This is a genomic window from Paraburkholderia steynii, assembly GCF_900100565.1.
Lineage (GTDB): Bacteria > Pseudomonadota > Gammaproteobacteria > Burkholderiales > Burkholderiaceae > Paraburkholderia > Paraburkholderia terrae.
Window position 1 is genome coordinate 171,595 of record NZ_FNDI01000013.1, and the last position, 55,692, is coordinate 227,286.

55 protein-coding genes (2 of these 55 cut by a window edge) are annotated in these 55,692 nt (G+C 62.0%); 28 read left to right on the forward strand and 27 right to left on the reverse strand.

Annotated elements, in window-relative coordinates:
* Together BLT65_RS23505 and BLT65_RS23510 are read left to right on the forward strand one after the other, a co-directional pair.
* Positions 1-1,191, forward strand: the 3' portion of a protein-coding gene (locus BLT65_RS23505; protein WP_091781531.1) for a sensor histidine kinase. Its footprint begins 705 nt before the window's first position; only the last 1,191 of its 1,896 coding nucleotides appear in the window; its start codon lies off the left edge, out of view; it ends in the stop codon at positions 1,189-1,191.
* Positions 1,181-2,545 (forward strand): sigma-54-dependent transcriptional regulator, encoded by a 1,365-nt coding sequence (locus tag BLT65_RS23510; RefSeq protein ID WP_091781534.1) that lies wholly within the window; start codon positions 1,181-1,183, stop codon positions 2,543-2,545. The genes BLT65_RS23505 and BLT65_RS23510 overlap by 11 nt, the downstream gene beginning before the upstream one ends.
* Before the next feature lie 17 nt (positions 2,546-2,562).
* Here BLT65_RS23510 and cynR read toward each other — a convergent pair whose 3' ends face one another.
* On the reverse strand, positions 2,563-3,444 hold the full coding sequence (gene cynR / locus BLT65_RS23515) for a transcriptional regulator CynR (RefSeq protein WP_091781538.1): 882 nt from the start codon (positions 3,442-3,444) through the stop codon (positions 2,563-2,565).
* 143 nt (positions 3,445-3,587) lie between these two features.
* Here cynR and BLT65_RS23520 point away from each other — a divergent pair, with 143 nt between their 5' ends.
* Genes BLT65_RS23520 through BLT65_RS23530 form a run of 3 tightly spaced genes read left to right on the forward strand, consistent with a single transcriptional unit; the run spans position 3,588 to position 5,309 of the window.
* Positions 3,588-4,247: a carbonic anhydrase gene (locus BLT65_RS23520; protein ID WP_091781541.1), complete on the forward strand. Its 660-nt coding sequence runs from the start codon at positions 3,588-3,590 to the stop codon at positions 4,245-4,247.
* Between the two features lie 49 nt (positions 4,248-4,296).
* A complete protein-coding gene (gene cynS / locus BLT65_RS23525; RefSeq protein WP_091781544.1) occupies positions 4,297-4,767 on the forward strand; it encodes a cyanase in 471 nt (156 codons plus the stop codon).
* 59 nt (positions 4,768-4,826) lie between these two features.
* Positions 4,827-5,309 (forward strand): nuclear transport factor 2 family protein, encoded by a 483-nt coding sequence (locus BLT65_RS23530; RefSeq protein ID WP_042305552.1) that lies wholly within the window; start codon positions 4,827-4,829, stop codon positions 5,307-5,309.
* Between the two features lie 31 nt (positions 5,310-5,340).
* Here the strand turns inward: BLT65_RS23530 and BLT65_RS23535 are convergent, their stop codons facing one another.
* Positions 5,341-6,936, reverse strand: coding sequence for an EAL domain-containing protein (locus tag BLT65_RS23535; protein ID WP_244186568.1), 1,596 nt, complete (start codon positions 6,934-6,936; stop codon positions 5,341-5,343).
* 658 nt (positions 6,937-7,594) lie between these two features.
* Between BLT65_RS23535 and BLT65_RS23540 the strand changes: the two genes are divergently transcribed.
* Positions 7,595-9,766, forward strand: coding sequence for a M1 family metallopeptidase (locus BLT65_RS23540; protein WP_091781547.1), 2,172 nt, complete (start codon positions 7,595-7,597; stop codon positions 9,764-9,766).
* A gap of 91 nt (positions 9,767-9,857) precedes the next feature.
* Here the strand turns inward: BLT65_RS23540 and BLT65_RS23545 are convergent, their stop codons facing one another.
* Entirely contained in the window at positions 9,858-10,787 is a 930-nt protein-coding gene (locus BLT65_RS23545) for a LysR family transcriptional regulator (RefSeq protein WP_091781550.1), read from the reverse strand.
* A 119-nt stretch (positions 10,788-10,906) separates the two neighbouring features.
* On the opposite strand from BLT65_RS23545, the gene BLT65_RS23550 reads away from it, so the two are divergent.
* Positions 10,907-11,764: an oxidoreductase gene (locus tag BLT65_RS23550; protein WP_042305555.1), complete on the forward strand. Its 858-nt coding sequence runs from the start codon at positions 10,907-10,909 to the stop codon at positions 11,762-11,764.
* Between the two features lie 84 nt (positions 11,765-11,848).
* Here BLT65_RS23550 and BLT65_RS23555 read toward each other — a convergent pair whose 3' ends face one another.
* The 3 genes from BLT65_RS23555 to BLT65_RS23565 form a co-directional block, all read right to left on the reverse strand.
* A complete protein-coding gene (locus BLT65_RS23555) occupies positions 11,849-12,682 on the reverse strand; it encodes a hypothetical protein (RefSeq protein WP_244186569.1) in 834 nt (277 codons plus the stop codon).
* Positions 12,683-12,946: 264 nt separating this feature from the next.
* Complete coding sequence (locus BLT65_RS23560; RefSeq protein WP_042305564.1) at positions 12,947-13,252, reverse strand: hypothetical protein; 306 nt, start codon at positions 13,250-13,252, stop codon at positions 12,947-12,949.
* A gap of 196 nt (positions 13,253-13,448) precedes the next feature.
* The gene (locus tag BLT65_RS23565; RefSeq protein ID WP_091781556.1) at positions 13,449-14,282 is read right to left on the reverse strand and encodes an NAD-dependent epimerase/dehydratase family protein; all 834 of its coding nucleotides are present in this window, start codon (positions 14,280-14,282) and stop codon (positions 13,449-13,451) included.
* A 63-nt stretch (positions 14,283-14,345) separates the two neighbouring features.
* On the opposite strand from BLT65_RS23565, the gene BLT65_RS23570 reads away from it, so the two are divergent.
* A complete protein-coding gene (locus BLT65_RS23570) occupies positions 14,346-15,449 on the forward strand; it encodes a LacI family DNA-binding transcriptional regulator (RefSeq protein ID WP_425273142.1) in 1,104 nt (367 codons plus the stop codon).
* Positions 15,450-15,510: 61 nt separating this feature from the next.
* On the opposite strand, the gene BLT65_RS23575 is transcribed toward BLT65_RS23570, so the two are convergent.
* A complete protein-coding gene (locus BLT65_RS23575) occupies positions 15,511-16,800 on the reverse strand; it encodes an MFS transporter (protein ID WP_042305559.1) in 1,290 nt (429 codons plus the stop codon).
* A 471-nt stretch (positions 16,801-17,271) separates the two neighbouring features.
* On the opposite strand from BLT65_RS23575, the gene BLT65_RS23580 reads away from it, so the two are divergent.
* Positions 17,272-17,598 carry a hypothetical protein gene (locus tag BLT65_RS23580; RefSeq protein ID WP_091781755.1) on the forward strand — a complete coding sequence of 109 codons (327 nt, stop codon included), beginning with the start codon at positions 17,272-17,274 and terminating at the stop codon, positions 17,596-17,598.
* A 129-nt stretch (positions 17,599-17,727) separates the two neighbouring features.
* Here the strand turns inward: BLT65_RS23580 and BLT65_RS23585 are convergent, their stop codons facing one another.
* Positions 17,728-17,976: a hypothetical protein gene (locus tag BLT65_RS23585; protein ID WP_007588826.1), complete on the reverse strand. Its 249-nt coding sequence runs from the start codon at positions 17,974-17,976 to the stop codon at positions 17,728-17,730.
* Between the two features lie 99 nt (positions 17,977-18,075).
* Positions 18,076-20,607, reverse strand: a complete 2,532-nt coding sequence (locus BLT65_RS23590) for a PAS domain S-box protein (RefSeq protein ID WP_091781559.1) — start codon at positions 20,605-20,607, stop codon at positions 18,076-18,078.
* 1,135 nt (positions 20,608-21,742) lie between these two features.
* Between BLT65_RS23590 and BLT65_RS23595 the strand changes: the two genes are divergently transcribed.
* A complete protein-coding gene (locus BLT65_RS23595; RefSeq protein WP_091781562.1) occupies positions 21,743-23,644 on the forward strand; it encodes a methyl-accepting chemotaxis protein in 1,902 nt (633 codons plus the stop codon).
* Positions 23,645-23,706: 62 nt separating this feature from the next.
* On the opposite strand, the gene BLT65_RS23600 is transcribed toward BLT65_RS23595, so the two are convergent.
* On the reverse strand, positions 23,707-25,140 hold the full coding sequence (locus tag BLT65_RS23600; RefSeq protein WP_091781565.1) for a spinster family MFS transporter: 1,434 nt from the start codon (positions 25,138-25,140) through the stop codon (positions 23,707-23,709).
* A 332-nt stretch (positions 25,141-25,472) separates the two neighbouring features.
* On the opposite strand from BLT65_RS23600, the gene BLT65_RS23605 reads away from it, so the two are divergent.
* Complete coding sequence (locus BLT65_RS23605; protein ID WP_091781568.1) at positions 25,473-26,567, forward strand: porin; 1,095 nt, start codon at positions 25,473-25,475, stop codon at positions 26,565-26,567.
* Between the two features lie 4 nt (positions 26,568-26,571).
* Here BLT65_RS23605 and BLT65_RS23610 read toward each other — a convergent pair whose 3' ends face one another.
* Together BLT65_RS23610 and BLT65_RS23615 are read right to left on the reverse strand one after the other, a co-directional pair.
* A complete protein-coding gene (locus BLT65_RS23610; RefSeq protein ID WP_091781571.1) occupies positions 26,572-27,606 on the reverse strand; it encodes a LysR family transcriptional regulator in 1,035 nt (344 codons plus the stop codon).
* Positions 27,603-28,580 (reverse strand): AraC family transcriptional regulator, encoded by a 978-nt coding sequence (locus BLT65_RS23615; protein WP_091781574.1) that lies wholly within the window; start codon positions 28,578-28,580, stop codon positions 27,603-27,605. Before BLT65_RS23615 ends, BLT65_RS23610 begins: the two co-directional genes overlap by 4 nt.
* A 209-nt stretch (positions 28,581-28,789) precedes the next feature.
* Between BLT65_RS23615 and BLT65_RS23620 the strand changes: the two genes are divergently transcribed.
* Positions 28,790-29,896, forward strand: coding sequence for an NAD/NADP-dependent octopine/nopaline dehydrogenase family protein (locus tag BLT65_RS23620; protein ID WP_091781577.1), 1,107 nt, complete (start codon positions 28,790-28,792; stop codon positions 29,894-29,896).
* Positions 29,893-30,918 carry a 3-hydroxybutyryl-CoA dehydrogenase gene (locus tag BLT65_RS23625; protein ID WP_244186570.1) on the forward strand — a complete coding sequence of 342 codons (1,026 nt, stop codon included), beginning with the start codon at positions 29,893-29,895 and terminating at the stop codon, positions 30,916-30,918. Before BLT65_RS23620 ends, BLT65_RS23625 begins: the two co-directional genes overlap by 4 nt.
* Here BLT65_RS23625 and BLT65_RS23630 read toward each other — a convergent pair.
* Entirely contained in the window at positions 30,878-31,903 is a 1,026-nt protein-coding gene (locus BLT65_RS23630) for a substrate-binding domain-containing protein (protein WP_091781579.1), read from the reverse strand. The two genes, BLT65_RS23625 and BLT65_RS23630, sit on opposite strands and share 41 nt — an antisense overlap.
* Before the next feature lie 225 nt (positions 31,904-32,128).
* Here BLT65_RS23630 and BLT65_RS23635 point away from each other — a divergent pair, with 225 nt between their 5' ends.
* The 3 genes from BLT65_RS23635 (at position 32,129) to BLT65_RS23645 (ending at position 34,629) form a co-directional block, all read left to right on the forward strand.
* Positions 32,129-33,187, forward strand: coding sequence for a fatty acid desaturase (locus BLT65_RS23635; RefSeq protein WP_091781581.1), 1,059 nt, complete (start codon positions 32,129-32,131; stop codon positions 33,185-33,187).
* Between the two features lie 18 nt (positions 33,188-33,205).
* A complete protein-coding gene (locus BLT65_RS23640; protein WP_042315386.1) occupies positions 33,206-33,529 on the forward strand; it encodes a non-heme iron oxygenase ferredoxin subunit in 324 nt (107 codons plus the stop codon).
* A gap of 65 nt (positions 33,530-33,594) precedes the next feature.
* Positions 33,595-34,629, forward strand: coding sequence for a sugar ABC transporter substrate-binding protein (locus BLT65_RS23645; protein ID WP_091781584.1), 1,035 nt, complete (start codon positions 33,595-33,597; stop codon positions 34,627-34,629).
* Between the two features lie 113 nt (positions 34,630-34,742).
* Here the strand turns inward: BLT65_RS23645 and BLT65_RS23650 are convergent, their stop codons facing one another.
* Positions 34,743-35,684, reverse strand: a complete 942-nt coding sequence (locus tag BLT65_RS23650; protein WP_042315388.1) for a LysR family transcriptional regulator — start codon at positions 35,682-35,684, stop codon at positions 34,743-34,745.
* A 107-nt stretch (positions 35,685-35,791) separates the two neighbouring features.
* Here BLT65_RS23650 and BLT65_RS23655 point away from each other — a divergent pair, with 107 nt between their 5' ends.
* Both BLT65_RS23655 and BLT65_RS23660 read left to right on the forward strand, forming a co-directional pair.
* A complete protein-coding gene (locus BLT65_RS23655) occupies positions 35,792-37,303 on the forward strand; it encodes a CoA-acylating methylmalonate-semialdehyde dehydrogenase (protein ID WP_091781587.1) in 1,512 nt (503 codons plus the stop codon).
* A gap of 232 nt (positions 37,304-37,535) precedes the next feature.
* On the forward strand, positions 37,536-37,733 hold the full coding sequence (locus tag BLT65_RS23660) for a hypothetical protein (RefSeq protein ID WP_091781590.1): 198 nt from the start codon (positions 37,536-37,538) through the stop codon (positions 37,731-37,733).
* A 94-nt stretch (positions 37,734-37,827) separates the two neighbouring features.
* Here the strand turns inward: BLT65_RS23660 and BLT65_RS23665 are convergent, their stop codons facing one another.
* From BLT65_RS23665 to BLT65_RS23700, 8 genes are all read right to left on the reverse strand, one after another.
* Complete coding sequence (locus tag BLT65_RS23665) at positions 37,828-38,253, reverse strand: organic hydroperoxide resistance protein (RefSeq protein ID WP_042315392.1); 426 nt, start codon at positions 38,251-38,253, stop codon at positions 37,828-37,830.
* 47 nt (positions 38,254-38,300) lie between these two features.
* The gene (locus tag BLT65_RS23670; protein WP_007579054.1) at positions 38,301-38,537 is read right to left on the reverse strand and encodes a tautomerase family protein; all 237 of its coding nucleotides are present in this window, start codon (positions 38,535-38,537) and stop codon (positions 38,301-38,303) included.
* A gap of 49 nt (positions 38,538-38,586) precedes the next feature.
* Positions 38,587-39,339 (reverse strand): HvfC/BufC N-terminal domain-containing protein, encoded by a 753-nt coding sequence (locus BLT65_RS23675; RefSeq protein WP_091781592.1) that lies wholly within the window; start codon positions 39,337-39,339, stop codon positions 38,587-38,589.
* Positions 39,336-40,208, reverse strand: coding sequence for an MNIO family bufferin maturase (gene bufB / locus BLT65_RS23680; protein ID WP_091781595.1), 873 nt, complete (start codon positions 40,206-40,208; stop codon positions 39,336-39,338). Before bufB ends, BLT65_RS23675 begins: the two co-directional genes overlap by 4 nt.
* A gap of 75 nt (positions 40,209-40,283) precedes the next feature.
* A complete protein-coding gene (gene bufA2, locus BLT65_RS23685) occupies positions 40,284-40,553 on the reverse strand; it encodes a BufA2 family periplasmic bufferin-type metallophore (protein ID WP_035993808.1) in 270 nt (89 codons plus the stop codon).
* Positions 40,554-40,604: 51 nt separating this feature from the next.
* Entirely contained in the window at positions 40,605-41,369 is a 765-nt protein-coding gene (locus BLT65_RS23690) for an alpha/beta hydrolase (protein ID WP_091781598.1), read from the reverse strand.
* Positions 41,370-41,429: 60 nt separating this feature from the next.
* Positions 41,430-41,939 carry a DoxX family protein gene (locus BLT65_RS23695; protein WP_208545792.1) on the reverse strand — a complete coding sequence of 170 codons (510 nt, stop codon included), beginning with the start codon at positions 41,937-41,939 and terminating at the stop codon, positions 41,430-41,432.
* A complete protein-coding gene (locus BLT65_RS23700) occupies positions 41,936-42,214 on the reverse strand; it encodes a BufA1 family periplasmic bufferin-type metallophore (RefSeq protein ID WP_091781601.1) in 279 nt (92 codons plus the stop codon). Before BLT65_RS23700 ends, BLT65_RS23695 begins: the two co-directional genes overlap by 4 nt.
* Before the next feature lie 366 nt (positions 42,215-42,580).
* Here BLT65_RS23700 and BLT65_RS23705 point away from each other — a divergent pair, with 366 nt between their 5' ends.
* Positions 42,581-43,594 carry a D-cysteine desulfhydrase family protein gene (locus BLT65_RS23705; RefSeq protein ID WP_091781604.1) on the forward strand — a complete coding sequence of 338 codons (1,014 nt, stop codon included), beginning with the start codon at positions 42,581-42,583 and terminating at the stop codon, positions 43,592-43,594.
* A 47-nt stretch (positions 43,595-43,641) separates the two neighbouring features.
* On the opposite strand, the gene BLT65_RS23710 is transcribed toward BLT65_RS23705, so the two are convergent.
* Positions 43,642-44,193 carry a thioredoxin family protein gene (locus BLT65_RS23710; RefSeq protein ID WP_091781607.1) on the reverse strand — a complete coding sequence of 184 codons (552 nt, stop codon included), beginning with the start codon at positions 44,191-44,193 and terminating at the stop codon, positions 43,642-43,644.
* 179 nt (positions 44,194-44,372) lie between these two features.
* Between BLT65_RS23710 and BLT65_RS47285 the strand changes: the two genes are divergently transcribed.
* Positions 44,373-44,513 carry a hypothetical protein gene (locus tag BLT65_RS47285; RefSeq protein ID WP_167306528.1) on the forward strand — a complete coding sequence of 47 codons (141 nt, stop codon included), beginning with the start codon at positions 44,373-44,375 and terminating at the stop codon, positions 44,511-44,513.
* Between the two features lie 3 nt (positions 44,514-44,516).
* Here the strand turns inward: BLT65_RS47285 and BLT65_RS23715 are convergent, their stop codons facing one another.
* Positions 44,517-45,518 (reverse strand): alpha/beta fold hydrolase, encoded by a 1,002-nt coding sequence (locus BLT65_RS23715; RefSeq protein WP_091781764.1) that lies wholly within the window; start codon positions 45,516-45,518, stop codon positions 44,517-44,519.
* A 262-nt stretch (positions 45,519-45,780) separates the two neighbouring features.
* On the opposite strand from BLT65_RS23715, the gene BLT65_RS23720 reads away from it, so the two are divergent.
* From BLT65_RS23720 to BLT65_RS23735, 4 genes are all read left to right on the forward strand, one after another.
* Positions 45,781-47,190, forward strand: coding sequence for an MmgE/PrpD family protein (locus tag BLT65_RS23720; RefSeq protein WP_091781610.1), 1,410 nt, complete (start codon positions 45,781-45,783; stop codon positions 47,188-47,190).
* A 26-nt stretch (positions 47,191-47,216) separates the two neighbouring features.
* Positions 47,217-47,447, forward strand: coding sequence for a tautomerase family protein (locus BLT65_RS23725; protein ID WP_007579042.1), 231 nt, complete (start codon positions 47,217-47,219; stop codon positions 47,445-47,447).
* A gap of 19 nt (positions 47,448-47,466) precedes the next feature.
* On the forward strand, positions 47,467-47,673 hold the full coding sequence (locus tag BLT65_RS23730; RefSeq protein WP_007579041.1) for a tautomerase family protein: 207 nt from the start codon (positions 47,467-47,469) through the stop codon (positions 47,671-47,673).
* A gap of 145 nt (positions 47,674-47,818) precedes the next feature.
* The gene (locus BLT65_RS23735; protein WP_091781613.1) at positions 47,819-48,706 is read left to right on the forward strand and encodes a LysR family transcriptional regulator; all 888 of its coding nucleotides are present in this window, start codon (positions 47,819-47,821) and stop codon (positions 48,704-48,706) included.
* A gap of 16 nt (positions 48,707-48,722) precedes the next feature.
* Here the strand turns inward: BLT65_RS23735 and BLT65_RS23740 are convergent, their stop codons facing one another.
* Complete coding sequence (locus tag BLT65_RS23740; protein WP_042315406.1) at positions 48,723-49,670, reverse strand: LysR family transcriptional regulator; 948 nt, start codon at positions 49,668-49,670, stop codon at positions 48,723-48,725.
* A 169-nt stretch (positions 49,671-49,839) separates the two neighbouring features.
* On the reverse strand, positions 49,840-50,265 hold the full coding sequence (locus BLT65_RS23745; protein ID WP_091781616.1) for a VOC family protein: 426 nt from the start codon (positions 50,263-50,265) through the stop codon (positions 49,840-49,842).
* 319 nt (positions 50,266-50,584) lie between these two features.
* Here BLT65_RS23745 and BLT65_RS23750 point away from each other — a divergent pair, with 319 nt between their 5' ends.
* Entirely contained in the window at positions 50,585-51,496 is a 912-nt protein-coding gene (locus BLT65_RS23750; protein WP_091781620.1) for a PilZ domain-containing protein, read from the forward strand.
* Positions 51,497-51,686: 190 nt separating this feature from the next.
* Here BLT65_RS23750 and BLT65_RS48755 read toward each other — a convergent pair whose 3' ends face one another.
* Positions 51,687-51,941, reverse strand: a complete 255-nt coding sequence (locus tag BLT65_RS48755) for an H-NS family nucleoid-associated regulatory protein (RefSeq protein ID WP_244186571.1) — start codon at positions 51,939-51,941, stop codon at positions 51,687-51,689.
* 329 nt (positions 51,942-52,270) lie between these two features.
* On the opposite strand from BLT65_RS48755, the gene BLT65_RS23760 reads away from it, so the two are divergent.
* The 3 genes from BLT65_RS23760 to BLT65_RS23770 form a co-directional block, all read left to right on the forward strand.
* Positions 52,271-52,651, forward strand: coding sequence for a response regulator transcription factor (locus tag BLT65_RS23760; protein ID WP_042315420.1), 381 nt, complete (start codon positions 52,271-52,273; stop codon positions 52,649-52,651).
* A gap of 274 nt (positions 52,652-52,925) precedes the next feature.
* Positions 52,926-55,127 (forward strand): PAS domain-containing sensor histidine kinase, encoded by a 2,202-nt coding sequence (locus BLT65_RS23765; protein WP_091781626.1) that lies wholly within the window; start codon positions 52,926-52,928, stop codon positions 55,125-55,127.
* Positions 55,117-55,692 carry the 5' portion of a response regulator transcription factor gene (locus BLT65_RS23770; RefSeq protein WP_091781629.1) on the forward strand. Its footprint extends 99 nt past the window's final position, so the window shows 576 of its 675 coding nt (coding positions 1-576); the start codon lies at positions 55,117-55,119; its stop codon lies off the right edge, out of view. Before BLT65_RS23765 ends, BLT65_RS23770 begins: the two co-directional genes overlap by 11 nt.

The window sequence follows — 55,692 nt, forward strand, 5'->3', positions numbered from 1 at the left end:
ATTCAGGCTTCGCGGCAATACGCGGGCCGCAACGTCGACGCGTTGCTGTATCGCCGGGTCGCCGACTGGGACGGCACGGCGTGGCTCGGGCGCTTTCCCGACTGGCGGCGCGCGGGTCACACCACGCAGTTTCTCGTGATGTCGCGGAGCGCGCCGCAAGCGGGCGACTCGATCATGGTGCTGCTCGACGTTGCCGCCGCGCGGCGTCAGCAGCAGATTGCGCTCGCGTTCGTGACGGGCGCGTTTCTGATCGCCGGGCTGTATGCGTTGTACGCGACCCAGCGGCGCCGCACGATTGCCGAAAAGCTAAAGGCGCAGGACGCGTTGCGTCTCGCGAACGACAGGCTGGAGATGACTGTCGCGCAACGCACGGCGGCGCTCGTCGAAACCAATGAGCGGATGAAGCAGGAGATCGTCGAGCGCAAGCGGACCGAGCAGCGTCTGCGCGACTCGCAGCAGGAAGTCGTGCATGCGGGCAAGCTCGCCGTGCTCGGGCAGATGGCCGCGGGCCTCACGCATGAGCTGAACCAGCCGCTCGTCGCGATCCGCACGCTGTGCGACAACGCGCGCACGTTCTTCGAGCGCAATCAGCCCGCGCAGGCGGTGGCGAATCTGGAGCGCGTGGCGAAACTCGTCGACAGCATGGCCGTGTTGACGGGCGAGTTGAAGACCTTCGCGCGCAAGCCGGATGTCGAGCGGGTTGCGGTATCGCTGAGCGAAGCCGTCGCCCACGCGCGGCTCATCTATGAAGCGCGCATCCGCGACGAAGGCGTGCGGCTCGACGTGAAGATCCCGACGGGCACGATGGTCTGGGCGGAATCGAGCCAGTTGCAGCAGGTGATCGTCAATCTGCTGGGCAACGCGCTCGACGCCGTGCGCAACGAATCGAAGCGCGTGATCACGATTGCCGCCGCCGATCCCGACGCGCGCGAGCGCGTGCTGTTCACGATCGCCGACAGCGGCCCCGGCATCGCGCCCGACGTGCTCGCGCATCTGTTCGAGCCGTTCGTGACGACCAAGCCGCGCGGGCAAGGCTTAGGCCTGGGGCTCGCCATCTCGTCGCGCATTGTCGAAGGCTTCGGTGCGAAGATTTCCGCCGCGAATCTTGCAGACAGCGGCGCGGACGGCGGCGCACAATTCACTATCGAGTTCGCGGCGGCAACGTCGCAGAGGGTGGTTCATGGGAGATGATATTCGCGTGCTCGTCGTCGAGGACGATGAGAACGTTCGCTTCGGCGTCGAGCAGGCCGTGGCGTTGGCGGGCTTTCCCGTCAGCGCGTTCGAATCGGCGGCGCAGGCGCTGGCTGAAGTCGCGCCGGGTGCGCCGCTTGTGATCGTGTCGGATGTGCGGATGCCGGGCATCGACGGATTGCAACTGCTCGACAAGGTGATGGCGATCGATTCGCAGATCCCCGTCGTGCTGATCAGCGGGCATGCCGACATCTCGACGGCCGTGGGCGCGATGCAGGTGGGCGCGTACGACTTCATAGAGAAGCCTTTTTCGTCCGACCATATCGCGGGACGTGTCGCGCGCGCGGTCGAGAAGCGGCGCCTGACGCTCGAAGTGCAGGGCTTGCGGGCTGCGCTCGACAACTGGCAAGGCATCGAGGCGCTGGTGCTCGGCAAGTCGCCGGCGATCGCCGAAGTGCGCAAGAAGATTTTGCGGCTCGCCGACACGTCGGTGTCGGTGCTGATCACGGGCGAGACGGGCACGGGCAAGGAACTGATCGCGCGCAGCCTGCACGACTTTGGCGGACGGCGTGACAAGCACTTCGTCGCGCTCAATTGCGGCGGCCTGCCGGAACAGATTTTCGAAAGCGAGTTGTTCGGACACGAAGTGGGCGCGTTCACGGGTGCGATCAAGAAGCGTGTCGGCAAGATCGAATGGGCGCACGGAGGCACGCTCTTTCTCGACGAAATCGAAACCATGCCCGTCGCGCTGCAGATCAAGATGCTGCGCGTGCTGCAGGAACGCACGCTGGAGCGGCTCGGGGCGAACGAGTCGATCTCCGTCGATTGTCGGGTGATCGCCGCGTCCAAGGCCGATCTGACGGCGCTTTCCGCCGATGGGCGCTTTCGCTCGGACCTGCTGTACCGGCTCAACGTCGCGCAGATCGAACTGCCGCCGTTGCGCGAGCGTCGCGAAGACGTGCCGTTGCTGTTCGAGCATTTCGTGCTGGCGGCCGCGCGCCGCTTTGGACAACCGGCGCCCGTTGTTTCGGCGTCGCAGGTTTCGGAACTGATGACGCACGCGTGGCCCGGCAACGTGCGCGAATTGCAGAACGTCGCTGACCGCTTCGTGCTCGGTCTCACGGGCGATAGCCTGCTGGCCGAGGGCGGTAGCACGACAGTCAAGGGTGGCACGCTCGCCGATCAGCTTGCGTACTTCGAGCGCAGGCTGATCGAGGACATGCTGCGGCGTCATCACGGCAACGTGGCGGAAGCGAGCGAGGCACTCGGCATGCCGAAGAAGACGCTGTATCACAAGCTTCGCCAGTTGAAGATCGCTGCGCGCGATGCGCAGGGCGACGAGATCGACACGTAGCGTTTTATCAGGCGCTCTCAGCGCTTCAGACTCTCCATCAACACCTGCACGAACGCCTTGCTCGCCGCCGTGCGATACGCGTCCTTACGCTGCAGCAGCGCGGCCGTGCGCGCGGGCAGCGGCGGATCGAGCGGCACGGGCCGCAGTTCGGCATGCTCGCGCGCGATGCCGTCGGGCAGCACGGTCGCAAGCTGGCCGTGTCGCACGATCTCGACGATCGCGCTAATCGAATTCACCTCGATGGCAACCTGCGGGCGAACGCGATGCCGCGCGCAATACTCGTCGATATAGCGGCGCGTCGCGAATGCCTTGTTCAGCAGCACTAGCGGCTCTTTCGCGAAGTCCTGCGCGGAAAGCGCCTTGCGGCGCGACGCGCGCGCATGGCCGCCGCCGACCACGAGGCTCAACGTCTCCTGAAACAGCGGCTGGCTTTCGATTTCCGCTGCGTACACCGGCTCGAACGCGATGCCGGCATCGAGCTTGTCATCGGCTAGTTGTGCTTCGATCTGATCCTGCGTCATTTCCTGAATCTCGATCGCGATGCCGGGATGCGACGCATAGAAGCGATCGATGACGGGCCCCACCAGATATGCCGTGAACGTCGGCGTGACAGCAAGACGGAGATTGCCGCGGCTCAGTTCGCCGACATCGTGAATGGCTCTCACGCCCGCATCGAGATCCTGTAGCGCGAGCTTTGCATAGCGCATCCATGCCATGCCCGCATCCGTCAGCTGCACGGTTCGGCCCGAGCGGTCGAGCAACTGTGTGCGCAGCGTGTCTTCCAGTTGCCTGATCTGTTGCGACAGCGTGGGCTGCGAAACGTGCAGCGCTTCAGCGGCGCGCGTGAAATTGTGGTGCTCCGCGACGGCCAGAAAGTAGCGGATATGACGTAGCAGCATGTCTGCCTCTGTCGGGTAACTATTGGTTATGCCTATAGCCACAATCATAAACCGGTCTTGGACACTATGACTGATCGCGTCCATTCTTTGTTCAACGCAGCGCAACGCAACCCAATGCACTTAGCGACTGAATGGAGCGAATCATGCAAGAGATCATCGACGGTTTTCTGAAGTTTCAGCGCGACGTCTTTCCGGCGCGCAAAGAGTTGTTCCGCAAGCTGGCCACCAGCCAGACGCCGCGAACCCTGTTTATTTCGTGTTCGGACAGCCGGATGGTGCCCGAACTGGTTACGCAGCGCGAACCGGGCGACCTGTTCGTGATCCGCAATGCGGGCAACATCGTGCCTTCGTTCGGGCCGGAGCCGGGCGGCGTGTCGGCCACGGTCGAATATGCGGTGGCCGCGCTAGGCGTCACCGACGTCGTGATTTGCGGCCATTCGGATTGCGGCGCGATGACGGCCGTTGCAACGTGCAAGTGCCTCGATCACATGCCCGCCGTCGCGAACTGGCTGCGCTACGCCGATTCGGCGAAGCTCGTCAACGAATCACGCGATCATGCAAGCGAGCGCGAACGCATCGACTCGATGGTGCGTGAGAACGTGATCGCGCAACTCAACAATCTCAAGACTCATCCGTCCGTGGCGCTGGCGCTCGCGCAGGGCCGCCTGAAGCTGCATGGCTGGGTCTACGACATCGAATCCGGTTCCATCGATGCACTCGACAGCACGACACGTCAGTTCGTTTCGCTGGCCGAGCATCCGGATGTCAACGCGACGCATGAGGAATGTGTCGCAGCGTTTTGATTTTCGCCTCGTCGTTATTCCCAGCCTCACTCATCCAAGGAGCAACACCATGACCCAATCGCAAACCACCCCGCACGCACGCGAAGCCCTGACCGAAATCATCATCGACGCGAAGACGCGCAAGAACCTGACGTTCGAAGCGATCAACGAAGGCACGGGCCTGAGCGTCGCGTACACGACGGCCGCGTTGCTCGGCCAGCACGCACTGCCTGAGAAGGCGGCGAAGCTGGTTGCCGAGCGTCTCGGTCTCGACGACGACGCGGTCCGTCTGCTGCAGACCATTCCCGTGCGTGGCAGCATTCCCGGAGGCGTGCCGACCGATCCGACCATCTACCGCTTCTACGAAATGGTGCAGGTGTACGGCACGACGTTGAAGGCGCTGGTTCACGAGCAGTTCGGCGACGGCATCATCAGCGCGATCAACTTCAAGCTCGATATTCAGAAGGTGCCGGACCCCGAAGGCGGCGAGCGCGCAATCATCACGCTCAACGGCAAGTATTTGCCGACCAAGCCGTTCTGATTTCCTCAGTCCCGCACGAACCAAAGCACGGCAACTGACCTCGTAAAAGGAGAGTCGACATGTCTACGCAACAACAGGAAATTCGTCCGCCGCTTCCTCCGTTCACGCTGGAAACGGCCAAAGAGAAAGTGCGTCTCGCGGAAGACGGCTGGAATTCGCGCGATGCGGCGAAAGTCGCGCTTGCCTATTCGCTCGATACGAAGTGGCGCAATCGCGCGGAGTTCGCAAACAATCGCGCCGAGGCGCAAGCGTTTCTGGAGCGCAAATGGCGCAAGGAGTTCGAGTATCGGCTGATCAAGGAGTTGTGGGCGTTCGGCGGCAATCGCATCGCGGTGCGCTATGCGTATGAATGGCGCGATGACGCGGGCAACTGGTTCCGTTCGTATGGCAACGAGAACTGGGAATTCGGCGAAGACGGTCTGATGCAACGCCGCTTTGCGTGCATCAACGACATGCCGATCAAGGAGTCGGAGCGCAAGTTCCATTGGCCCCTGGGCCGTCGTCCCGACGATCACCCCAGCTTGAGCGACCTCGGCCTTTGAACGCGAAGCGCACGCGTTACGCCTGACATGCTCACGGCGTGACGCGTGTTTTCGTCGTGAGCGGGTTGCGGCTGGTATCGACGAAGAGTTGAGAAATGGGCACGGGGCGCTGGTAGAAATAGCCTTGACCGAACGGGATGCCCAGGCTGCGCAGCGCTTCGTGCTGCGATTCCGTTTCGACGCCTTCGGCAACGACTTCCATCCCATAATGCTTCGACACGGCGGCGATCGCGCGTATCAGTTCGCGGCCTTGCCGGTCGACTTGCCGCACGAACTGGCCATCGATTTTCACGTAGTCGAACGGGAAGCGGCCGAGCAGATCGAGGTTGCTGTGCTGCGTGCCGAAATCGTCGATCGCGAATTGAACGCCGTGCGCTTTCAGGCTGTTGAAGATCGCCTCGATGCGTGGATGCTTCTGCAGCAGAAAGCGTTCGGTGACTTCGAGCACGAGCGTGATGTCGTCGGGAAGCTTGTCGTTTGCGGCTAGTACGTCTGCGACGAATTCCTTGCGCTCCAGATCCATTGGCGCAATGTTGACGGCGACGCGCAATGGGCGGATGTCTGTCTTTTGCGCGATGTCCTGTGTCGCGCGTTGCAGCGCAAAGCGGGTGACGCTCGCCAGCAGGCTGCTGCTTTCCACTTCCGTCATGAATGCACCGGGGCTCACGGGTCCCCATTTCGGATGTGTCCAGCGTATCAGCGCCTCGACGCCCGTCATGCGGCGCGTGGCGATCTCGACCACGGGTTGATACGCGATATGCAGTTGCCCATGCCTGAGCGCGCGGCGCACGGCTGACAGCAGCAGGCGGCGCGGCGCAAAGACGATCAGATATCCGGCGCCGATCAGCAGATTCACGAGAATAGCCCCGGCGCCTGCGAGCAAGCCGTATTTCCAGTGTGTTTGCGTGACGAATGTCGGCGCGGCTGCCACGACGATCGAGAACGACCAGCGTGCCGACGACGCGCGTGTGCCGTGCAATGCGGCGGCGCTGTCGGCGGAAATCATCTCGCCACGGTCGTTCAATGCTTGCGCGTTCGATACGACGAGCACCACCTGGCCCGCTTCGTAGCGCACGCCGTGCGCGAGCGTATCGGCCAGATACGTGGCCTCGACGACGTAGAGCAGGCCGGTGTTCTTGCCCGTCGGAACATATAGCGGCATCACGGGTGATTGCGGTTGATACGGCGTCCCTGCAATCAGTTCGAGCGTGCTGCCGGCAGGCGCGGGCGTCAGATAGGCGGAAAGCGGAACATCGACACGTCCGATCACCGAAGAGCAATAAAGCCGCTGGTTTTCGACGAGGTTCACGCTGCGCACGTATTGAACGTAGGTCTCCAGTTCGGAGAGGCGAAGCTCGACGTTGGAGCAGGGCTGTCCTGGCAGTGCCGACAGTTCTTGCTGCCGGCGTGACGTGACGTTGTCGAGAATGCGGTCGATGGATTCGACCATGTCGCTGGCGATCAGGCTTTCGCGTTCGCGAATGGCGGCCTGATCTTCGTGACGCGCCCATAAGGCAGCGGTGGCGAGCACACACGCTCCACACAGCACCGCGACGACGAGCGCGAGCATCGGGGTGAAGCCGCGCCCCACGACAGCAGATTGGTGGATGGATGAAAACCTGTTCACATCGTGGTCCGATGTAATCGTCGGATAAATATAGCATGCGAGCCATTCGCGAACGGCGCTCCGAAACGTCAGCGGGCATTGCCGTTCGAATGGCATTACTGATCAATTGATTTGCATGCTCTTCGTTGGAATGCATTTGTTTAATGGCTATTTCGCCGAATTAGTGGATCACGAAATAAGGCGAGAATATATTCATGTCTTTTATGGAAAACCCGTATGTCCACATATGCGAAATAAATTCAAAGATGAGAGTTCGTTCCGAATCGATTTTATTCATCATGCATAGTAGAAATATTCGAGAAATATTTTGTAATGGAAGTTGACACGCTGACGTTTGCCCAACTAATCTACCGTCCATCGTAAGCTGACAGTCATTCAAGCGGGCGCATCAAATTACTATCGCGCGCGTGGTCAGCCCTGCGAGTCTGTGCGCGTGGCGTCCGCCACGCGGCGTTGTCATGCCGTAATTTTTTCTCTAGTTCACGTTCTAATAATGTAAATATCAGCGAATTGGGCTGAGGCCTGTTTTCGACTGTTTATTGCAATTCTTTCATTCGCCTTAAAGCGCGTGGGGGAGACCTTTTTCCGCGATTTTTAATAATAAAAAGAGACGCATAACCACACATTTCCAGAGCTGCTTTATCCGATAGGACGAACCATGCGACCATATTTTCGGTTAAAGGCGCAGTGCCTGTTGCTGGCTGCGACACTGGCGTTGAGTGCATGTGGTGGTGGAGACGATGGAGGTCTGGCTTCGAGCAAGTCCGCCCAGGTGGGCGCGACGGCGCCGGCGTCGCAACCTGCGCTCGCGGCGCCGGAGTCACCTATCGTCGCCGATACGTCGATCAACAAATCGGTGCCGCCCGTCGAGTTGCCCGACACCGTGAAGCCGATCAACTACAAGTTGTGGTTCCGGCCTAATCCGGCTCTGAACGCGTTCGACGGCCGCGCCGATGTCGAGATCCAGGTCACGAAGAACATCAATCAGATCGTCATTGCCGGGCATCGCATCAAGTTCGTCAACGGCAAGACGACGCTGCAGCCTGGCAACATCCAGCTGATCGCGACGCCACAGGACGACGGTGACTTCTACCAGCTGCGTCCCGTCAGCGGCCAGATTCATCCCGGCAATTACTCGCTGCATATGGAGTGGTCGGGCATCATCAACTTCAAGACCTACGACGATCCCGCCACGAAAACAGGCGGCAGTTGCGGCGACGATCCGTATCCGGGCTGCTCCGCAGCGGAAGGCGTGTTCCGCGTCGATCTGAAGTCGACGGACGGCACGACGAGCGGCGCGATTCTCACGCAAGGCGAAACCAACCTCGCGCGCCAATGGTTCCCGGGCTGGGACGAGCCGGCTTTCCGGATGACGTATGAGGTGTCGGCGGAAGTGCCGCAGAACTGGCGCGTCGTGTCGAATGCCGCGGAGAAACCGTCCGTCAATGTGGACAGCGGCTACAAGCGCGTCACGTTCGACAAGACGCCGCCGATGCCGCAATACCTGCTGTTCTTCGGCGGCGGTATGTTCGACACGCTCGAAGACGACTTCACGAGCCCGCTGAAGGACGGCAAGAATCTGCATCTGCGGATCTTCACGCCGCCCGGCATGCGCGACTGGGCCGTGCCCGCGATGCAGCAGACCAAGCAGGCGCTCGACTATTACTACCGCTATACGGGCATCCCGCTGCCGCTGACGAAGTTCGACACGATCGCCGCGAACGATGCGTTCAAGGAGCAGAAGGACCTGAACTTCGGCGGGATGGAGAACTGGGGCGCCATTCTCGAATTCGCCGACGACATTCTTCCGCCGCCCGGCACGCCGATGTCCGACTATGGCGTGGTGGTGCTGACGCACGAGGCCGCGCACCAGTGGTTCGGCGATCTCGTGACGCTCGACTGGTGGGACGACGTGTGGATGAACGAATCGTTCGCGACGTACTTCGAGAACAAGACGAAGATTCTGTTCTTCCCCGATCGCTTCAGCTGGGTCGACGAGGTGAAGACCAAGTACGCGGTGATGTCGCGCGACCTGCGCAACACGTCGTTCCCGGTGCAGCCGAACTTCAACGACTGGGCATCGAATGATTTCGTGTTGAGCGCCAGCCCGTTCACGTACGACAAGGGCGGCATCGTGCTGAAGATGCTCGAGAACTATCTCGGCGATGGCGTGATGCGCCGCGGCCTGCAGTCGTATCTGGCCGACTACTCGCTTGGCAACTCGACGCCGAAGCGTCTGTGGGACGAGCTTGCGAAGGTGAGCGGTGAGCCGATGGTCGCGATCGGCGACAGCTTCGTACGGCAAACGGGGGTGCCGCTGGTATCGCTCGATACGCAATGCGATCTGACGAGCAATCAGACGGTCGTCACGCTCAAGCAGTCGCCGTATCCGAACCAGAATCTGTATCCGGGCATTCAATGGACGGTGCCGTTGACGCTCGCTTATGGTGAGGGTCTCGCGCGGCGCAAGACGGTTGCGCTGAAGGACACGCAGATGCAGGTGCGGGTCAACGGTTGCTCGGCTGTCGTCGCCGACCCGAGCGGGCTCGATTACTACGTGACGAACTACGGCGACAACGCGTGGAGCCAGTTGCTCGCGCAGAGCAGTGCGTTGACTGATCCCGTGTTGCTGACCAACCTGCAGATGGAAGCGAAGATGCTCGTGAATTCGGGCCTCGCCGACCCTTCACGCGCCACGACGATCGGCTCGATCACGCCACCTGTCAGCGCGATGGCGCGCCGTCAGGTGCTGGTGACGCCGCAGGCAGAAACGGTTCGTCCGACGCTGCGTTATCAGGGCAAGCTGAAGCCGCGTAACAAGACGGAGTAACGTCATTCCCGTTTGACGGCGCGCGCCCGTCCGCATCATGCGGACGGGCGCGTAATTTTTTTGCGCTCGATTGTCACGCGCAGTCCACGCGTCACCCACGCAATTCCGCAGGCTCGAGAAAGAAGGCCTTGTTATCCGCGAGCCGCTCGATCATGAAGTCGATGAAAGTCCTCACGCGCAACGGCTGTTCGGTGCGATGGCGATAGTAGATGTAGATCGATTCGCGCTGCGTCATGTGTTGCGTCAGCAACGGCACGAGCCGTTCGCCACGAATATGCGAGACGGCCGAGAAGCTGCCCAACTGGCCAATTGCGAGACCTGCCAGCACCGCGTCCGTCTCTGCGTCGATATCGTTCGCGCACAGTGTCGCGGCGACGTCGCGATAGATGATTTCATCGCCGATCAGAAATTCCCACGGCGCCTGCTTGCCGGTGTTCGCGCGCCGGTATCCCGTGCAGCGATGCGCGTCGAGTTCATCGACCGTCGACGGTTTGCCGTGACGTTCGATATACGCCGGCGACGCGCACACGATCAACTGAATAGGCAGCAGCCGCCGCGCAATCGTGCCGCCCGATGGCGGCGATCCGCCTCGAAAGCCGACGTCGGCGCGATCGCTGACGAGATCGGTGAAGTGATCGTCGAAGCGCACGTCCAGTTGCACCTCAGGATAGAGCGCGGCGAATTCGAGCACGGACGGCCACAGCACCGCGCGGCCCAGCGCCATCGGCGCGCTCACACGCAGCGGGCCCGCCACTTCGTCTTTCGCGCGGCGCGCATCGTCGATTGCCGACGACAGCGTGGCGAGCGCCGGCTCGACGCTTTGCAGCAGCCGCTGTCCTTCCTCCGTCAGGCTCAGCTTGCGCGTGGTCCGATGAAACAGCCGCACGCCGAGCGACTTTTCCAGCTGCATCACGGCGTGGCTGGCCGCCTGAGGCGAGATGCCCTGATCGACAGCGGCCTTGCGCAGGCTGCCGACGGCGGCGGCGCGGACAAAGATCGAGATGGCGCGAACCTCGTTCATCGGCTGTTCCCGATTAGCAAATAAAAGTTGATTATCAGTCTAGCAATTGACGGCTAGTTTGTGCGAATCGGACGTCCTATTCTTCGTTTCACTCTCACCACGAACGTAGGAACACGATCATGAGCAACGTCACGAAACAACAGTTCAAGCGCGTCTGGTTCATCACGGGCGCTTCGCGCGGTCTGGGCGCGCTGATGGCCGAAGCGGCGCTGGCGGACGGCAACGCCGTCGTCGCTGCGGGCCGCAATGCCGCCGCGATCGTCGAGCGGCTCGGCGAGTCGCCGGCCTTGCTGCCCGTCGCGCTCGACGTAACCAGCGAAGCGCAGGCGCAAGCGGCCGTCGAGGCCGCCGTCGAGAAGTTCGGCCGGATCGACGTGCTGATCAACAATGCCGGTTTCGGCCTGCTGGCGGCTGTCGAGGAATCGAGCGACGCCGACGTGCGCCGCATGTACGACACCAACGTCTTTGGTCTGCTGAATGTGACGCGCGCCGTGCTGCCCGTGATGCGCAAGCAGCGCTCGGGGCACGTGATCAACATGTCGTCGATCGGTGGTTATCGCTCGGGGGCGGGTTTTGGCGTGTATTGCTCGACGAAGTTCGCTGTCGAAGGCATCACGGAAGCGCTGCATGCGGAGTTGAAGCCGCTCGGCATTCACGCAACTGTGGTCGAGCCGGGCTATTTCCGCACGGACTTTCTGGATGGGTCGTCGCTGCTGGTCGGCAAGGACATCATCGACGACTACGATGAGACGTCGGGCAACGTGCGCCGCTTCGCGGTCGGCATGAATCACAACCAGCCCGGCGACCCGCAGAAACTGGCGACCGCGCTCGTCACGCTCGTCGATGCGCAAACGCCGCCGCTGCGTCTTCCGCTCGGCACCGATACGCTGAAGGCGATCGCGGACAAGAACGAATACGTGACGACGGAAACGGAAGCCTGGAAGACGCTGTCGGCATCCACGGACTTCCCCGTCTAAGCAGGTATTGATCGGACAAAAGCAAAAGCAACGGCGCCGCTGCGAGTGCAGCGGCGCCGTTGTGCTTTGCGTGAATAACCCGCGTTATTTCGGCGGCGGCAGCGAGGGATCAAGTTTGGCGGAATCGCGGACCAGTTGATCCGTCGCCGCTGCGGCGATAGGGTTCGAACCGGCGCCGGGTTTCATCGCCCGTTGCTGCTGTTCCGTCGCAGCGCGAACGGCCGACATGTTCGGCGGCGGCAGTGAAGGATCGAGCTTCGCCGAATCGCGCACTAACTGGTCTGTTTGCGCAGCCCCCGTTTGATACGCACCGCGAGACGCGCTGCGCGAGTCCGTACTCGGCGTGGAAGGCGTTTGAGTCGGCATCGACGTGGGAGGCGGCAACGAAGGATCGAGTTTCGCCGATTGCCGGACGAGTTCATCCGTTTCCGGCGTCGCGCCCTGATTCGCTGCTGCGCGTCGGTCCAGACTTTCGCGTCCGCGTTGGGCGCGGGGTGCCGGTGCTGGCACCACTTTCGGTGCGCCCGCGTCCTGCACGTTCACCGATGCGACGGCCGTCGACGGCGCCGGTTTCACCTGCTCGGTGCTCTGCGTGACGGCAGCGCTGGGCGCGGGCTTCGTCGGCGCGGGTGCTGCCGGAACTGGAGCGGGAACGGGAGCCGGAACAATCGACTGCTGCGCGACGGCGGCGCTCTTCGTGATCGCGCGCGGCGGCGTCGACTGGCCGATACTGCCTTCTGTCATATGACTTTCGCTGACGCGCGAATCGACGGCGGCAGGGCGCACGGTTTCATCCATGCCGGCCTTGGCTTCGGCCGTTGCACGGCGGTCCGCCTGAAGCAGCATCAGGTACGTGGTCAAGGCAGCGCCGAGCACGAGCCCGGCGATAATCATCAAAATCTTTCGGGTGGTCATCATACTGACGGTCGTTCGATCGACGCGAGCGTCGATCACGACGGCTCGCGGGTTTACATCAGACAAATGCCAGCAATTGGCACGCCTGACGAGTGGAGACAGGCGAGCAATAAGCAGAGAATCGTGCTCCCCAAAAGGGGACGATGACCGCCAGGCGCATGAAACGCGGCGAGTCGAAGCTTCTCCGATTATCGAACGCTTCGGTTTAGTTTGCGTGTCGAGAACGCGCGCTACTGACGGCGCGTTGAATGCACAACTAACGTCTGATCATTCCCAGGGATTGGGTGCGAACAGTCCCTGTGGGCGGCGCATGCCATGACGCAGAAACCAGTGCCTGACAGCGCTGAGCTTGCGTGGCAGACCCGGCATCCGATTGCCTTCGATGCGGGCTTTTGCGCACGACGTCGCGTACTCGATCGCCTCTTCCTCGGAAGAAAAGTAGCCGAGGATGCCAAAGGCTTTACGCCGTCCGTTCGGGCCGGTGACGAACACGCTGGCCGCGTATCCGCGAGTGCCCACGGACGCAAGTGGGATGATGACGTGGCGCCGGTAATGTACTGCATGCCTGTCCATGATCATCTCCAAGGGTTTTGCCCTAGGTCACATGGTACACGTTGCGAAACTGTGCCGGCAATTCATTGCGGCTGCGAAAAAAAATTCGCCAGCGGATGCGCTGGCGTCACGCGCGATGCAGGCAATGGGGCTGCATCGCGCGTGATGTGGAGCGTTTTTGCTGCTCCTGCCGCGCTATGCGGCGTGAAGCGCCTGCTTAAGCGCTGCGCTCCATCGGTTCGCCGAGTACGAACATGCCGCCCTGGAAGCGTTGCGCCGGGTCGTCGTATTCGGCTGTCGGCGACGTGACGGGGAAGCGGTCCGAGAACTGCGTGGAGCTGTCGCGCGGACGGAAGCCGAGAAAATTCGCCTTCGTGTTGTCCCACCACTTGATGGGGTTGTCCGACGCGCCATACACGACGGCATGGCCGACACGGTTCGTAAACAGCGAGCAGCGCACCAGTTCGATGAAGTCGCGATAGCTCAGGTACGTGACGAGCATGCGCGGATTCTTCGGTTCTTCGAACGACGAGCCGATGCGCAGGCACACGGTCTCGATGCCGAAGCGGTCGAAGTAGTAGCGCGACAGCGATTCGCCGAAGCACTTCGTCACGCCGTACAGGCTGTCGGGACGTTGCGGCGCGTCGGCGTCGAGCACTTCGGTGACGGGATGAAAGCCGATGGCATGATTCGAGCTGGCGAACACGACGCGCTTCACGCCATGTTTGCGCGCGGCTTCGTACAGGTTGTACGTGCCGCGGATGTTCGCTTCGATCAGATCGTCGAACGGTGCGTCGATCGAAATGCCGCCCAGATGCACGATCGCATCGACGCCTTCGACCATGTGCATCACGGCCTCGCGGTCCGCCAGATCGACGACGCTCGCTTCCTCGTGCGCAGCAGCGGCGCTCATGGGGGCGATGTCGCTCACGCGCACGATGTCGGCCCAGGCGGCCAGCGCATCGCGCAGCTGGCGGCCCAGATTGCCGCTCGCGCCCGTCAGCAGCAGGCGGCGGAATGGCTTGCGCGACCCAGCAGATGTCTCGTTCATTGCTAATCCTTCGAAATAACCTGAAATAAGGAAAACGTTTTCCAACTATAAAGGCGACGCCGGCTGTGCGTCAATCGCCAGATTTATCAAGCCGCGAGAGGTCGGCGAACTGGTTTCACTACAGGCGTTTTCTGCGACAATTCGGTTACGGCAAACGAAAACGTTACCTTCCGGATGAAAAAAGTTTCCCCAACCATTCGCGATGTCGCTGGCGACGCGGGCGTGTCGGTCGCGACCGTTTCCAAGTACATGAACGGCGCGCAGCGTTTCTCTCCCGCCGTCGAAGCACGGCTCAAGGAAGCGATCGAGCGGCTCGGCTATCGCTCGAACCCGCTTGCGCGCTCGATGATCACGGGCCGCACGCGCACCATCGGGCTCGCGATCCTCGACATCAGCAATCCGCACTTCACGAACGTCGTGAAGGGCGCGAACCGCGTCGCGCTGCAGCACGATTACACGCTGCTGCTGGTCGATACCGAAGAGAACCAGGCGCGCGAGCGTTCGCTGATCGAGGCGCTGGCGCAACGTGTCGACGGTTTGATCGTCAACTCGCGGATGCCCGACGAAGAATCGCAGTGGATGCTCGAACTCAACAAGCCGCTCGTGCTGTTGCGGCGCAGTCCGGGTCTGCCGATACCGAGCGTCGGTATCGACAACCGGCTTGCCACTTACATGCTCGCGCGTCATCTGCTGAACCTCGGGCATCGGCATATCGCGTATCTCGGCTTTGGCCAGGCCCGCATCAACGACGAGCGGATTCGCGGCGCGCGCGAATGTCTCGACGAAGCCGGCCTCACTCTCGCCGTACACGACGCGCATGCGCCCACTGCGCAAGCTGGCGAGCAGGCCTGCTCGCGCGTGATGCTCGGGCCGCAGCGGCCGCAGGCGGTGATCTGCTACAACGATCTGATCGCGCTCGGCTTCATGAAAGAGGCCGCGTCGCTCGGTTTCAAGCTGCCGCGCGACGTCTCCGTGACGGGCATCGACAACGTGCCGTATGGCGAGTACGCCGCGCCCGCGCTGACTACCGTTGATATTCAAAGCGAGAAGATGGGCGAACTGGCGATGCAGAAGCTGATCGACGGTCTCGCGGGCCACGCAGAGGCCGAGCATTCGATGTTCGAGCCGCGGTTGATCGTGCGCGAGTCGACGGCCGCTTGCGGCTGAAGATCGACTCGCGCCACCAGCGATGGCACGCGCGCCGCGCGTCGCCGCGCGGCATGCCTGATTACGCATCGAGCTTCGCGGGCGTCATGCGCGGCGTCAGCAGGTGCATGACGACGAGCGCGATGAGGTAAGCGAGCGCGCCGATTGCGAACAGCACCCAGTAGTGACCCGTGCGTTGCAGCACCTGGCCGATCACTTCGGAGAACAGCACGCCGCCGATCGAACCCGCCATCCCGCCGATACCGACCACGGCGCCGAGCGCGCGGCGCGGGAACAGGTCGGATGCCGTCGTGAACAGATTCGCCGACCAGCCCTGGTGCGCCGCCGCTGCAAGGCCAACGATGCCGACGGCGACCCACAGATTGTCCACTTGCGACACGAACGCGATGGGCAGCACGCAGCACGCGCAGATCAGCATCGCCGTCTTGCGCGCCGCGTTCACGGTCCAACCCTTGCGCAGCAGCGTCGACGAAATCCAGCCGCCGCCGATGCTGCCGACCGTCGTGATCGCATAGATGACAACGAGCGGCAAGCCGATGTGCTGCATGTCCATGCCGCGCGACTCGTTGAGCCACTTCGGCAGCCAGAACAGGTAGAACCACCAGACGGGATCGGTCAGGAACTTGCCGATCAGGAACGCCCACGTTTCGCGTTTGCGGATCAACTGGCCCCAGCCCGGAGCGGGGGCGTTTGCGTTGCGGGCGTCGAGCGCGTCGGCGTCGTCGCGCGTATCGTCGAACGCTTCCTCCTGGTCGCTACGATCGGCGGGACGGTAGACGACGAGCCACACGGCCAGCCACACGATGCCGATCGCGCCGATGATGATGAACGCCGCGCGCCAGCCGTACAGCACGGCAAGGGGCGGAATGATCGCAGGCGCGAACACCGCGCCGATGTTCGCGCCCGAGTTGAAGATGCCCGTGGCGAGCGCGCGCTCGCGGCGCGGAAACCATTCAGCCGTGGTCTTGATCGCGGACGGGAAGTTGCCGCCTTCGCCGATGCCGAGCAGCGCGCGCACCATCGCGAAGCCCATTACCGAGCCGACGGCCGCGTGCAGCATCGCGGCGATGCTCCACACCAGCATCGCGGCCGCATAGGAAATGCGCGTGCCAAGCCAGTCGACGATGCGCCCGAAGCCCAGCAGGCCGATTGCATAGAACGCGGAGAAGGCGATCACGATGCGGCCGTACTGCACCTGCGTCCAGCCGATTTCGTGCTGGAGCACGGGGGCGAGCAGACCGAGAATCTGCCGGTCCATGTAGTTGATGACGGTCGCGAAGAAGAGCAGCGCGCAGACGGTCCAGCGGAAGCGGCTGGCAGATCGCACGACGCCGACGACGGCAGATTGCATGTATGTCTCCGTTCGCGGCATCGCTCGTCGCGCCGCGTCTTTATTCATGGCCGGCGACGAGCGCCGGTGCGGGATGCGTCGCGCGCTGGGCGGCGGCGCGGGCATTTTTCCGTCACGTTGGGAAAACGTTTTTCCAAGAATAGGCGGTTTGTTGCTGCTTGGCTAGTACGTGTTTTCCGGGATATACGGCGGGATGGCGTTTTCTGTGGGGGGCAGATTGATGTTCCGGTAGTTAATCGTTTTCTACAAGGTGGGTAGAAAGTGAGAGTCCAGCGTGCTGGCCGAGGGTGTCCCGCGTATGCATGCATCAGAAAAGCGCACCTCGATGGGGCGTTTGCTGCCTCAGTAGACTCGATTCAGGCGCTCAGAGGCGGATGCCGGTATCTTTCGCATCACTGCGTGGACTGTGCAGGGGAGAACGAGGGCTGTATGCTGTAAAAGCGCAACCACGCTAAAGCAATGGGGCAAAAAATGACTACGAACTCCGCCAAACTCCCGCCAGACGTGGAAGCACTATCGACGTTGTCTGAATATCTCGAGCGTGCGCTCGATAAGGCGCTCAGCCTGATCATGCTGCGCACGGGCGTCGAAGACGCAAGGCTGTATCTCGGTGACGTGAGCGCGCCGAAAGAGGAATGGGCGAGCTGTGGGACCATTCACCGTGAACTGTCGGACGCGATACTGGTGGCGACGCAGTCAGGCCTCAATAATCTCAGTATCGACGGGCAGACGTACCGTTTCACGAGAGTGTTTGCCCAAGCGGACAACCGGGGTGCAATCGTCTTCACCCCTGCGTAACCAGGCATCCGCCAGGAGCACCGGTAGCCAGCCGCCACTAAGACTCGGATGGAGGCGGTGGCACGCCGTCGTGCGCGGTTTATGACGCGACGGCGTATCGCTCGGCGGACAGCGTCCGCCGGGCGCCGCTCAGTTCGGCAGCAAAACAGGTAACTGCGACACGCGTCCCGTCTGCACGTCGAGCCACATCTGCCGGCCGCTTGCCGAATGACTGTAGACGAGCGCACGCATATCGCGATGCGTGCCGAGAAAGCCCATCAGCGCGCGCACGTTGCGCTTGCCGTGATAACGCAGCGAGCGCGACGTCTCGCCATTGACGATGACGACAGGATTGATCCGCACGAGCCGCGCAATGAGTTCAGGGTTGACTGTATCCACGTACGATCCTCGAATGAAGTTACTGTCTTCGCTAACGTCCCCAGGATTTGCTTCTTGAGTTTTCGGAAGGATCGGTAAGCGTGCGGCTGGTCGTCTACATCAGTCGCGCACATGCGTGACCGCAATCTGCAACACGCTCTCCAGTTCCGGCAGATCGACGGGCTTGGTCAGGTGCAGATCGAAGCCCGCCGCTTCCGTCTTCGCGCGGTCTTCACTGGTGCCGAGCCCTGTCATCGCGGCGATGACGGCGCCCGGTGCCGCAAGCGCCTTGCGGATATGCGGCAACGCTTCGAAGCCCGTCATCTTCGGCATCGACAGATCGAGTAGCACGAGATGCGGCTGCAGCGTCTGCGCCAGCTCGATGGCGGCCGCGCCGTCATACACCGCGTGCGCTTCGTGGCCGAGCACCTGCACGAGCGTCGCCATGCTGTCGGCGGAATCGACGTTGTCGTCGACCACCATCACCTTCAGATCGACGGGCTGCGAGGGCGCAAGCGCTTCTTCGCGCACGGCTTCGGTGACGATCGCATGACTGAACTCGGGCAGCCACACGGTGAACACGCTGCCTTTGCCGCGACCTTCGCTGTGGGCTTCGATATGACCGCCGTGCAGATCGACGATGGCGCGCGCAAGCGTCAGCCCGATGCCGAGACCGCTCTTGTCAGCCTGTTCTTCCGTCGGCGTTTCCTGCACGAACAGATTGAAGATCGCGTCGATCGCATCGGGATCGATGCCGCGCCCGGAATCGTGAATGCGGATCGCGAGCAGACGGCCCGAGCGGAACACCTGCAAGCTGATCGACGCACCCGCCGGACTGAATTTCGATGCATTGTTCAGCAGGTTCTGCACGACCTGCACCATCCGCGTGAGATCGCCTTTGATCGTCATCGGCGTGTCGGGCAGCACCACATCGAGCGTCTGTTCGCGTGCCGCGAGCAAGGGCGCGCTGCCTTCGATGCTCAGTTGCGCGATGGCCTGCATCGACACCGGCTTCGGCTCGATCTGCACGCGTCCCAGCGTGACGCGGCCGGCGTCGAGCAGGTCGTCGACGAGGCGTGTGAGATGTGACAACTGCCGGTCGATCAGTTCATGCTCGGGTACGAACGCGTGATGATCGGCCGTCTTCAGTTGCAGCATGCTGACGGCGTTGCGCAGTGGCGCGAGCGGATTGCGCAGTTCGTGTCCGAGCAGCGCGAGGAACTGGCTCATGCGCTGGCTCGACGCTTCGAGTTCTTCGAGACGCCGCCGCCGCGACATGTCGCGTGTGATTTTCGCGAAGCCTTGCAGCGCGCCGTTCGGATCGCGCAAGGCCGTCGTGATGATGTTCGCCCAGAAGATCGTGCCGTTCTTGCGCACGCGCCACTCTTCCATTTCGACGCGGCCTTCGCGCGCGGCGAGTTCGAGATCGCGTTGCGGGCGGCCCGCCGCGATGTCTTCGGGCGTGTAGAAGAGGGAGGCCGGCTGGCCGATCACTTCATGCGGCATGTAGCCCATCACCTGCGTGGAACCCGCGCTCCACGTCATGATGTGACCGTGCGAGTCGAGCATCGTGATCGCATAGTCCTTGATCGCATCGACCAGCACGCGAAAGCGCTTGTCGAGTTCCCGCGCGTTGAAACGCTCGGTGACGTCGCGAATGAAATACGCGAGCTCGGTATGTCCGTCGAACTGCACGGGACACACGGAGAGTTCAGCAGGAAACTCGTTGCCGTCGATGCGCCGCGCGATCAGTTCCGTGCGGCTGCGATGCAAGGGCGTGTCCGCGCTCTGTTCCGGTGCGCTTTTGAACACGTCCAGTTCGGCATAGCGGGCCTTGCAGCGCGCCGGAAACAGCGCGTCGAGTATTGGGCGTCCCATCACCGCGTCACGCGCATAGCCGAAGGTGCGCGTCGCGGCATCGTTCCATTCGATGATGACGCCGTCGGCGTCCGTACACACGAACGCATCGTGCGTCGTGTCGAGCACGAGACGGCGGCGGCGCAGCGATGCTTCGAGCTTGCTGTCGGCGGCTTCGCGCAGGCTGATCTCGGTGCGCAGCCGGGCGATCGTGATGGTGTTCTGCTCGATCAGCGCGCGGTTCTCCGCGAACACGCGCTGATGCGCCATGCCTGACGCGACGAGCGACGTGATGCGTTCGAGCGTCTCGATGTCGTCGGCGGAAAATGCGTCGGTGCGGCTCGCCATCAGCTTCACGACGCCCGCTACTTCGGACTGATAGAGCAGCGGCGCGACGACCATCGACGTCGCGCCCACGCGCTTGCACGCGGCGGCATCCACGCGTGGATCGTCCGATGTGTCGCTGCTGTACAGCAAGTGCTTTTCGAGCGAGCACAGTCCCGACAGGCTGCCGACGCGTTTGAGGCGCAAGCCGATGTGATGCGCGATGGTGCCGCTGCACGCGCGATACACCATCTCGTCGCCATCGACCCATTCGACTACGGAGGCATGCGCGGCAGGCACGAGTTCGAGCAGCGAGTCGGTGACGAGCGACAGAAAGCGGTCGAGGTCGAGTTTTGCAGCGGCGATTCTGGAGTGCGCGTCGATCAGTTTTCTTAAGCGTGCGTTTGCCAGGCGCTCGAGTTGGGTGGCGGTGTCGCTGGTGTCGATTTGTCGGTCCTGGCTGGCGTTCATCGTGATCAGCTCCGTTCGATGCCGGTGACGTGTGCAGGCGCGATTTGCTGATTTGCTTGTGCTGCGTAGGTGGTGTGCCTATGCATGCTGCATGGATGCGCGAATCGCTGTTTCAAGGGTTATACACGCATGCGGGGGGCTCGCTCAAGGGCGCGATTTTCTGGTTTTTGCCTTTGCTTTTTGCTTTTTGCCTTTACCTTTGCGCTGGCATCCGCGCTTTGCGTTCGTGCTTCACGTGTTGCCGTTCGGTGTATTAGCCTTTGTGCTGGCATCCGCGTTTTGTTAGCGTGCTTCAGGCGTCGCCCCTGTGCGGGGCGGCACCTACTTTTCTTTGCCGCCGCAAAGAAAAGTAGGCAAAAGAAAGCGGCTAACACCGCCAACATTTCTCATTGCCTGAGGGCCCCCAAACGGTCTTACGCTTCACACGGCAATCATGTGACCCATGTTCGTTGCCAACGCTCTTGCACTGCGCCTCACCCGCTTCACGCACCCGCGCTTCACCATGCCGTGCCAGATAGTCCACCGCCGCCCAGGTGGGAAACTGTGTGTCGGCCCTTGTGCCACACACGCCTCACTTCGAACCAATAGCGCATGCGTTCCACCCTGTAAGAGCGCCGAGCTATACGCCGCGACAACCTACACACAGTTTGCCACCTGGGCGGCGCAAACCATTCGCTGCCGCTTGCCCATGCACGGGTATTCGAAGCGGGTGAGGCGCTCATTTATAGCGTTGGCAACGCACGCGAACAGAAAGGCTGCCGTGTGAAGCGTAAGACCCTTTGGGGGCCCTCAGGCAAAAACAAAAACTGGCGGTGTTAGCCGCTTTCTTTTGCCTACGTTTCTTTGCGGCGGCAAAGAAAAGTAGGTGCCGCCCCGCACAGGGGCGACGCTTGAAGCACGCTAACGAATCGCGGATGCCAGCGAAAACACAAGCAAACCAAACCGCCCACGCCGCAAAGCCAAACCGCAAAGGCAAACCGCAAATATCAGCCAAAACCCAAATCAAAAGCCGTTGCAAACAAAAGAAACACCCCCCGATCGAGTCAATTATAAAAAATGCACTCTGTTCAGAATATGCGCGGCCGTTCCGTAATAGGCGATTGATCGATCAATTCATTCGCACAGGGAACCCCGCATGGGCATGCGCTCCATAGCAGTCAAACTGAGCCTCATATTCGGCGCGGCGCTCGCGGCCACGATACTGGCCATCACGCTATACGCGACGCTCAACGTGCGCCGCCAGGCCATCGAAAACTTCAATGACGCGGGCCTGGGCCAGATCCGCCAGATCGACAGCAGCCTGCGCGAGACCTTCAAGCGCATCCACGACAACGTCGTGTTCCTGTCGGACCTGCCGCTCGTGCAATCCGCGGACACGTCGGTCACCAACTACCTGACGCACGGCGGGCAGATGACGCCCGACACGAACGGCGGCGTCGAGACGGATATCTTTCATCTGCTGCAACGCTTCGGCGACAGCCATCCCGATCTCCGCTACGTCTACGTCGGCACCCAATGGGGCGGCTACGTGCAATGGCCGAAAGGCAAGTTCACGAGCGATCACTACGACCCGCGCGAGCGTCCATGGTACGTGCAGGGCATGCAGGCAGCGGGCGGCGTGCGGCGCACGGCCGCGTATGCGAACACGGGCGGCGACAACAACGTGATCATCAGCTTCGTGCGCTCGATCCAGAACGCCCAGGGCAAGCCGGTCGGCGTGCTCGGCATGGATATCTCGCTGGATGGCTTCGCGAAGATGATCGGCCAGGTGCGTTTCGGCGAAACGGGCTACCTGATGGTCGTCGAAGACAGCGGCACCGTTCTGGTGGACCCGCACGACGCCGCACACAACTTCAAGGCGTTGAAGGATCTCGGCGACGGTTATCGCGATCTCGCGGCGATGGGGAACGGCACGCTGTCCGTCGATATCGGCGGCGCGCGGTATGACACCGTCGTCTATACGTCGCCGGAACTGGGCTGGAAATACATCGGCCTGATTCCGCACGCGGAGATGATGGCGTCGGCCAATCGCCTGAGCGCGATGCTGATTGTCGTGGGTCTCGTCGTGCTGCTGGTCGCGCTCGCGCTGACGACGGCGCTCGGCAGTCGTCTGACGGCGCCGCTGCGCCAGCTGTCGAACAGCATGCAGGACATCGCATCGGGCGACGGCGACCTCACGCGGCGTTTGCCCGTAGGCAGCAACGACGAAGTCGGCGTGCTCGCCGAGCAGTTCAACGCGTTCGTCGAGAAGCTGAACGGCGTGCTGCTCGATATCCGCGACAGTAGCGCACTGCTGCGCACGGCGACGGGCGAGATATCGACGGGCAACGCCGATCTGTCCGCGCGCACCGAGCAGCAGGCGGCCGCGCTCGAAGAAACGGCGGCGAGCATGGAAGAGCTGACGGCCGCCGTCAAGCAGAACGCCGAAAGCGCGCGCCAGGCGAGCACGCTCGCCAGCGACGCTTCCGACGTCGCGCGCCGCAGCCACGAGGCCGTCGAACGCGTCGTGTCGACGATGACCGACATCAGCCAGAGCTCGAACCGGATCGCCGATATCACGGGCATCATCGAAGGCATCGCGTTCCAGACAAATATTCTCGCGCTCAACGCCGCGGTCGAATCGGCACGCGCCGGTGAGCATGGGCGCGGTTTCGCGGTCGTCGCGAGTGAAGTGCGCAGCCTCGCGCAGCGCTCGTCGAGTGCCGCGAAGGAGATCAAGGAACTGATCGGCGCGTCGGTCGATCGCATCAGAGATGGCTCGTCGTTGGCGGGCGAGGCAGGCGAGACGATGACGGAAGTGACGCGGGCCGTCGGCCAGGTGACGGCGATCATGAGCGAGATCGCGGCGGCTTCGGAAGAACAGAGCCGCGGCATCGCGCAAGTGAACCTCGCGATCACGCAGATGGACGACGTCACCCAACAGAACGCCGCGCTGGTCGAGCAGGCGGCCGCCGCGTCGCGCTCGCTCGAAGATCAGGGGCGGCAACTCGATGAATCGGTGGCGGCGTTCCGGTTGAAGTCGGCGACAGCGTCTTGATGACGGTCACGCGGGAAGCAGCGGGCAATCGAGCATCGATTGCCCGTTGATACGCGTGCGGCTCAGCGCACCGACACGCCGAGCACAGGCGCGGCAACGTCCGCCGTGCTGGGTTCTGCGGCGGGTTCATTCGCACGGCGATTCGACGCCTCGCGTGCGAGACTCGCCCGGAACTGCTTGCAGCCGATCCACAACAGAACAGCCGCGAGCCCGGACGCGACGAGGTTCACGATTGCCATCGAATGGCCGACCGCGAGCGGCGACGCGAACACCTTGTCGGTGATCAGCGCGACGATGGTCGTGCCCGCACCGAGCGCAATCAGATTCGACACAAGCAGAAACACCGCGGAGATCTGCGCGCGCATCTGATTCGGCGCGAGCGTCTGCATCGCGGCCGTCGAGGTCGGCATCGGGAAAGACGCGAAGAACATCGCCAGCACCAGCAACGCAAGCGATCCACCGAGGCTGCCAACCTGCGTGAACGCGACGGACGGAATCAGCATGCACACTGCGCCGATGCAGCCCGCGCGCATCGGCGCGTCGCTGCGGCCTTTGCGCAGCAGCCAGTCGTTGAACCAGCCGCCGCAAAACACACCCGTCGTGTTGGCGATCAACAGCACGGTGCCGAGCGTGTAGCCCGCTTCGACTGGCGTGAGGCCAAAGCGGCGGATATAGAAAGCGGGCGTCCAGCTCATCAGACAGAACAGCGTCATCGCGTAGAACGAGAAGCCGATGTAGTGGCAAAAGAACGTCTTGCCGTGCGCGGCGATAAAGCGCAGCGCGTCGGGCATCGACACGCGCTTCACTTCTCCCGAGCTGTCCTGCACGAGTCCCTTGCGCTGCGGATCGCGCACCGTCAACGCGAAGATCAGCGCAACGAGCAAACCGGGCAGGCCGACAATGAAGAACGTCAGCTGCCACGCGTGCATGTCGCCCAGCACGGGCAGCGTGAGCGTCGGCGTGTGCTTGAGCAGCGCGATCACATAGCCGCCGATCAGAAACGCAATGCCACCGCCGATAAACGACCCGAGCGAATAGATGGCGACCGCGCGGCCAAGCTTCTCTTTCGGGAAGTAGTCGGCAAGCATCGAATACGTTCCGGGCGAAAGCGCCGCTTCGCCGACGCCCACGCTCATGCGCGCAAAGAACATGTGCAGGAAGTTCTGGCTGAGTCCGCAGGCGGCCGTTGCGACGCTCCATAGCGCGACGCCGATCGAAATGATGCGCGGGCGCGCAAAGCGGTCGGCGAGATACGCGAGCGGCATGCCCATCACCGCATAGAAGAGCGAAAACGCAAAGCCGTGCAACAGGCTGAACTGCGTGTCGGTGAGATGCAGATCGCGCTTGATCGGCTCGATCATCAGCGCGAGCACCTGACGGTCGACGAATGAAAAGACATACGCCAGCATGCAGATCACGACGACGTACCACTCGTATGTGTAGCGTTTGCGGGCGAGCTTGTTTCCCGCGAGGTTATTTCCCGATGAGGCAGTCATGCCGGTTCTCCAGTGTTCCAGTGTATCGATGAGGAGCAGGCGTCTCTTCGCGATGGGACGCACTGGTCGGAAAGCAGGGTACGTAAACAAATTTCGCCGACAAAGGTGCAAATGGCGCGTCCATATCGGCGCGTTCACCCATGCGTCTAAAGGAATTCCCAGGTCACGTGCAGCAAACCCGTGCGCAACAAGCCGCGCGGTGCTGCAAATGCGCTTGTGACAGCGCTCATGCATCGAATCTATAAGTGTTATACGGCGCGTTTGATCGACGCTCGAATTTGCGCTTCCTAGACTCGGCCCGGTTCAAATGACCAATGCCGGGAAAACAAGACATGACGAACTGGAAGTGGTGTGCATCGCTGCTGGGGTTGGCGGCACTGCCTGCATTTGCGCAATCGAGCGTGACGCTCTACGGACGAATCGACACCGCGATCGAGGTCGCGAACTTCGGACCCAATCACGTGATCCGCATGGGCAGCGGCAATATCTTCGCGACGAGCTGGGGCTTCAAGGGCGCGGAAGACCTGGGCGGCGGCTACGCTGCGATCTTCAAGCTGGAAAACGGCTTCAATTCGGCAAACGGCACGATCAACAACAATGGCGCGTTGTTCGGCCGTGAGGCATGGGTCGGCCTGACCGGGCCGTTCGGCGGATTGCAGGCAGGCAACACCTATACGATTCTGCACACGTCGTTCGTCACGTACAGCTTGCCCGGTTATGGCGCGGGTCTCGCGTGGGGCAACGCGTCGAACAATTTCGTCGGTCCGTCGTATCTGCGCGTGAGCAATTCGTTGCGTTATACGTCACCGCGCTTCGCGGGCTTTCTGTTGCGCGCGATGGCAGCACGCGGCGCGAATGGCGCGGCCAACCAGCCGTCGACGCTCGGCGACACCTACGGCGCAGGGCTGAACTACGGGAACGGGCTGCTCTCGGTTGACGTCGATTACATGCAGCAGAAGTTCAGCACATCGAGCGCGGGCGCGCTGACGGCGAGCAGTCCGACGGGAACGGGCAACTATCTGCTCGGCGCGATCTCGTACGACTTCGGCGTGATCAAGCCGTCATTGATCTATCTGCGTCATCGCGGCGGGCCCGACGTCGCGTCGATGGTGCCCGCCACCAGCGCGAACCCGCACAACGACCTGTACGAGCTGAACGCGACGGTGCCCATCGGGCGCGCTTCGCTGTTACTGAGCTATGGTCACTATCGCAAGATTGCGGACAGTGACGGCAACGCCGACTCGTATGGCGTGCGGCTCGATTACCCTTTGTCGAAGCGCACCGTGCTTTACACGGGCGCGGCGATGGTCCGCAACAACGCGCACGCGAGCTTTACGATCAATGGTGCAGCGGGCGGCGGCGTGCCGGTGGCGAAGCCGGGCGCGACCGCGAGTTCGATTGTCGCGGGCGTGATGACGGCGTTCTGACAGGTCAGGCTTGGGCGTCGGGTGGCACCGCGAGCCAACTGTCGAACGGCTCGCGCGAGCCGATCCGGAACAATTCCATCAACAGCGCGCGCAGCCAGCGGTGGCCGGGGTCGGCGTCGAAGCGCCGATGCCAGTAGGCGTTGACCGACCATGTGGCCGCATCGGCGATTTCGAAAGACGCCGTTTCGCCAGGCGCCGAGAATGCCTGCGCGACGGTGCGCGGCAGGATCAGCGCATAGTCGCAGCGCTGCAGGATGGCGGGTACGACCATGAAGTCGGGCACGGCCGCGCGAATCCGCGAGGTCAGGCCGTGTCGCTCGAGCAGCGCCATCGCTTGCGGATGCGACGTGACGGCGATAAAACGCAGCGCGGGCGGCACGTTGCGTTCGAGCACGAAGGCATCGTCGAGTCCGAGCCTGTCCGCGACGCGGCGCGGCATCAGCAGCATGTAGCGTTCTTGCAGCAGCTCGCTGCGATGAAAGTGCGGCGACGCGTGCGGAAAATGACCGAGCGCGAAATCGATGCGGCCGGATTCGAGCGCGACATTGAACTGGGCTTCATCGACATGCTGGGTTTCGATGACGACACCTGGCGCACGCTCGTCGAGTTCACGCAGCAGCGTGGGCAGAAACGCGCTTTCGGCAAAGTCGCTCATGTGCAGCCGGAAGATGCGGCGCGCGCTCGCGGGCGAGAACTGCGCGCCTTCGTCCAGCACGTCTTGCAGGATAGTAAGCGCCCTGTCGACGGACGCGGCGAGGCGCTGCGCGCGCGGCGTCGGCTCGACACCGCCGCCCGTGCGCACGAACAGCGCGTCGCGGAACATCAGGCGCAAGCGGCCCAATGCATGGCTCACCGACGGCTGTGTGACGCCGAGGCGCAACGCCGCGCGCCCGACGTGTTTCTCGATGAAGACGGCGTGAAAGGTCTTGAGCAGATTGAGGTCGAGGTCCTGCACGCGCAGCGCGTCGCCTTGGCCGGGCTCGCCATTCGACGCAGGAAAATCGTCCGCTTCGGGCAACGCGGAGGCGGGGCGGCTCATGCGCCGCGCCTTGCGGTCGCGGATGGCAGGCAGCCGTAGCGCCGCGCGTACGCCTTCGCGAAATGTCCAAAGCTGTTCACGCCGTATTCGATCAGCACGTCCGTCACCGCACGCGTCGGATCGCGCCGCAACGCGGCATGCACGGCTTCCAGACGCCGTTCGCGGATATACGCGGCAGGCGTCGTATCGAGAAAATCGCGAAAGCCGTTTTGCAACGTGCGCGGCGATACGCCGGCTTCGTGCGCGAGCGTCGTCATCGGCAACGGATCGCCGAGATGCGCGTCGATATAGTCGCGCGCCCGGCGCACATGGGTGGGCAGCGGCGACTGTGCGCCACGCACGAGCGCGTCCGAATAGCTATGCGGCAATTGCGTGAGCAGCACGGTCATCAGCCACTGGGTCAGATCGGCGCCGAGCACGTTCGCTCGCGCGCTTGCATCGATCTGGCCCGACAGCGTACACAGATAGCGCAACGTGCCCTGGAACACGCCTGCGCCCGTGTGCGAAGGATCGACTGCCAGATCGAATACGAGCGGCTCGCGCAGCGTGGTTTGCAGCATCTCGGCGAGCTTCACTTCAAGCGCGGCGCGATCGATGCGCAACAGCAGGTTGCGGCAATCGCGGTCGGTGCGAATGCGTACCGCGCGCGTCGGCGACGATACGCTCATGCCGCCCGCGCTTACCGACGCGCGCTCGCTGCCCGAATGCAGTTCACAGTGGCCCGCGAGCGTTGAGCGAAACAGGTATTGACCGGCGAGATCGCCCGCTTCGATCGACGTCTCGCGCCCGTAGCACAGCTCCAGCAGGCTCGCGCGATGCAGCGCGACGCCGTACAGTTCGGCGCGCAGCGGACCTCGCCCGGCCACTTCCATGCGGTGCGGACACAGCAGTTGCGACACTTCGCGTTCGATGTCTTCACACGCATGCGAAGCATCGAGCCGGTTGCGATGAGTGCGGGAGATCGCGATTTCCATGAGGTTTGCCTGACGGCTAGTACATTGCGCCGCCGCTGATGATGGAGGAGACAAATTGTCCGCGCAAGGACGGAATGACCCGTATTGCATGTGAAGCATTGTGTGCGACGGTGACGACGTTGCCGGTTTTGAATGTCCGTTGCGCGTATTGACGCGCCGCGCTGCTCCATGCCGCGTAGTCTCGATGTCATTGCACAAGGAGGCTCACGATGAAAGTCAGCGTATTGGGCGGCGGCCACGGTTGCTATGCAGCCGTGATCGACATGATCGAGAAAGGCCATGAAGTGACATGGTGGCGCCGCGATGGCGCGGCGTCGGCGCGGCTGCGCGAACTGGGCGCGTTACATGTGACGGACTTTCACGGACAACGGCGCGTTCCCATTGGCGACGGCGCGGGGATGATTCGCATCGTCGACGAACTGGCCGACGCGACGCGCACGGCGCAGCTCATCGTGATTCCGCTGCCCGCGATCACGCACGAAGCGCTGGCTGTGCAGCTTGCGCCGCTGCTGACGGACGGGCAGGTCGTCTATCTTCCGCCCGGCACGTTCGGCAGCTATGTGTTCGCGAAGGCGATGACCGATGCGAACAACACGAGCCGCGTCGCGTTCGCCGAAACAGGCACGCTGCCTTATCTGGTGCGCAAGCATGGCGAGAACGATGTCGTGATCAGCGCCTACGCCACGCGTCTGCCGACGGGCGTGTTTCCCGCGTCTGCGGCGCGGTGGGCGATGCCGCTGCTGAAGGACGCGTATCCGTCCATCGAGCCGATCGAAGACGCGTTGTCGGGTGCGCTGATGAACGCCGGCCCCGTGATTCATCCGCCGCTCATCATGATGAACGCGGGACCGCTCGAACACTTCGCGTCGTGGGACATTCACAACGAAGGCACGCAGCCGTCCATCCGCAGCGTGACCAACGCGCTCGACGCGGAACGCATGGCGGTGCGCGAAGCGCTCGGTTATCGCGCGCCACATTTTCCGCTTGCCGATCACTATGCGAGCGAGGGCGACGAATGGATGTACGGTCGCGGCGCGCACGGCAAGCTGACCGACAGCGGCGACTGGCGCGAGCATATCGATCTGCGCACGCATCGGTACATGCTCGAAGACACGCGGCTGGGACTGTCGTTCATCGTGTCGTGTGGACGCTGGGCCGGCGTGCCGACGCCCGTCGCGCAGGGGCTGCTGAGCATCGCGGGCGCGGCTGTCGGGCGCGATCTGTACGGCGAGGGGCGCACGCTGGAGCGGCTCGGACTTGCGACGTTGTCGCGCGCGGAGATGTCCGCGTTGCTGGCGAACGGGATCGCGTCATGACTGACACGATGCTGACGCCGGTGCGGCATGTGCATATCGTCGGCGCGGGGCGCATGGGGCAGGGCATCGCGCTCGCGTTCGCATTCGCCGGTTTGCGCGCGACGCTGATCGATTTCAAGGTTCGCGATCCGGCCGCGCGTGAAGCGTTCGCCCGAACGGCGCTCGCTGACATCGCGAGACAGTTGCAGGTGCAAGCGGCGCTTGGGCGTATCACGCAGCAGCAGGCGGATGAGGCGATGCAACGCGTTGATATCGTCGATCGCGAAGAAGCACAACGGGTGCTGGCCACATCGCGGATCGTATTCGAAGCGGTGCCCGAAGTGCTCGATGCGAAGAAGGAAGTGTTCGCGTGGCTCGGTGAACATGCCGATGCGCGCACCGTGATCGCATCGACGACGTCGACTTTTCTCGTCACCGAGTTGCAGCGGATCGTCACGCATCCGCAGCGGCTGTTGAACGCGCACTGGCTGAATCCGGCGCATCTGATGCCGCTGGTCGAAGTCAGCCGCAGCGAGACCACGGATGCCGCAGTCGTCGCGCAAGTGGTCGAGTTGCTCACGCGCATCGGCAAGAAACCGGTTGTGTGCGCGCCGTCGGCGGGCTACATCGTGCCGCGCATTCAGGCACTGGCGATGAACGAGGCGGCGCGCATGGTCGAAGAAGGCGTCGCGAGCGCCGAAGATATCGACACGGCGATACGGACAGGCTTCGGCCTGCGCTTTGCTGTGCTGGGCTTGCTGGAGTTTATCGATTGGGGCGGCTGCGACATTCTCTACTACGCGTCGCATTACCTCGCGAGGGAGAAGGGCGATCGGTTCCTGCCCGCGGAGATCGTCAGCGGCAACATGGCGGCATCACGCAAAGGCTTGCGCGATGAGACGGGCTTCTATGATTATCGCAATGTCGATGTCGACCTGTATGTGAAAGAGCGGCTCGAAACGTTTGGACGCATGCTCGAGCACCTCGGTCTCGCGCCTGCATTCAATACAGCGAATAGCGCGAGTACGTCTCGATCGGAATGATGGCTTGTGAAGGCACGGCCGCGCCTTCGCGCGCGGCCTTCAGATGATCGACGGTGGTGCGCAGCATGAGTCGCATATCCTGCGTCAGCAGATAGTCGATCGCGTCGGAACGCAGTAGCGGCTCCGTGATCCGGTTGACCTCGTGCGTCACATAGAGCGTGCGGCCCGTCAGATTGTGCTCGCGCAGCGCGGCAGCAAGCCCCTCGTTGCCGCCCGCGACGTTGTAGATGCCGTCGAGCTTGCCGTGCGCCTTCAGGAAGCGGGTGGTTGCTTCGTAGGTCGCCGCCCCCGAATCGGCGCCCTTGATCACCTCGACCAGATTCACATGCGGGAACCGTTGACGCAATAGCGAACGGAAGCCGATCTCGCGATCCTCGTGGCAGGTGTACGAAAACGTCGCGACGATCACGGCGACATCGGGCGACGCATGCGCCTGCAGATGCCGTCCGAGTAAAAAGGCCGCCGACTGTCCGGCCGCGCGGTTGTTGACGCCAATGTATGTGTGACGCGCGTCGGCGTCAACATCCGTGATCAGCGTGACGACGGGTTTGCCCGCCGCCATGCATTCGCGCAACGCCGACGACGTCGTCGCGGTGTTCGTGCAGATGATGCCGATGCCGTCCACTTCCGCCGTCGCCTGCTGGATGCGGGCCGCGACTTCTTCGTCGGATGCCCCGACACATTTCTCTACTTCGAGCCGCACACCGTTGGCGTCGAACTCCGCTTCGAGCGCTATTGCCGTTCGGATCAACTCGTCGGTGAACGCATCACCTGCTTGCGCGAGCAGCCGGAAATCATAGGCGGCCTGCTTCGCGCGAACGGCTGACCTCGCGGATGAACCTGTGCCTAGCTGCTTCAACGCCGCCTCGACCGCGTGGCGCGTGCGCGGGTGGACGCCAGGCCTGTCGTTCAGCGCGCGATCGATCGTCGCGCGGCTGAGCTGAGTGATCTCCATGAGTTGCTTGAGCGTCGGTTTGCTTTTCATCGTGGGTCCCCGCGCGGCGGATCGAGTGATTGCATTGGTTCGATTGTGACTCATTTTGAGGCGTTTGTGTGAGGTTTCAACTAGCGCCGCCGCAATTGTCACGCCCTCCACGTCATGGATTACCCTTGATAACTCAAAATGAGGCATAAACGGCTTTGACGGGTGCTCATAACGAGTCTTTAATGCACTCAACGATGATCACTGCCTCAGCATCAGGAGCCATGCATGTCCGCACAGCAAGACAACTCGAAACCGATCACGATGGACGACTGGTACAAATGCCCGCTCGACCGCAAGGTGCTCAAGGAACTCACGCGCCGCAACGACCGCGACGCGCTCCTGCACCTCGGCGGCTTTCTCGCGATGGTCGCAGGCAGCGGCGTGCTCGCGTGGCTGTCGCTCGGCACGTGGTGGTGCGTGCCTGCGTTCCTGCTCTACGGGACGATCTACGCATTCGCCGAAGCGATGGAACACGAACTGCGCCATCGCACGCCGTTTCGCAGCGAATGGCTGAATGCGTCGGTGCATTGGCTGATCTGCTTCATGACGTGGCGCGAGCAGATCTACAGCCGCTGGTCGCATGCCCAACATCACACGTACACGCATCTGACGGCAACCGTGCCCGCCGATGTCGAAATCGCCGTGAAGCGGCCGCCGAACTATCTGAAGCTCGCAACCGATTTTCTGCGCGTCTCACACGGTATTCATCATCTCGGCAACATCGTGTTGCACAGCCTCGGCATCGTGTCGCGCAGCGCGAAAGCCGTCGTGCCGCCAATCGAATATCGCGCGATGTGCCGGAATTCGCGGATCGTTCTCGCGCTTTATGTCGGCGTGATTGCGTGGGCGATCGTCGCGCATAGCTGGCTGCCTGTCGTGTTTCTTCTTTTGCCGCGTGCGTATGGCGCATGGCTGCATGAACTGCTGGCCATCACGCAGCACACGGGGCTGCGCGAGAACGAACGCGACCACCGCTTCTCGACGCGAACCATCCGGCTCAATCCCGTGCTCCAGTTGCTGTACTGGAACATGAACTATCACGTCGAGCATCACATGTTCCCGAACGTACCGTTTCACGCGCTGCCGAAATTGCGCAAAGCGATCGAGGCGGACCTGCCACCTGCTTACGACGGACTGTTCAGCGCCTGGCGCGAGATTCTGCAGTTTCTGCGCATGCAGCAGCGCGACCCGGAATACATGATCACGCCGCGCGTGCCGGGCAAGACGCCCGCTGCGCAAGCGCAACCCTCTGGCGACGAAGCACTCGCCGCCCAGCCACGCTGAACACGAACGGAGTACGCAATGAACATTCTGCAATGGCATCAGGTCTGCGCCTGCGACGACATCGACGAAGAAGACGTGATGGAGTTCGAACACGAAGGCAAGCTGTACGCGGTCTATCACACGGCCACGGGGTTCTACGCCACGGCGGGACTCTGCACGCATGAAACGGCGCGCCTCGCCGATGGCTTTGTGTTCGGCGAGGTGATCGAGTGCCCGATGCACATGGGGCGCTTTCACATCCCGACGGGCGCCGCGAAGGGCGCGCCCGTGTGCGTGAACCTCGTTACGCATCCCGTCAAAACGGAAGAAGGCAACGTATTCATCGGCCTCGCCGCCGACTGATCGAGCAAGGCAACGCAGCAAACTGCCGGCGCGAGACGCCGGCAGCCACAAACATGGAGACAGCGATGAGATTACCCGTCATGAAGGCGCTTTGCGTCGCCGCAGCCGTCCTGAGCATGGCCCTGTATGTCGATGCGAATGCGGGGCCTGTAGCGCATTTCGATTTCATCACGCATGCGCCGGATTCGGATGCATGGTGGAACACGGTCAAGAATGGCATCAAGCAGGCCGATGAAGATTTCAACGTGCAGACCGACTATCGCAACCCGCCGAATGGCGATATCGCCGATATGGTCCAGCTCGTGAATCAGGCTGCGGCGCGCAACTACGACGGCGTAGTGACGACCATCGCCGACTTCGATCTGCTCAAGGGCTCCGTCTCGCGTCTGAAGGCAAAGAACATTCCGTTCGTCACGGCCAACACGGGCACGGAGAAGCAGAGCGCCGATCTCGGCGCATTGCTGCATGTGGGACAGCCCGAGTATCTGGCGGGCAAGGAGGCGGGGCAGCGCGCCAAGGCCGACGGCATCAAGACGTTTCTGTGCGTGAACCACTATGCGACGAATCCGCTGTCGTTCGAGCGCTGCCGTGGGTTCGCCGAAGCGATCGGCGCAGATATGAAAACATCGGTTCTGGACGCGGGCACGGACCCGACGGATATCGAATCGAAAGTCAGCGCTTATCTGCGCGCGCATCCGAACACGCAGGCCGTGCTGACGCTCGGGCCCACTTCCGCCGATCCGACCATTCGCGCCGTCACGAAGATGGGGCTCGCGGGCAAGATCTGGTTCGCAACTTTCGATATCGACTCTGACGTCGCCAAGGGAATCAAGGACGGCACGATCAAGTTCTGCACCGACCAGCAGCCCTATTTGCAGGGCTATATTCCCGTCGCGATGCTCGCGATCATGCACAAGAATCACAACACGGACGTCGCGCAGGCTCGCAATGAACTGGAGAAGGACCCGAAGTTCATCAAGCGGCTGCAGGACTATGGACTGAAGCCTGTCTACGAGGCGCGCAACATCAGTTCGGGACCGGGCTTCATCACGCCGCAGAACATCGAGAAGGTGTCGGCGCTCGCGGGAAAGTACCGATAAGCGGGTTTCGTTTTGCAGGCGTCTCCACCGCCAGCACTTTTCCCACTATGTTTTGAGTGGGCGATATGGGCCAAAGAATGGCCCATATCGTTTATTTGCGGATCAATGCTGATTCAAACGGGAAATCCGTTTGCAAAGCGCTCGCGCAAATAGCCGACGAACAGCCCGACCGCGCGCGGCACATGCGACGCATAAGGCCGCACGATATAAAGCTGCTCGGCGAACGCACCCGTCACGCGCCAGTCCGGCAGCACGACGACCAGCTTGCCCGCCTGCACGGCGGCTTGCGCGGTGAAGTCCGGCAGCAGCGCAATGCCCAGGCTTTCGAGCGCCGCGTCGCGCAGCGTCTCACTGTTGTTCGCGGAGAACTGTCCGTTGACGGGCAGGGTGACCGGACGCGTGCCTGCCTTTCGCGCCGCCTTGCGCTCGAACGACCACATCGGTTCGCCCGACGAGCGCGGATAAAAAAGGCAATCGTGAGAAGAGAGTTCTTCCGGTGACTTCGGCGTGCCGCGCTTTCGCAGATAGGCGCGCGTCGCGACGATCACGGAATGCGTGTCGCAAAGTTTCCACGCGACGTGCGTATCGGGCGGTTCGGCGCTGTGACGGATCGCGAGATCGAAGCCTTCTGTGGCAAGCGATACGATCCTGTCCGACACCTCCAGCTGCACCCGAACCTCGGGATTGGCCACCAGAAACTCGGGCACCTTCGGCACCAGTTGCTGCCGCGCGAACGCCACAGGCGCCGTCACGCGCACGAGCCCGCGCGGCACGCCCGACAGCTCGCGGACTTGCGCAAAGCTGGCGGCGATCTGCGCATATTGACCGCGCGTGCTGTCGACGAGCTGCTGGCCGGCTTCCGTCAGCCGGACGCTGCGCGTCGTGCGCTGCACCAGCGAAATCCCCGCGGCGCGCTCCAGTTCGGAGATGCGCTGGCTCATTGCCGCTTTGCTGACGCCGAGGCGCGCGGCGGCCGCCGTGTACGTTCCCTGTTCGGCGAGCATGGTGAGCCAGTGCAGATGCGTCCAGAGTTCTTCGATATTTTGCGTATCCATACACTCATTGTTCACGGTGGCAAACATTGATTTCAATGTTAGCCTCTTTCCAGCGCGTCCGCACCTTCCTACACTGCGTCTCAAGCCAATCACGAAGGAGCCGAGACATGCAAGCCTATACCGACAGCGCAGACGTGGGACATTTCATTCACGGGGAGCGCGTCAGCGGAACGGGAAGCCGTAGCCAGGCCGTCTTCAATCCTGCCACGGGTGCCAGGGCCCGCAAGCTGCTGCTCGGCGAGGCTGCCGATGTCGATGCCGCCGTCGCGAGCGCGAAGGCAGCGTTTCCGAAGTGGGCCGACACGCCGCCCATCAAGCGCGCACGCGTCATGCTGCGTTTTCTCGAACTGATGAACCGCCACCACAACGAACTCGCGGCGATCATCACGGCCGAGCACGGCAAGGTGTTTTCCGATGCCCAAGGCGAAGTTGCGCGGGGCATCGACGTGATCGAATTTGCGTGCGGCATTCCGCAACTGCTCAAGGGCGACTACACGGAACAGGTTTCGACGGGTATCGACAACTGGACGATGCGTCAACCGCTGGGCGTCGTCGCGGGCATCACGCCGTTCAACTTTCCGTGCATGGTGCCGTGCTGGATGTTCCCCGTCGCGATCGCGGCCGGCAATACGTTCATTCTCAAGCCGAGCGAGCGTGATCCGTCGGCGGCGCTGTTCATGGCCGGACTGCTGAAAGAGGCAGGCTTGCCCGACGGCGTCTTCAATGTCGTACAGGGCGACAAGGTCGTCGTCGATGCATTGCTCACGCATCGGGACGTGAAGGCTGTGAGCTTCGTCGGCTCGACGCCGATTGCGAACTACATCTACGAAACGGGCGCGAAGCACGGCAAGCGCGTGCAGGCACTGGGCGGCGCGAAGAACCATATGGTGGTGATGCCCGACGCCGATCTCGACAAGGCAGTCGATGCGCTGATCGGCGCTGGCTACGGTTCGGCAGGCGAGCGTTGCATGGCGATCTCGGTTGCGCTGCTGGTTGGCGACGTGGCCGACAAGATCGTGCCGCGGCTCGCCGAGCGCGCCCGCAGCCTGATCGTGAAGAACGGCATGGAGCCGGACGCGGAAATGGGCCCGATCGTCACGCGGCAGGCGCTGGAGCGTATCGAAGGGTATATCGCCGAGGGCGTGAAGGAAGGCGCGACGCTGGTCGTCGATGGCCGCGGTCTGAAGGTTGCCGGTCATGAAGACGGCTTCTTTACGGGCGGTACGCTGTTCGACAACGTGACGCCGGAAATGCGCATCTACAAGGAAGAGATTTTCGGGCCGGTGCTTGCTTGCGTGCGCGTGAAGGACTTCACGGAAGCCGTCGAACTGATCAACGCGCACGAATTCGGTAACGGCGTGGCGTGCTTCACGAGCGATGGCCATGTTGCGCGCGAATTCGGCCGCCGTATCGAAGTCGGCATGGTCGGTATCAACGTGCCGATTCCGGTGCCGATGGCGTGGCATGGCTTCGGCGGCTGGAAGCGCAGCCTGTTCGGCGACACGCATGCATACGGTGAAGAAGGCGTGCGTTTCTATACGAAGCAGAAGTCGATCATGCAGCGCTGGTCGGAGAGCATCGAGAAGGGCGCCGAATTCGCGATGCCGACCGCGAAGTAACACGCTTCAACCCAAGCCAGACAGCCCTTTTTACAAGGGCTGTTTTCATTTGTGCGCTTTGATCTGATGTTTGACGATGCAGTCAATCGACGCGATAGCACGCATTGTTCCCGATTTGAAAACTGTGAATTCTGCGCAGCCCGGTTGATGATTGCGTCAGGAGGTTTACCCTACGTTCATAGGCCGACGTTTCACAATCGACGTCGCGACAGGCTCTACCGAGGATCAGACAATGAAGCGCGAATCTTTTAACTTCCGGAATATCGACGACCATAGCGGCGCAGGCGTACGCACGCGCATCGAAGCAGTGTCGAGCGAGAATGCACAAGCCGCCGCTGTGCCGCGCAATTGGGCATGGGCGCATTTCAGCGATTCATACGACTGGATGGACTCGCATAGCCCGTCTGTGGTGACGGAGTTGGTGGACTGAATGCGTATTGCGAATTGCCGTTGAAATTCGCAATAGCGTATTGCTGGCCGCGCGATTAAACGGCGGCCAGCAATTTAAAGAACGAATCGATGCGTCAGACGAGCGTGAGTTTCACGTCGATGTTATTACGCGTCGCATTCGAATACGGGCACACGATGTGAGCCTTGTTGACCAGATCTTGAGCGGCACCGCGCTCCATACCCGGCAATGATATTTTCATCTCGACTTCGATGCCGAACCCATTCGGAATCGGCCCGATCCCGACGCTGCTGTCGATCGACGCATCTGCGGGGATCGCGATCTTATCGCGTGCGGCAACGAATTTCATCGCACCGATAAAGCATGCGCTGTAACCGGCGGCGAACAGTTGTTCCGGATTCGCGCCGTCACCGCCTTTTCCGCCCAGTTCCTTCGGCGTGGTGAGCTTGAATTCAAGGTTGGCTTCAGGCACCGTCGCGCGGCCGTCGCGGCCTCCCGTTGCGGTTGCGTGAGCAGTGTAAAGCGCCTTTTCGAGCGACATGGCAAACTCCTTCGTTGAAGAGCTACGCGTTGTTGGAAGACTGCAGGTCAGGCTGATTTCGCTGCTTTGAGCTTTCGATACTCGAGGGCAGGCAGACCGCCCCAGCCCCAATTGTCCGTCGGCACTTCCTCGATCACAACGAAGGTGGACTCGAGCGGCTTGTTCAGCACGTCGAGCAACACCTGGCTCACGCCCTTGATGAGTCGCGCCTTTTCTTCGGCCGTCACGCAATCCGCGCCGGGTTTCGTCCCTTCTCGCGTAACCTGAATTGTGACAATCGGCATCTTGCTCCCCTCGATCGTAGTTGAGGAATGGGCGTAGAGCTAGCCACTGTCAGACGCTCTCCACACCCACGATGAGTTCGCTGCCCAGCCATCCCGCCAGCAGCGCACCCGCTTTCGCCACGCCATCCGCGTCACCCAGACGCTCGACGAGCAGATCGCATAGTGTTGCAAAGCTTTCATTTTCCTGCAGATGAAGGAGCGCTTCGTACTCGGCGGCATCGACGCGCTTGAGGCACGACACGAACTGCCGACGCCAGACGATCAGGCCGCCCGGCTCGTCGAGCATTTCACTTTCGGGCGCCTCGGTGTTGGCGGATAGGGCGGACCAGATGCTGTCCGCATTCGTCGTGGCGGGGCGATGCCTGAGCGACGGCGTAAAGCGTAGCCGCGCTGCGTCCCAGTCGACGGAAGCGAGCGCGTCGAGCGGCAGCGGCTGCGCGTCATGCGCAACGAAGGCTTCAGCCAGCGCATTTTCGATCCATGCGAGTTCGTACACGTCGGGGTTGTGCGGGAACAGCACGCTGAGCGTGTCGCCGAAACCGTATGCGTACGCGTCGAGTGTCCATGCGTGCGGCGGATGGTGGTTGATATGCGTCACGGCTGCATGCAGAAACGCATCCTCGCCAAGCAACGTCCGTACCTGTGGAAACGAATGCTCGAGGCATTCGATCAGTTGCCCGCGATAGTTGTTCTGGTAGACCGACAGGCCGCGTGATGCATCGCCGCCGACGCGGCGGGCGGCTTCTTCCGACGCATCCGTGAGCCACGAGCGGAAGTCCTGTTGCCACGCAGCGAGGGTCATGCGGCCTCCGCAATGCGTGTGTCGTGTCTGACCTGTCCATCCTGTTGCGCATGAGCGCCGAGCTTGCGCGCGATCCACAGTTCCCTCAGCAGCTCTTTCAACGGCGGCACGTTGCCGTCGCGCTCGATCATCGTCGCGACGGGACCGAGCCGCGCCATCGCGTTCTCATAGAGTGCCCAGACTTCATCGCACACGGGGCTATCGTGCGTGTCGATCAGCAGATCGCGGCCTTGCGAGTGTCCCGCGAGATGGATCTGATGCACGCGATCGACGGGCAGTCCGTCGAGATAGGCGAGCGCATCGAAACCGTGATTCGTCGCGCTCACGAAGATATTGTTCACGTCGAGCAGCAGGCCGCAGTCGGTGCGCTTCGACATCGCGGAAATGAATTCCCACTCGGTCATCGTGGCGCCGTCGAACGCGAGATAACTGGACGGATTCTCGAACAGCATCTGGCGGCCGAGTACATTCTGCGCGACGTCGATATTCGCGCAGACGGTATCGAGCGCTTCGTCGGTATAGGGGACGGGCAACAGGTCGTGTGAATTGAAGCCGCCGATACGCGACCAGCTTAGATGATCGGACACGAACAGCGGTTCGATCTCGTCGACGAGCGACTTCAGGCGCCGTAAATAATCGCGGTCGATGCCATCCGCCGAGCCGATCGACATCGACACGCCATGCAGCACGACGGGATGCTTCTCGCGCACGCGCCGCAGAATGTCGCGCGGCTGGCCGCCTTCGACCATGAAGTTCTCGGAAATGACTTCGACGAAATCGACGGAAACATTCGTTTCCAGGAAGTCGCGATAGTGTTCCTTGCGCAGGCCAAGGCCATAGCCTGCAAAGCGGGGATTGGGAGAGAGCATGAGGCGTACCCGGCTGCGGAATGTCGGTGAATGGGCTGGCCCGGCGACGCATAGCCGGGCCAGCGCTAGCGTGACTTACTTTGGCTCGGTCAGCGTGCCGCCCAGCGACAGGCATTCGCTCGGCGTCTTCACGACTACACCCTTGCCCTTGCAGCTGTTGAGGCCCTTGCAGTCGTTGTGAGCCGTCGCGCACAGCGCCTGGCCCTTGCATGCGTTGACGCCGTAGCAGCGGCCGGGTTGTTCGCCCGTGGCGGCGCTCGCGGAGGTCGCGACGGTGGCCGATGCGATGGCGAGGAGGGCTGCGGCTGCAGCGAAGCTGACGCGGGATTTGACGTTGCTGTTCATGGTTGCTCCATGGTGGGTTGAGTGAAATGCGATTGGAAAATGGCTTTGCGTTTATTTCGCGTGCAGCGCGGCTTCTTCGATGACCTTCGCGACCGCTTCAGGCTGCGAGATCTCGATGGCATGGCTTGCCTTTACTTCCGTGACCTTCGAGCCCGCACGCTTGTACATCCAGCGTTGCAGGTCGGGGTTGATCACGCGGTCGTCGGTCGCGACGATGCCGTAGGTCGGCTTGTTGTGCCATGCGACCGTGAACGGCGCGGAGGCAAAGTCGGCGACGGTGGCGGGCACTTGCGAAACGGCCATGAAGTCGGTGCGGTTCGACACGAGATCGCCGGCGTAGTCCGTGCCGTATTTGGCGGGGTCGAAGTAGTAGTGACCGTCGATGGTCTTCTGCACGCCGTCGGTGAGCTTCGGCATCGAGCTCGCCAGCTGATTCACGCTTTCGCCGACGTCGGGCTGAAACGCGGCGACGTAGACCAGCGCCTTCACCTTGGGACGCGCGCCCGCTTCTGTGATGACCGAGCCGCCGTAGCCATGGCCGACGAGCACCACGGGGCCCGTCTGTGCGATGACGGCGTTGTTGGTCGCGGCGACGTCTTCTTCGAGCGTCGTCATCGGCTGCTGGACGATGCGGACGTTGTAGCCCTTGTGGATCAGGATGTCATGCACCGCGCGCCAGCCGGAGCCGTCGGTGAACGCACCGTGAACGATCACGATGTTCTTCACGCCAGCCGGTCCGTCCGGCGTTGCGGCGAATGCTGCGCCTGAAACGGCGAGCGCTGCTGCGGCGAGGGTCAAAGTCGAAAGAATGCGCATAGTGTTTTCGAATGGAGGCCACGCGGGCCGTGTTGTGGATATCGGGTGACGAGAGTTCGGTTAGTCCGCGGTGCGCGAGCGGCCCAGCAGATGATCGACCGACCATTTGCCTGCGCCATGCGCGATCAGCGGAAGAAGCAGACCTGCCCACGTCAGATGCGTCGGCCATGCGTCGGGATAGACGAAGATCTCGATCACGGCCGTCATGCCAAGCAGCACCAACGCGGCGGAGCGCGTACACAAGCCGAGCACGAGCAGGATCGGGCACAGGTGTTCCGCATACGTGGCGAGGTGCGCGGCCAGCTCCGGCGGAATCAGCGGCAATGCGTATTCCGAGCTGAACAGGGCGTACGTCGACGGCTTGATCGTCAGCAGGCCCGTTACTTTCGTGCGTCCCGACAGAAAGAAGGTTGCTGCGATACCGAAGCGCGCCACCAGCAACAACAGCGAGGGCGACAGCGCGCGCGACAGGCGTTCGGTGACGGCTGCGCGGAGTGCCCCCACGCCCCCTTGATTCGCGAGGGACGAGCGGGAAACGCGCGCGTCGCGGGTTTGGGAGTGCAGCATCATGACTTCGCCTTCAGCGCACCGTAGCCCTTCGGCGTCTTGATCGTCGTGCAGGTGCCCTTGTCGACCATGACGAACGCGTCACCCTGATAGTCGACCTTCGACGTGCCTGCGCAGCTCGTACCGGGGCCGGCTGCGCAATCGTTCTTGCCGGCGAGCGACACGCCGAAGCATTTCTCTTGAGGCTTGGCCTGTTCGGAGCCGGCATGTGCGCTGGTGGCGAGGACAGTGAGCGAAAGGGCGAAAGAGGCGGCGAGTGCTGCGCGAGTGCTTTTCATATTCATCTCCGGTGATGTGACCGTCAGGTGGTCAGTGGTAATTAAATCGTATGCGATAGAATCAGATGCGAGATGATACTGAGGTCTTGGAATTTGTCAATCGGTTACGAGTAAATCGCGTGCGATATATATGTAAAAACGGAATGGCGTGATACTCGATAATCTCGCTGGATTGGGAGAGCGAGAGCGGAAAGCCGGGCCATGAGCCCGCAAAAGCGCGTGCAAACGCGAATAATGTGTTCATCGATTGTTTCCTGATGTTCAATATTTTCGGGGATTGATGGCTGTTGAACGGCGCATGCGAAGCGCGCGACGATGCGTTAACATCTGCGCGACAAAGTACGCCGAACACCTGGAGATTTCCGCATGTCGAACGCACCCGCTCTCGATCTCACCGCCTTTCCTCGTTACGCATTGATCGAAGGGCCCACGCCGATCCAGCATCTCAGCCGCTTGAGCAAGCTGCTCGGCGACGTGGACATCTACGTCAAGCGCGACGACGTCACGGGCCTCGGCGGTGGCGGCAGCAAGCTCAGGAAGCTCGAGTTCCTGTTGGGCGAAGCGCTCGCGCAGGGCGCGGACACGGTCATCACGGTGGGCGCGCGCCAGTCGAATCACGCGCGGCTCACGGCCGCGGCGGCAGCGCGCGCGGGCGTTGCGTGCGAGGTCGTGCTGACGCGCATGGTGCCGCGCGAAGACGACGATTACGTCCACAATGGCAACGTGCTGCTCGACTCGCTGCTCGGCGCGCGCATTCACGATCTGCCCGGCAGTGCCGACGCGATGGCGTTCGCGCAGAATCGCGCGGACGAGCTGCGCAAGGCCGGACACAAGGTGTATCTCGCGCCGCTGGGCGGATCGTCTGCTGTCGGCAATCTTGGTTATGCGGCGTGCGCGGCGGAAATTCTCGAACAGTCGCGCGCGCTGGGCGTTTCGTTCGACCGGATTGCCGTGCCGAACGGCAGCGGCGGCACGCAGGCGGGTCTTGTCGCCGGCTTGCTGGCGATGGGCGAGGACCCGACGCGTGTTGTCTCGCATAACGTGCTGGCGACGCATGAGAACACCTTGTCCAATACGCGATTGAAGGCGAAGGAGACGCTTGCGCTGCTGCGGCCCAACGCGGTGCTTTCCGACGCTAGCGTGATCGTTCAGGACGGACAGCGCGGCGAAGGCTACGGCATCCCCACCGACGCGATGCGTGAAGCCGTGCGGCTTCTGGCGAGCGTCGAGGGCCTGTTTCTGGACCCCGTATATAGCGGGAAAGCGTTCGCCGGCCTGCTGCACGACATCAGAAGCAAAACGTTCGCGCCAGGCTCGAAGGTCGTGTTCCTGATGACGGGCGGACTGCCGGGACTGTACGCGTATCGCAGCGCATTTTGACCGGATGGCGCGGCGCACCCGCCGCGCTTTAGCGACATCAGCCAAGATCAACCCGCGCGCGCCAGTTGCTCGCGGACGGCTGCTTCCGTCTTGTCGTAATCGCCTTCGCCGAAATGGCTATAGACGATGTGCCCCTGCTTGTCGATCAGATAGACGGCCGGCCAGTATTGATTGCCATAGGCGTTCCACGTCGCGTACTGGTTGTCCTGCGCGACGGGGTAATGCAGCCCGTATTCGGCAATCGCCGCCTTGACCTTTTTCGTCTCGCGCTCGAACGCGTATTCAGGCGTATGCACGCCGACCACGACAAGGCCTTGATCCTTGTACTTCTGATACAGCTTCTCGACATGCGGCAGCGTATTGACGCAGTTGACGCACGTGTATGTCCAGAAATCGACGAGCACGACTTTCCCGCGCAGTTGCTGCATGGTCAGAGGCGGTGAATTCAGCCATTGATCGATTCCAGCGAATTCCGGTGCTACGCGATTGGCTTCGGCAGGAACGGCTGTCGCGGCGCCGCTGTTGGCGACCAGTGCGCCAAGACCGGCAACGGCGGCGATTGCGACGACGGTAGTCAAGGTTTTGATTCGGGAGAACATGTCAGCGTCCTTTGATTGGAAGACATGGCTGTATTTGAACGTGCGCGCGTATCTCTGCTGTGTCGCCGTGTCGCGTGTTTGAATCGACTTGTATCAGCGGGGTGCTTCGATACATTGGGACACAAATGGGCGCATGTTCTGCGCTATAACAAAGGCGTGACTCAATGTTGGAGGCAATCATGAAACGGCTTTTGGCAATCTTCTTCTTTCTCGCGGGCGGGCTCGCAACGGAAATCACTCACCCCGTTCAGTGCGACCTGATGACGGCAAGCGGTGTGCAACAAAAGCGCCGGAAAACATCGGCGCGCATTGCACGATAAAACTCAGGTTCTCCACTTGCCGGTGCGCGCGAGTTCCGCGCAAGCATCGGCAAACGCTTTGGGCGCTTCCTGCGGCAGGTTGTGGCCCGCATTCGGAATCTGTCGGTGAATGCGCGGGCCGGTGAACTTCGCTGCAGATGCGTGGCCATCGGTGGCAGGGATCACGCCGTCCGCGAGGCCATCCAGTGTGATAGTCGGCACCGTAATAGGTGGAATCGATGCGAGCTTCTTCTCGATCTCATCGTACTGCGGATAGCCCGCTGCAAGGCCAAGTCGATGCCGGTATGAATGGATGACGATATCCACGAAGTCCGGATTGTCGAATGCTTTCGCCGCGCGCTCAAACGTCGCTTCGTCGAAATGCCACGTCGGCGAATTGTTCTTCCACAGAATGTGCGCAAGCTCGCGTCGATTGGCTTCTAGCCCTGCGCGGCCGCGTTCGGTCTGAAAATAGTACTGATACCAGAGACCGCGTTCGATGCCAGGCGGCAGCGGTGCGCCCGCTTTGGCGATATCCTGGATCAGATAGCTGTTCACTGAAACAAGGCCGACGCAGCGCGAAGGCTTGATTGCAGCGACGACGCAAGCCGCACGTCCGCCCCAATCGTATCCGGCGAGCACGGCCTCGGGAATATCCAGTGCATTCATCAGTTCGATCACGTCCTGGCCTACGGCCGCCTGTTGACCGGCGCGCGGCGTATCCGCGGACAGAAGGCGCGTCGTTCCGAAGCCGCGCAGATACGGCACGATCACGCGAAAGCCCTGCGTTGCGAGCATGGGCGCGACATCCGCGTAGCTGTGAATGTCGTACGGAAAGCCGTGGAGAAGAATGATGGGACGGCCTTCGGCGGGTCCCGCTTCGTGATAGCCGATGTCGAGCAGGTCCGTGTGAACCTGGCGTACAGGAAGTGTTGTTAGCGGCGTTGCAGTCGTTGATGCAGCGAGCACTTGCGACACGTTGCCGAGCGTCGTCAATGTTGCGACGCTTGCCGCTGCCGCGAACAGAAAGCGGCGGCGATTAGATAAATCTTCTGACACGATAATCAATCTCTTCGAGGGTAAGCGACGAAAGATTGAAACGTGCGCATGTATCTGATTTGTGTCTACCGTACGTCGCCTGTGTAGCGTTTTGTAGGCGAAAAGTAATGCCTGAAAACGTGTCGCCACTATCAGCGCAACAGATAGCGGTATCCAAACCCTTCGCTTGATCTCCGCAGTGAGCGGTGCGACATTGAGTCACCCGTTCTTCACGCGAGACCTTCAAGCCATGAGCACTCTTACCGCTGTCGAACGTATCGGCCGGTTTGCCGACGTCGCGCACGTCAGTCATCTCACGCCGCAGACCCGGCACTTGCTGAAGCGGAACATCCTGGACAGCCTGGGGTGCGCAATCGCCGCATTGCCAGGCTCGCCTTTCAAGGCGCTCCGGGAGCAGTTCGACGAATATCGCAGCGGCGGCACCTGTACGCTGATTGGCGGCGGCTCGACTTCTCCGGATCAGGCGGCGTTGTACAACTCGGCTCTTGTGCGTTACGTGGATCTGCTCGACAGCTATATGTCGCCAGGTGGTCTTTGTCACCCGAGCGACAACTTCGGCGCAGTACTGGCCGCCGCCGAACACGCATCGGCGGACGGCGAATCGTTCATGCTGGCGCTCGCGGTTGCGTATGAGATCGGTTGCCGCATTACGGCAGTCGTTCCTGTCATGGCAAAGGGTTTCAACCACGCAATTCAACTCGCAATTTCGTCAGCCGCTGCTTCGGGCAAACTGCTTGGCCTCGACGCAGGTCAAATCGCGCATGCGATCGCCATCGCAACCGTCGACAACATCTCGCTCTCCTGCGTTCACTCCGAGCCCGTGTCGTACTGGAAGGGCTTCTCCCCGGGTATTACCTGCATGCGGGCCATCTATTCGGCGTCGCTTGCGAAGCGCAGTTTTACAGGCCCGTTACGTCTATTCGAAGGACCGAACGGACTCGTGCGCATGTTCGATCAGCAAGTCGAAGTGGATTGGGAGGATTCGAGGCTGGAGGTCGTCCATCAGACCGTGATGAAGAAGTACTGCTCGCTGATTCACGGCCAACCGGTGCTGGAAGCCACGCTGGAACTCAAGCGCATGCACGGCATAACGGGCGGCGACGTCGAAGACGTGGTTTGCGACATCTTCCAGATGGGCTACGACATCGCGGGCGGCGGCGGCTTCGGTGCAAAAGACGACCCGCAAACGAAAGAGCAGGCCGACTACAACCTCAAGTATCTAATTGCCGCGGCCTTGCTCGACGATCAGGTTGGTCCCGCTCAACTGGAACCGGCGCGTGTCCAGGCAGCCGACGCGCAAGCGCTGCTGAAGAAAGTCACGATACGTCCCGACGCCGCCTTCTCGGCCCAATACCCGAAGGCATTGAATACGCGCGTCACGATCCGCTGCCGCGATGGCCGTGTGGTGTCGAAGGAACATGTGGGCTTTGAAGGTGGCCTGGACAATCCGTTCACGTGGGAGCGGACAGTCGAAAAATTCAACTGGCTAAGCGAGCCTTATGCGGACGAAACGCTGCGAAGCCAGATCGTCGATCTCGTTTCCAGACTCGAAGAACACAAGATCTCGGAGTTGATGCAACTCCTCACGAAAGTCAATCGAGAAGCGGTGTACCCGGCAAAACATCCGGGAATTCAATAATTGATTCAGGCATACAGGAGATTCGAATGGCCCTGATTTCATGTGACATGCGATACGGCAGAACGGACGAACAGAAACGTCAGCTTGCAGCGGGTCTGCTGCGTGTAGTCAGCGAGGCGACAGGCGAAACGAAGAACGATATCTTCATTGTGTTTCGCGAGGGCAGGGGCATCAACTTCGTCGAGCATGGCGAACATCTTCCCGAATACGTGGAAGGCGCAGCCAACGACAAAGAACTGATCAGCCGCCTCAAATAATCATCGCAGGAGTATCAGCATGCCTTTTATCGAATGCCATATTGCGGCTGGATTGACCCCGGCGCGTCGCGAGCAACTGATGCGCGACATCATTCAGGTCACGCACGACGCGATCGGCTCCGACCCGAAGATCATCAATGTGATCCTGCATGAGCATCCGCGCGAGAACATCAGCATATCGAGCCGTATCAATGGCGAGGAATTCAAAGCCCAAAAGACGGGTTGAGGCCTTGCCAGAAGCAATGGCCGTGATCAGCGCGCCGATGCGCAACGCGGCTTTGGTGTAGGATGACGATCGACCTGTGCCGCAGCGCAGTGCGGGCCTGTGATGACAGTATCCAGGCCTTGTCGATCTCATCGAGGTACACAGCATGGATGTCGCCGACCTCAAGGTGTTCGAGGCAGTGGCCCGTCACGGCAGCATGAACCGGGCGGCTGCCGAACTTCATACCGTTCAGTCCAACGTGACAGCGCGAATCCGGTCTCTTGAACGGGAAATCGGTGTCGCGCTGTTTCAGCGCCATGTGCGCGGCGTCAGCCTGACGCCCGCTGGGCAACGCATGCTGCCGTACGCGGCGCGCATTGCGAAACTGCTTGCGGACGCGCGCCTCGCGGCGCTGGACGATGGCCCGCCCGCCGGAGCACTTGCTTTAGGCACGCTCGAAACGACGGCTGCATTGCGCCTTTCGCCGATACTGAGCAACTTCGCCAGAATCTATCCGCAAGTGCGCCTCTCTCTGACTACGGGCACGAGTTGCAGCCTGACGGAAGAAGTCGCCGCGTGCCGGCTCGATGGCGCGTTTGTCGCGGGCCCCGTCGAACATCCCGAACTGCATGCCGAGATGATCTTTCAGGAAGAACTGGTGCTGGTGACGCCGCGCAACCTGCCTTCGATGGACGCGCTGCGCGCCGTGCCCGACCTCAAGACCATCGTGTTCAGATTGGGTTGTTCGTATCGTCAGCGGCTTGAAGCGTTGCTGGCGGAGATGGGTATCGTGACGGCCACGCCGCTCGAATTCGGTTCGCTCGATGCGATCATCGCGTGCGTCGCGGCGGGTATCGGCGTGACGCTGTTGCCGCGCGGTGTCGTGTCGAGCGCGGCCGAGCAGGATATCGTCGCGCTTCATTCGTTGCCGCCGGAGAAAGCACAGGTCGCCACGCTCTTTATTCGTCGGCATGACGCCTACGTGTCTAGCGCGATGCAGGCATTCGTCGAAGTGACGCGCTCGCGTCTCGGCCCCGTGATGGCGGCAGCCTAAAGCAGCCTATAAAAGCTTAAGCCGCCTGCGGTTGGGCATCCAGCAAGGGCGCCCGCCGACGTGCGCTGTTGAGACGAAAGAACTCGGTGCAAAAGTCGACAAAAGTTCTGAAGCGCGCGGGCAGCAATTCCCGGTGCGAATAGAACAGGCAGATTTCGACTTCGCTGTCGGATATAGAGCAGCCGGGCAACACGGGCACCAGCTTGCCCATCGCCACATCTTCCCGTGCCATTGCTTCTGGTAACTCCGCAATGCCAGCGCCCGCGAGCGCGGCCGCACGGAGCAGCACGTCGTTGCCGTCCATCGACGACATCGGAATGACCTGCACGGGCGCGCCGTTTTCGATCACCTGCACGTAGTTCGTGCTTCGCTGGCGCGATTGGGACGGCAACAGCAGAAAGTGCTCGGTGAGATCCGCCGCGCAACGCGGCGTGCCGCGTTGCGCAAGATAATCGGCGGATGCGACCAGCGAGCGCGACGATTTGAACAACGTTCTGCGAATGACGGCCGACTGCTCGACCTGATGCGGCGGAAGCATCGCCATGTCGAACTGTCCGTCATAGAGATTGACGGCGCCTTCATCGACGGAAACCACGAGGTTGACGTTCGGCGCGACGGCGCGATAACTGGACAGAAACTGCGAGAACGTCTCGCTGACCAGCATCGGATGAATCACCAGACGCAGCTTGCCGCTGTCGACTTCGCGCTCGCGCATGATGCGGCGATTCGCTTCGTCGAGTTCTTCGAGCAGGCGGCAGCAACTGAGGTAATAGGACTGCGCTTCTTCCGTCAGCGTGACGGAGCGCGTCGTGCGATGGAGCACGCGCGTCTGGATGGAAGCTTCCAGCTTCGCAATCGCCTTCGAAATGGAGCCGGTCGTCACGCCCAGCGAGGTCGCCGCCTTGCTGAAACTCTGATGCTGCGCCGCCGAGACGAACGCCCTCAACATGTAAAGCTGGTCCATGCTCAACCTCTGCTCTGTCGCTGCCCAACTGCACTGGCATCACTCTAGCAACAGATCACGAGGAGATCGCGCGGTTTGTTTTGATAGGGGTATCACCCGCGGTGATAGCTCATCACCGTGGCCTTTTCTGCACGACATGGATCAGGGGTGGGCGAGCGCCAGGCGCTGCTCAGCCAGCCGCCTTCAAACGTGAATCGAAGTCGAACTCGAGCCGGATGCCGCCGGGTTCATAGATCATCGTGTGACGCTTCGGGCCAGCGCCGAGGTTCTCCGGCGCGAACTCGACCCTGACGCCGGGCCACTGCGAGACGCGCGCGTAAATCTCGTTGAGCGCCTCTTCGCTGCCGACACGCAACGCAAGATGATGCAGCCCGACGTTGGTCTTGCGGTCGAACTCGACGAGGTTCGCCTGATTGGTGACTTGCCACAGCGTCAGCATCACGTGTCCATCCGAGACAAACGCGGCGGGGTAGTCCGGCTTTTCGCCGACCTGCTTCCACTGCAGGCATTCGACGAAGAAATCGCGCGTCAGGTTCAGATCGCGCACGGCGAGACCAACGTGATCGATGCCGGAGGTGAGTGCCTGGGTAGTCATGTCGAATTGTCCTGTGCAGTGGGCGGGCGGCTTGTCCCGTGATAGCACGCGAAACACAGTAACGCAAACGCCCCGACGCAAACGCCGGTGATGGCGGCCATTATAGGGACGCGCCGCTGCGAAGATTCTTGAGCCGCGGGAAACCAACCTTTGCGGGTTCGGCATTGCGCACGATGGCGTTTTGGATACGTCTGTCTAAACAATCGAGTCAGACAAACGTTTGCCAGGTTGGTCCGCGCGGCCGCGTCGTGCATACTTGCTGCCTGCGCGCACTGCACGAATGCGATGCGGTAAAAAATTCGAGAGGAGAAAACGAGTCATGCCGTTGGTGCCGCTGTCGCAACGGGAAGTCACGATCGGCGTTCCACTGCCGTTTTCCGTCTACACGGCGGACGGCAGGCTGCTGATGGCGCGCGGGCACATCGTTCATAGCGCGGTGCAATGCGAGCGGCTCTTTGCGCAAGGGCCGTTCAGGCATCCGTTCTCCGGCGAGCGCCGCGACGACGCCACACCTGAGGACGCGGACACCACGCCGGCGTCCGCCGGGCGCGCACGGCGCGGCCATGAAGACCAGACGCTCGTTGGCCCATTTCCCGTGTCGGGCTGCATTCCCGAAGACTTTGTGATCACGCTGGCAAACGGCCCGGCCATTTCCTCGCGCACCCGCTTTGTCGGCGCGCTGGACGACGTCAGCCTGCTGCTCGCGGGCGCGGGCGTCGATCCCGCGTTCGCGCCGGGTGAGGCGGTCGAAGGACAGTTCATCGCTGGGCGTTATCGCCATGCGTTCGAATCGGAAGTCATCGGCCGTCATACGTCACCGTTCGACGTGCTCTATCTGCGTTACCCCACGGAAGTCCGCTCACGTACGCTGCGGCGGCACGTGCGTGTCGGCATCGACGTGACGGCGCGCCTCTCGCAAAACGACCGGCCCATGGCGGGGACGGAAGTCCGCGCAGTCGATCTGAGCGCCGCGGGCGTCGGCCTGCTGGTGAACTCGAACTCCAATTCGCTCGCGCCCGGCGAGCACTTCAAGCTCGCGCTGCCGCTTGCGCGTGCCGGCCGCGTGCGCACGGCGCCGCTGAACTGCATCGCGCGCAACCGCCGCACGAAGGACGGGGAAACCCTGGTGGGCGCCGAGTTCGGCAATACGTCGGGTGACGTGCGCGAGCTGGTCAAGGAGTATGTGCTGGACGTGCTGACGGGGGCGGTGCCGCCCGAGCGCCACGCATAGCGCGACGGAAGCCGCGCGCCCCTATCGGCGCGCGAAAAAAAGCCGACGTCGTCGTCGGCTGAATCGGTTCCCGTGGCTACGAGGGGATGCACGGGAACCGTCGTCATGATACGGACGGCAAGATGAAGAGACGCTTAAGGACCTGCGAGATGTCGCATTTGCGTCGTTCGCGTGATGCTGGCCAGCCGCGTCACTCGCACAGAAAGTGATCGACGCTTTGCCCCGCCGCGACCGCGCGGCGCAGCCATTCCGGGTGCTCGCCGTCGCCCGTCCACGTATTGCCCCACGCATCGCGGTAGCGGATCCGTTTCGCTTCGTCGATATCCTGCTGCAGCGCATGTTGCAGTGCTTCCAATGTGATATTGCACTCCTGCATGCGGCGTTTGAGCCAGACAATCAGGCGCTCGCGCGCTTCGCCTTCGAGATGTTCAATGACGGCGGACACGTTGTGTTTCCTCGTTTGCAAAAAGACGGTTGATCCCGTCGCGATGGGTTGGGCCGGGCGTTTGCCCGCGACGTCGACAATGTAGGGAGGCCGCGCGCAGGCGGGTTTCCCCAAGGCACGCGCGGGTTCCGAAACGCACGGCAGCAGGCTGGAATCTGCCGTAAGGCAGGCCGGCCGGGCTTGACGGGCGGGGCCCGAGGCCGCGCGGAGGGTCAGAACTATACCTACATATGATTCTCGCGGCGGGGCGATTCCCATAAGATGGAATCATCTTGAACGGCATTACGCAGAACTGTGCCGTCGTAAACCAACGGCCGAGGGAAAGTCGCTTGCACAACCATCCGATCGCTTCAGTCATCGACGACGACGAATCCGTCCGCACCGCGATGTCTAGCCTTGTTCGTTCGCTGGATTGGGACGTCCGGCTGTACGCATCGGCCGAGGCGTTCCTTGCATCCGACGTAGACCAGGTCGCATGCATCATCTCCGACGTGCAAATGCCCGGCATGAGCGGGCTCGACATGTATCGTCATCTGCTCGACAAGGGCGTGACGCAGCCCATCATTTTCATCTCCGCTTTCGCTTCCGACGCGGTGCGCCGCCAGGCACTCGACCTGGGCGCGCTGTGCGTGCTGACCAAACCTGTCGACGGCGCCGAAGTGTCGCGCTGCCTCGCGGGGCTCGAACCGGACGACTCGCAGGGCGAATGAGGCCGGCGCGGATTGCCGCGCCGCGGCCCTATGACAAGGGTTGTCGAGCTATTCGGATAGAATCCTTACCGGATTGAAATGGGCCGGCTTGCGGGATATCCGACTGTCGAGCGACGCATGTGGCGGCGCGAATCAGGGTTGCGCCGCCCGATGACAAATGCGGCTGAAAAGTGCCGCTAATAAATGCCGCAGACAAGCGCTCGCGAGGAACGCCTATGCCGAAGTTGTGCCGTCCATTCCACCCCACAGCAATATCGCGCGTTCACGGGGCGTCATGATGTTCCGTCAGAGCGCAGGCATGACGTCGGCTCGCGACGCGCGCGTTCTCTTTTCTCTTGCGGGCATCGTCGGCGTGATCGTGTTCGTGATCGACGCGCTGACGCCGCTCGACATCGCCATTGCCGTGCTTTATGTGGTCGTCGTGCTGCTCGTCGCTTCGACGGGCTTGCGGCATGCCACGGTCGCAACGGCATGCGCGTGCGCGGCGCTGACGGTGATCGCCTTCCTGATGTCGCACGACGAGAACTATTCGGGCGGCTCGATTGCGCGCGGTATCGTGAGCCTGCTTGCAATCGGCACGACCTCGTTTCTCGCGTTGCGCAACCAGGCGAACACGGTGCGGCTGCAGGAGCAGATCCAGTTGCTGAACCTGACGCACGACGCGATCGTCGCGTACGACATGAGCGACCGCATCACGTTCTGGAATCAGGGCGCAGAGGAACTGTATGGCTGGAAGGCCGACCAGGCGATCGGCCAGCGCATCCACGAACTGACGCGCACCAGTTCATCCATTCCCCTCGACGCGCTGCGCGACGAGGTCGTGCGCAAGGGCCGCTGGGAGGGCGAACTGGAGCGCGTGCGCAGCGACGGCAGCACGGTCATCGTATCGAGTCGCTTCGCGCTGTGGCGCGACGACAAGGGCAAGCCGCGCGCGATACTCGCGACCAACAACGACATCACGATGCGCAAGCGCATGGAAGCCGAGTTGCAGCGGCAGCAGGAAGACCTGCGCGCGATCATCGACGCGATTCCCGGCATGGTCTGGAGTTCGTCGCGCGACGGCGAGCTGAGCTACATCAACCGCCGCTGGAATGAGCTTGGCATCACGTTGACGGGCGGCAGCGGCGACGTCTGGACGTCGATCGTACACCCTGATGACTGGCCGGCGATGCACGCGGCGTGGCGCGGCGCGATTGCCACGGGCAAGCCGTTCGAGAACGTTGCACGCATCCGCCAGAGCAACGGCTCGTACCGGTGGATGCATATCGGCGCGGACCCGCTGCGCGATCAGAACGGGCAGATTCTGCGCTGGTACGGCGTCAATACGGATATCGAGGAGCGCAAGCAGGCCGAGCAGGCGCTGGAGCGCAGCGAGGCGTTCCTGTCCGACGCGCAGCGCCTGAGCCGCACGGGCAGCATCGCGACGCGCCTGCCCGCAGGCGAGATGTGGTGGTCCGACGAGGTGTACCGGATCTTCGAATATGCGCCCGACTACACACCGGGCATCGAGCTGGTTCTCGCGCGCACGCATCCCGACGATATCGCGCTGGTGCGCGAAGCGTACGAATCGGCGTTGTCGGGCGCGCCGTACATCGACAACGAACACCGGCTGCAGATGCCCGACGGGCGGATCAAGTACGTACATTACGTCGCGCATCTGGCCGTGCCGCGGTCGGACAGCATCGAATACGTGGGCGCGCTGATGGACGTGACGGAGCGCCAGCTCGCGCAGGACGCGCTCGACCGCTCGACGGCGGAACTCGCGCATGTCACGCGCGTGACGATGCTTGGCGAACTCGCTGCGTCGATCGCGCATGAAGTCACGCAGCCGCTCGCCGCGATCGTCACGGCGGGCGATGCCGCGACGCGCTGGCTGAACCGCGCGAAGCCCGATCTCGGCGAAGTCGGCCAGTCGATCAACCAGATGGTGCGCGACGCGAAGCGCGCCAGCGACGTGATCCGCCAGATACGCTCGATGGCGCAGAAGCGCGATCCGAGCCAGGCGGTGCTCGATCTGAACGGTATCGTGAGAGAATCGATCGAGCTTGTGCGACGTGAGCTGGACGCCGCGCGGGTCGAACTGGAAGCCTGCTACGCGGAGCCGCCGCCGTTGGTGTGCGGTGACCGCGTGCAGCTTCAGCAGGTGGTCATCAATCTCGTGATGAATGGCGTGCAGGCGATGACGGGCATGACGGGACGGGCGCGGCGCATGCGCATCGCAACGAGCGTCGTGGACGGACATCATGGGCAGGTCGCCATAGAAGATTCGGGAACGGGCATCAGCGAGGAGAACGTGGGGCGGCTCTTCAACGCGTTCTTCACGACCAAGGCGGACGGCATGGGCATGGGGCTGTCGATCTGCCGGTCCATCGTCGAGGCGCACGGCGGACGTATCTGGGCCGAGTCTGAGGAAGGACAGGGCGCGACGATGCAATTCGTTTTGCCGATCGATAAAGGAACGTGCGATGAGCAGTGATGAAATGAACGACCCGAATCAGTCGATCGTTTATGTCGTCGACGACGACGATTCGATGCGCGCGGCCGTCACGATGCTGCTGCGGTCGGTGGGTTTGCGGGTTGAGACTTTTGCGTCTGCGCAGGAGTTTTTGTCGTTGGACAAGCCTGATATTCCCAGTTGCCTGATTCTCGATGTTCGGCTGAAGGGGCAGAGCGGGCTCGCTGTGCAGGAGCAGATTGCTGCTGGCAATGTGCATGTGCCGATTATCTTTATGACTGCGCATGGCGATATTGCGATGTCTGTGAAGGCTATGAAGGCCGGCGCGATGGATTTTCTGGCTAAGCCGTTTCGGGATCAGGACATGCTGGATGCGGTTGCGACTGCGCTCGCTAAAGATGAGGAGCGGAGAAAGTCCGAACGTTCGGTTTCTGATTTGAGGCGGCGGTATGAGTCGCTGACGCCGCGAGAGCGTGAAGTTATGGCTTTTGTTGCTAGCGGGCTTATGAATAAGCAGATCGCTGCTGAGATGAATCTTAGTGAGATCACGGTGAAGATTCATCGCGGGCAGGCTATGAAGAAGATG

What these genes read in the sequence shown, in the direction of transcription:
- cynS (WP_091781544.1), top strand. Translation starts at nt 4,297, where the DNA reads ATGACCCAATCGCAAACCACCCCGCACGCACGCGAAGCCCTGACCGAA.
- BLT65_RS23730 (WP_007579041.1), top strand. Translation starts at nt 47,467, where the DNA reads ATGCCTTTTATCGAATGCCATATTGCGGCTGGATTGACCCCGGCGCGT.
- BLT65_RS23675 (WP_091781592.1), bottom strand. Translation starts at nt 39,339, where the DNA reads ATGACCCTCGCTGCGTGGCAACAGGACTTCCGCTCGTGGCTCACGGAT.
- BLT65_RS23745 (WP_091781616.1), bottom strand. Translation starts at nt 50,265, where the DNA reads ATGACTACCCAGGCACTCACCTCCGGCATCGATCACGTTGGTCTCGCC.
- BLT65_RS23700 (WP_091781601.1), bottom strand. Translation starts at nt 42,214, where the DNA reads ATGAAAAGCACTCGCGCAGCACTCGCCGCCTCTTTCGCCCTTTCGCTC.
- BLT65_RS23650 (WP_042315388.1), bottom strand. Translation starts at nt 35,684, where the DNA reads ATGGATACGCAAAATATCGAAGAACTCTGGACGCATCTGCACTGGCTC.
- BLT65_RS23740 (WP_042315406.1), bottom strand. Translation starts at nt 49,670, where the DNA reads ATGGACCAGCTTTACATGTTGAGGGCGTTCGTCTCGGCGGCGCAGCAT.
- BLT65_RS23545 (WP_091781550.1), bottom strand. Translation starts at nt 10,787, where the DNA reads ATGAACGAGGTTCGCGCCATCTCGATCTTTGTCCGCGCCGCCGCCGTC.
- BLT65_RS23595 (WP_091781562.1), top strand. Translation starts at nt 21,743, where the DNA reads ATGGGCATGCGCTCCATAGCAGTCAAACTGAGCCTCATATTCGGCGCG.
- BLT65_RS23720 (WP_091781610.1), top strand. Translation starts at nt 45,781, where the DNA reads ATGAGCACTCTTACCGCTGTCGAACGTATCGGCCGGTTTGCCGACGTC.
- BLT65_RS23560 (WP_042305564.1), bottom strand. Translation starts at nt 13,252, where the DNA reads ATGGACAGGCATGCAGTACATTACCGGCGCCACGTCATCATCCCACTT.
- BLT65_RS23750 (WP_091781620.1), top strand. Translation starts at nt 50,585, where the DNA reads ATGCCGTTGGTGCCGCTGTCGCAACGGGAAGTCACGATCGGCGTTCCA.
- BLT65_RS23580 (WP_091781755.1), top strand. Translation starts at nt 17,272, where the DNA reads ATGACTACGAACTCCGCCAAACTCCCGCCAGACGTGGAAGCACTATCG.
- BLT65_RS23645 (WP_091781584.1), top strand. Translation starts at nt 33,595, where the DNA reads ATGAGATTACCCGTCATGAAGGCGCTTTGCGTCGCCGCAGCCGTCCTG.
- BLT65_RS23610 (WP_091781571.1), bottom strand. Translation starts at nt 27,606, where the DNA reads ATGAGCCGCCCCGCCTCCGCGTTGCCCGAAGCGGACGATTTTCCTGCG.
- BLT65_RS23655 (WP_091781587.1), top strand. Translation starts at nt 35,792, where the DNA reads ATGCAAGCCTATACCGACAGCGCAGACGTGGGACATTTCATTCACGGG.
- BLT65_RS23635 (WP_091781581.1), top strand. Translation starts at nt 32,129, where the DNA reads ATGTCCGCACAGCAAGACAACTCGAAACCGATCACGATGGACGACTGG.
- BLT65_RS47285 (WP_167306528.1), top strand. Translation starts at nt 44,373, where the DNA reads ATGAAACGGCTTTTGGCAATCTTCTTCTTTCTCGCGGGCGGGCTCGCA.
- bufB (WP_091781595.1), bottom strand. Translation starts at nt 40,208, where the DNA reads ATGCTCTCTCCCAATCCCCGCTTTGCAGGCTATGGCCTTGGCCTGCGC.
- BLT65_RS23705 (WP_091781604.1), top strand. Translation starts at nt 42,581, where the DNA reads ATGTCGAACGCACCCGCTCTCGATCTCACCGCCTTTCCTCGTTACGCA.
- BLT65_RS23590 (WP_091781559.1), bottom strand. Translation starts at nt 20,607, where the DNA reads ATGAACGCCAGCCAGGACCGACAAATCGACACCAGCGACACCGCCACC.
- BLT65_RS23510 (WP_091781534.1), top strand. Translation starts at nt 1,181, where the DNA reads ATGGGAGATGATATTCGCGTGCTCGTCGTCGAGGACGATGAGAACGTT.
- cynR (WP_091781538.1), bottom strand. Translation starts at nt 3,444, where the DNA reads ATGCTGCTACGTCATATCCGCTACTTTCTGGCCGTCGCGGAGCACCAC.
- bufA2 (WP_035993808.1), bottom strand. Translation starts at nt 40,553, where the DNA reads ATGAACAGCAACGTCAAATCCCGCGTCAGCTTCGCTGCAGCCGCAGCC.
- BLT65_RS23555 (WP_244186569.1), bottom strand. Translation starts at nt 12,682, where the DNA reads ATGATGACCACCCGAAAGATTTTGATGATTATCGCCGGGCTCGTGCTC.
- BLT65_RS23710 (WP_091781607.1), bottom strand. Translation starts at nt 44,193, where the DNA reads ATGTTCTCCCGAATCAAAACCTTGACTACCGTCGTCGCAATCGCCGCC.
- BLT65_RS23600 (WP_091781565.1), bottom strand. Translation starts at nt 25,140, where the DNA reads ATGACTGCCTCATCGGGAAATAACCTCGCGGGAAACAAGCTCGCCCGC.
- BLT65_RS23630 (WP_091781579.1), bottom strand. Translation starts at nt 31,903, where the DNA reads ATGAAAAGCAAACCGACGCTCAAGCAACTCATGGAGATCACTCAGCTC.
- BLT65_RS23620 (WP_091781577.1), top strand. Translation starts at nt 28,790, where the DNA reads ATGAAAGTCAGCGTATTGGGCGGCGGCCACGGTTGCTATGCAGCCGTG.
- BLT65_RS23530 (WP_042305552.1), top strand. Translation starts at nt 4,827, where the DNA reads ATGTCTACGCAACAACAGGAAATTCGTCCGCCGCTTCCTCCGTTCACG.
- BLT65_RS23640 (WP_042315386.1), top strand. Translation starts at nt 33,206, where the DNA reads ATGAACATTCTGCAATGGCATCAGGTCTGCGCCTGCGACGACATCGAC.
- BLT65_RS23725 (WP_007579042.1), top strand. Translation starts at nt 47,217, where the DNA reads ATGGCCCTGATTTCATGTGACATGCGATACGGCAGAACGGACGAACAG.
- BLT65_RS23565 (WP_091781556.1), bottom strand. Translation starts at nt 14,282, where the DNA reads ATGAACGAGACATCTGCTGGGTCGCGCAAGCCATTCCGCCGCCTGCTG.
- BLT65_RS23575 (WP_042305559.1), bottom strand. Translation starts at nt 16,800, where the DNA reads ATGCAATCTGCCGTCGTCGGCGTCGTGCGATCTGCCAGCCGCTTCCGC.
- BLT65_RS23625 (WP_244186570.1), top strand. Translation starts at nt 29,893, where the DNA reads ATGACTGACACGATGCTGACGCCGGTGCGGCATGTGCATATCGTCGGC.
- BLT65_RS23550 (WP_042305555.1), top strand. Translation starts at nt 10,907, where the DNA reads ATGAGCAACGTCACGAAACAACAGTTCAAGCGCGTCTGGTTCATCACG.
- BLT65_RS23735 (WP_091781613.1), top strand. Translation starts at nt 47,819, where the DNA reads ATGGATGTCGCCGACCTCAAGGTGTTCGAGGCAGTGGCCCGTCACGGC.
- BLT65_RS23690 (WP_091781598.1), bottom strand. Translation starts at nt 41,369, where the DNA reads ATGCGCATTCTTTCGACTTTGACCCTCGCCGCAGCAGCGCTCGCCGTT.
- BLT65_RS23665 (WP_042315392.1), bottom strand. Translation starts at nt 38,253, where the DNA reads ATGTCGCTCGAAAAGGCGCTTTACACTGCTCACGCAACCGCAACGGGA.
- BLT65_RS23765 (WP_091781626.1), top strand. Translation starts at nt 52,926, where the DNA reads ATGATGTTCCGTCAGAGCGCAGGCATGACGTCGGCTCGCGACGCGCGC.
- BLT65_RS23660 (WP_091781590.1), top strand. Translation starts at nt 37,536, where the DNA reads ATGAAGCGCGAATCTTTTAACTTCCGGAATATCGACGACCATAGCGGC.
- BLT65_RS23605 (WP_091781568.1), top strand. Translation starts at nt 25,473, where the DNA reads ATGACGAACTGGAAGTGGTGTGCATCGCTGCTGGGGTTGGCGGCACTG.
- BLT65_RS23615 (WP_091781574.1), bottom strand. Translation starts at nt 28,580, where the DNA reads ATGGAAATCGCGATCTCCCGCACTCATCGCAACCGGCTCGATGCTTCG.
- BLT65_RS23695 (WP_208545792.1), bottom strand. Translation starts at nt 41,939, where the DNA reads ATGATGCTGCACTCCCAAACCCGCGACGCGCGCGTTTCCCGCTCGTCC.
- BLT65_RS23670 (WP_007579054.1), bottom strand. Translation starts at nt 38,537, where the DNA reads ATGCCGATTGTCACAATTCAGGTTACGCGAGAAGGGACGAAACCCGGC.
- BLT65_RS23520 (WP_091781541.1), top strand. Translation starts at nt 3,588, where the DNA reads ATGCAAGAGATCATCGACGGTTTTCTGAAGTTTCAGCGCGACGTCTTT.
- BLT65_RS23540 (WP_091781547.1), top strand. Translation starts at nt 7,595, where the DNA reads ATGCGACCATATTTTCGGTTAAAGGCGCAGTGCCTGTTGCTGGCTGCG.